The 57,145-nt window shown below is 72.1% G+C and carries 49 protein-coding genes (2 of these 49 only partly in view); 28 read left to right on the top strand and 21 right to left on the bottom strand.

Features of this window, described 5'->3' with window-relative positions; all coding sequences use genetic code 11:
- The 5 genes from ACQPZK_RS21660 to ACQPZK_RS21640 form a co-directional block, all read right to left on the bottom strand.
- A protein-coding gene (locus ACQPZK_RS21660; RefSeq protein ID WP_433534753.1) for an SDR family oxidoreductase crosses the window boundary here: on the bottom strand, positions 1-593 show its 5' portion. Its footprint begins 169 nt before the window's first position; the window shows 593 of its 762 coding nt (coding positions 1-593); its start codon is at positions 591-593; the stop codon falls past the left edge of the window.
- A complete protein-coding gene (locus ACQPZK_RS21655) occupies positions 578-1,126 on the bottom strand; it encodes a hypothetical protein (RefSeq protein ID WP_433534752.1) in 549 nt (182 codons plus the stop codon). Before ACQPZK_RS21655 ends, ACQPZK_RS21660 begins: the two co-directional genes overlap by 16 nt.
- A complete protein-coding gene (locus ACQPZK_RS21650; protein ID WP_433534751.1) occupies positions 1,123-1,941 on the bottom strand; it encodes a DUF692 domain-containing protein in 819 nt (272 codons plus the stop codon). The genes ACQPZK_RS21655 and ACQPZK_RS21650 overlap by 4 nt, the downstream gene beginning before the upstream one ends.
- Positions 1,938-2,855: a TIGR04222 domain-containing membrane protein gene (locus ACQPZK_RS21645; protein ID WP_433534750.1), complete on the bottom strand. Its 918-nt coding sequence runs from the start codon at positions 2,853-2,855 to the stop codon at positions 1,938-1,940. The genes ACQPZK_RS21650 and ACQPZK_RS21645 overlap by 4 nt, the downstream gene beginning before the upstream one ends.
- A 104-nt stretch (positions 2,856-2,959) precedes the next feature.
- A complete protein-coding gene (locus ACQPZK_RS21640) occupies positions 2,960-3,532 on the bottom strand; it encodes a TetR/AcrR family transcriptional regulator (RefSeq protein ID WP_234591495.1) in 573 nt (190 codons plus the stop codon).
- Positions 3,533-3,609: 77 nt separating this feature from the next.
- Here ACQPZK_RS21640 and ACQPZK_RS21635 point away from each other — a divergent pair, with 77 nt between their 5' ends.
- From ACQPZK_RS21635 to ACQPZK_RS21625, 3 genes are all read left to right on the top strand, one after another.
- Complete coding sequence (locus tag ACQPZK_RS21635; RefSeq protein ID WP_433534749.1) at positions 3,610-4,470, top strand: carbon-nitrogen hydrolase family protein; 861 nt, start codon at positions 3,610-3,612, stop codon at positions 4,468-4,470.
- 64 nt (positions 4,471-4,534) lie between these two features.
- Positions 4,535-5,179 (top strand): HAD family hydrolase, encoded by a 645-nt coding sequence (locus ACQPZK_RS21630; protein ID WP_421472160.1) that lies wholly within the window; start codon positions 4,535-4,537, stop codon positions 5,177-5,179.
- A 183-nt stretch (positions 5,180-5,362) separates the two neighbouring features.
- Entirely contained in the window at positions 5,363-6,295 is a 933-nt protein-coding gene (locus tag ACQPZK_RS21625; RefSeq protein ID WP_433534748.1) for a serine protein kinase RIO, read from the top strand.
- A gap of 48 nt (positions 6,296-6,343) precedes the next feature.
- Here ACQPZK_RS21625 and ACQPZK_RS21620 read toward each other — a convergent pair whose 3' ends face one another.
- The gene (locus tag ACQPZK_RS21620) at positions 6,344-6,592 is read right to left on the bottom strand and encodes a DUF2630 family protein (protein WP_433534747.1); all 249 of its coding nucleotides are present in this window, start codon (positions 6,590-6,592) and stop codon (positions 6,344-6,346) included.
- Positions 6,593-7,056: 464 nt separating this feature from the next.
- Here ACQPZK_RS21620 and ACQPZK_RS21615 point away from each other — a divergent pair, with 464 nt between their 5' ends.
- The 9 genes from ACQPZK_RS21615 (at position 7,057) to ACQPZK_RS21575 (ending at position 16,750) form a co-directional block, all read left to right on the top strand.
- A complete protein-coding gene (locus ACQPZK_RS21615) occupies positions 7,057-8,394 on the top strand; it encodes a cytochrome P450 (protein ID WP_433539268.1) in 1,338 nt (445 codons plus the stop codon).
- Positions 8,391-9,308, top strand: coding sequence for a terpene synthase family protein (locus ACQPZK_RS21610; protein ID WP_433534746.1), 918 nt, complete (start codon positions 8,391-8,393; stop codon positions 9,306-9,308). The genes ACQPZK_RS21615 and ACQPZK_RS21610 overlap by 4 nt, the downstream gene beginning before the upstream one ends.
- Complete coding sequence (locus ACQPZK_RS21605) at positions 9,301-10,902, top strand: prenyltransferase (RefSeq protein WP_433534745.1); 1,602 nt, start codon at positions 9,301-9,303, stop codon at positions 10,900-10,902. Before ACQPZK_RS21610 ends, ACQPZK_RS21605 begins: the two co-directional genes overlap by 8 nt.
- A gap of 123 nt (positions 10,903-11,025) precedes the next feature.
- A complete protein-coding gene (locus tag ACQPZK_RS21600) occupies positions 11,026-13,581 on the top strand; it encodes a nitrate- and nitrite sensing domain-containing protein (RefSeq protein ID WP_433534744.1) in 2,556 nt (851 codons plus the stop codon).
- A 91-nt stretch (positions 13,582-13,672) separates the two neighbouring features.
- On the top strand, positions 13,673-14,095 hold the full coding sequence (locus ACQPZK_RS21595; protein WP_433534743.1) for a roadblock/LC7 domain-containing protein: 423 nt from the start codon (positions 13,673-13,675) through the stop codon (positions 14,093-14,095).
- Positions 14,096-14,100: 5 nt separating this feature from the next.
- Complete coding sequence (locus ACQPZK_RS21590) at positions 14,101-14,487, top strand: DUF742 domain-containing protein (RefSeq protein WP_358111410.1); 387 nt, start codon at positions 14,101-14,103, stop codon at positions 14,485-14,487.
- Complete coding sequence (locus ACQPZK_RS21585; RefSeq protein ID WP_355053540.1) at positions 14,468-15,079, top strand: GTP-binding protein; 612 nt, start codon at positions 14,468-14,470, stop codon at positions 15,077-15,079. The genes ACQPZK_RS21590 and ACQPZK_RS21585 overlap by 20 nt, the downstream gene beginning before the upstream one ends.
- A gap of 83 nt (positions 15,080-15,162) precedes the next feature.
- Positions 15,163-15,498, top strand: coding sequence for a YciI family protein (locus ACQPZK_RS21580; protein ID WP_433534742.1), 336 nt, complete (start codon positions 15,163-15,165; stop codon positions 15,496-15,498).
- A gap of 4 nt (positions 15,499-15,502) precedes the next feature.
- Positions 15,503-16,750: an RNA polymerase sigma factor gene (locus ACQPZK_RS21575; RefSeq protein ID WP_433534741.1), complete on the top strand. Its 1,248-nt coding sequence runs from the start codon at positions 15,503-15,505 to the stop codon at positions 16,748-16,750.
- 174 nt (positions 16,751-16,924) lie between these two features.
- On the opposite strand, the gene ACQPZK_RS21570 is transcribed toward ACQPZK_RS21575, so the two are convergent.
- Positions 16,925-17,149, bottom strand: a complete 225-nt coding sequence (locus ACQPZK_RS21570) for a winged helix-turn-helix domain-containing protein (RefSeq protein WP_421472149.1) — start codon at positions 17,147-17,149, stop codon at positions 16,925-16,927.
- Between the two features lie 195 nt (positions 17,150-17,344).
- Between ACQPZK_RS21570 and ACQPZK_RS21565 the strand changes: the two genes are divergently transcribed.
- Entirely contained in the window at positions 17,345-17,530 is a 186-nt protein-coding gene (locus ACQPZK_RS21565) for a hypothetical protein (protein ID WP_433534740.1), read from the top strand.
- Positions 17,531-17,686: 156 nt separating this feature from the next.
- Positions 17,687-18,712 carry an IS30 family transposase gene (locus ACQPZK_RS21560; protein ID WP_433534739.1) on the top strand — a complete coding sequence of 342 codons (1,026 nt, stop codon included), beginning with the start codon at positions 17,687-17,689 and terminating at the stop codon, positions 18,710-18,712.
- 174 nt (positions 18,713-18,886) lie between these two features.
- Here ACQPZK_RS21560 and ACQPZK_RS21555 read toward each other — a convergent pair whose 3' ends face one another.
- The gene (locus ACQPZK_RS21555; RefSeq protein ID WP_433534738.1) at positions 18,887-21,754 is read right to left on the bottom strand and encodes an aconitate hydratase; all 2,868 of its coding nucleotides are present in this window, start codon (positions 21,752-21,754) and stop codon (positions 18,887-18,889) included.
- 260 nt (positions 21,755-22,014) lie between these two features.
- Between ACQPZK_RS21555 and ACQPZK_RS21550 the strand changes: the two genes are divergently transcribed.
- Complete coding sequence (locus ACQPZK_RS21550) at positions 22,015-22,713, top strand: DedA family protein (RefSeq protein ID WP_433534737.1); 699 nt, start codon at positions 22,015-22,017, stop codon at positions 22,711-22,713.
- Positions 22,714-22,834: 121 nt separating this feature from the next.
- Here the strand turns inward: ACQPZK_RS21550 and ACQPZK_RS21545 are convergent, their stop codons facing one another.
- Both ACQPZK_RS21545 and ACQPZK_RS21540 read right to left on the bottom strand, forming a co-directional pair.
- On the bottom strand, positions 22,835-23,497 hold the full coding sequence (locus ACQPZK_RS21545) for a C39 family peptidase (RefSeq protein WP_433534736.1): 663 nt from the start codon (positions 23,495-23,497) through the stop codon (positions 22,835-22,837).
- 1,111 nt (positions 23,498-24,608) lie between these two features.
- Positions 24,609-24,788 carry a hypothetical protein gene (locus tag ACQPZK_RS21540; RefSeq protein ID WP_433534735.1) on the bottom strand — a complete coding sequence of 60 codons (180 nt, stop codon included), beginning with the start codon at positions 24,786-24,788 and terminating at the stop codon, positions 24,609-24,611.
- 19 nt (positions 24,789-24,807) lie between these two features.
- On the opposite strand from ACQPZK_RS21540, the gene ACQPZK_RS21535 reads away from it, so the two are divergent.
- The 5 genes from ACQPZK_RS21535 to pulA all read left to right on the top strand — a co-directional run bounded on the left by ACQPZK_RS21535 (position 24,808) and on the right by pulA (position 33,273).
- On the top strand, positions 24,808-25,632 hold the full coding sequence (locus ACQPZK_RS21535; RefSeq protein WP_433534734.1) for a hypothetical protein: 825 nt from the start codon (positions 24,808-24,810) through the stop codon (positions 25,630-25,632).
- Between the two features lie 49 nt (positions 25,633-25,681).
- Entirely contained in the window at positions 25,682-26,071 is a 390-nt protein-coding gene (locus ACQPZK_RS21530) for a hypothetical protein (protein ID WP_433534733.1), read from the top strand.
- Positions 26,072-26,206: 135 nt separating this feature from the next.
- Positions 26,207-26,872, top strand: a complete 666-nt coding sequence (locus ACQPZK_RS21525; RefSeq protein ID WP_433534732.1) for a hypothetical protein — start codon at positions 26,207-26,209, stop codon at positions 26,870-26,872.
- A gap of 93 nt (positions 26,873-26,965) precedes the next feature.
- Complete coding sequence (locus ACQPZK_RS21520) at positions 26,966-27,661, top strand: cellulose binding domain-containing protein (protein WP_433534731.1); 696 nt, start codon at positions 26,966-26,968, stop codon at positions 27,659-27,661.
- A 110-nt stretch (positions 27,662-27,771) separates the two neighbouring features.
- Positions 27,772-33,273, top strand: coding sequence for a pullulanase-type alpha-1,6-glucosidase (gene pulA / locus ACQPZK_RS21515; protein WP_433534730.1), 5,502 nt, complete (start codon positions 27,772-27,774; stop codon positions 33,271-33,273).
- A 73-nt stretch (positions 33,274-33,346) separates the two neighbouring features.
- On the opposite strand, the gene ACQPZK_RS21510 is transcribed toward pulA, so the two are convergent.
- The 3 genes from ACQPZK_RS21510 to ACQPZK_RS21500 form a co-directional block, all read right to left on the bottom strand.
- Positions 33,347-34,987: a hypothetical protein gene (locus ACQPZK_RS21510; protein ID WP_433534729.1), complete on the bottom strand. Its 1,641-nt coding sequence runs from the start codon at positions 34,985-34,987 to the stop codon at positions 33,347-33,349.
- A gap of 340 nt (positions 34,988-35,327) precedes the next feature.
- Entirely contained in the window at positions 35,328-37,346 is a 2,019-nt protein-coding gene (locus ACQPZK_RS21505) for a right-handed parallel beta-helix repeat-containing protein (protein WP_433534728.1), read from the bottom strand.
- A gap of 484 nt (positions 37,347-37,830) precedes the next feature.
- Positions 37,831-39,312 (bottom strand): aminopeptidase P family protein, encoded by a 1,482-nt coding sequence (locus ACQPZK_RS21500; RefSeq protein ID WP_433534727.1) that lies wholly within the window; start codon positions 39,310-39,312, stop codon positions 37,831-37,833.
- Between the two features lie 132 nt (positions 39,313-39,444).
- On the opposite strand from ACQPZK_RS21500, the gene asnB reads away from it, so the two are divergent.
- Positions 39,445-41,406, top strand: coding sequence for an asparagine synthase (glutamine-hydrolyzing) (asnB, locus tag ACQPZK_RS21495; protein WP_355052710.1), 1,962 nt, complete (start codon positions 39,445-39,447; stop codon positions 41,404-41,406).
- A gap of 112 nt (positions 41,407-41,518) precedes the next feature.
- Here the strand turns inward: asnB and ACQPZK_RS21490 are convergent, their stop codons facing one another.
- Entirely contained in the window at positions 41,519-42,664 is a 1,146-nt protein-coding gene (locus ACQPZK_RS21490) for a lytic polysaccharide monooxygenase auxiliary activity family 9 protein (RefSeq protein WP_433534726.1), read from the bottom strand.
- Positions 42,665-43,104: 440 nt separating this feature from the next.
- Between ACQPZK_RS21490 and ACQPZK_RS21485 the strand changes: the two genes are divergently transcribed.
- The 3 genes from ACQPZK_RS21485 (at position 43,105) to ACQPZK_RS21475 (ending at position 47,189) form a co-directional block, all read left to right on the top strand.
- A complete protein-coding gene (locus ACQPZK_RS21485; protein WP_433534725.1) occupies positions 43,105-44,241 on the top strand; it encodes an XdhC family protein in 1,137 nt (378 codons plus the stop codon).
- A 94-nt stretch (positions 44,242-44,335) separates the two neighbouring features.
- On the top strand, positions 44,336-45,271 hold the full coding sequence (locus ACQPZK_RS21480) for a PfkB family carbohydrate kinase (RefSeq protein ID WP_433534724.1): 936 nt from the start codon (positions 44,336-44,338) through the stop codon (positions 45,269-45,271).
- An 88-nt stretch (positions 45,272-45,359) separates the two neighbouring features.
- On the top strand, positions 45,360-47,189 hold the full coding sequence (locus ACQPZK_RS21475; RefSeq protein ID WP_433534723.1) for an alpha-galactosidase: 1,830 nt from the start codon (positions 45,360-45,362) through the stop codon (positions 47,187-47,189).
- A 125-nt stretch (positions 47,190-47,314) separates the two neighbouring features.
- Here the strand turns inward: ACQPZK_RS21475 and ACQPZK_RS21470 are convergent, their stop codons facing one another.
- The gene (locus ACQPZK_RS21470) at positions 47,315-48,145 is read right to left on the bottom strand and encodes an MBL fold metallo-hydrolase (protein WP_433534722.1); all 831 of its coding nucleotides are present in this window, start codon (positions 48,143-48,145) and stop codon (positions 47,315-47,317) included.
- Positions 48,142-48,546: a thioesterase family protein gene (locus tag ACQPZK_RS21465; RefSeq protein WP_433534721.1), complete on the bottom strand. Its 405-nt coding sequence runs from the start codon at positions 48,544-48,546 to the stop codon at positions 48,142-48,144. Before ACQPZK_RS21465 ends, ACQPZK_RS21470 begins: the two co-directional genes overlap by 4 nt.
- 139 nt (positions 48,547-48,685) lie before the next feature.
- On the opposite strand from ACQPZK_RS21465, the gene ACQPZK_RS21460 reads away from it, so the two are divergent.
- Positions 48,686-49,720, top strand: a complete 1,035-nt coding sequence (locus ACQPZK_RS21460; RefSeq protein WP_433534720.1) for a phosphatase PAP2 family protein — start codon at positions 48,686-48,688, stop codon at positions 49,718-49,720.
- Between the two features lie 129 nt (positions 49,721-49,849).
- On the opposite strand, the gene ACQPZK_RS21455 is transcribed toward ACQPZK_RS21460, so the two are convergent.
- The 3 genes from ACQPZK_RS21455 to ACQPZK_RS21445 form a co-directional block, all read right to left on the bottom strand.
- Complete coding sequence (locus ACQPZK_RS21455; RefSeq protein ID WP_433539267.1) at positions 49,850-51,028, bottom strand: PH domain-containing protein; 1,179 nt, start codon at positions 51,026-51,028, stop codon at positions 49,850-49,852.
- A gap of 568 nt (positions 51,029-51,596) precedes the next feature.
- On the bottom strand, positions 51,597-52,172 hold the full coding sequence (locus tag ACQPZK_RS21450; RefSeq protein WP_433539266.1) for a PH domain-containing protein: 576 nt from the start codon (positions 52,170-52,172) through the stop codon (positions 51,597-51,599).
- 390 nt (positions 52,173-52,562) lie between these two features.
- Positions 52,563-52,793 carry a hypothetical protein gene (locus tag ACQPZK_RS21445; RefSeq protein ID WP_422735853.1) on the bottom strand — a complete coding sequence of 77 codons (231 nt, stop codon included), beginning with the start codon at positions 52,791-52,793 and terminating at the stop codon, positions 52,563-52,565.
- A gap of 241 nt (positions 52,794-53,034) precedes the next feature.
- Between ACQPZK_RS21445 and ACQPZK_RS21440 the strand changes: the two genes are divergently transcribed.
- Genes ACQPZK_RS21440 through ACQPZK_RS21430 form a run of 3 tightly spaced genes read left to right on the top strand, consistent with a single transcriptional unit; the run spans position 53,035 to position 56,068 of the window.
- Positions 53,035-54,141: an AAA family ATPase gene (locus tag ACQPZK_RS21440; RefSeq protein ID WP_433534719.1), complete on the top strand. Its 1,107-nt coding sequence runs from the start codon at positions 53,035-53,037 to the stop codon at positions 54,139-54,141.
- Positions 54,120-55,121, top strand: a complete 1,002-nt coding sequence (locus ACQPZK_RS21435; RefSeq protein ID WP_433539265.1) for a DUF58 domain-containing protein — start codon at positions 54,120-54,122, stop codon at positions 55,119-55,121. The genes ACQPZK_RS21440 and ACQPZK_RS21435 overlap by 22 nt, the downstream gene beginning before the upstream one ends.
- Positions 55,118-56,068, top strand: a complete 951-nt coding sequence (locus ACQPZK_RS21430) for a VWA domain-containing protein (RefSeq protein ID WP_433534718.1) — start codon at positions 55,118-55,120, stop codon at positions 56,066-56,068. Before ACQPZK_RS21435 ends, ACQPZK_RS21430 begins: the two co-directional genes overlap by 4 nt.
- A gap of 38 nt (positions 56,069-56,106) precedes the next feature.
- On the opposite strand, the gene ACQPZK_RS21425 is transcribed toward ACQPZK_RS21430, so the two are convergent.
- A complete protein-coding gene (locus ACQPZK_RS21425) occupies positions 56,107-56,262 on the bottom strand; it encodes a hypothetical protein (RefSeq protein ID WP_354861697.1) in 156 nt (51 codons plus the stop codon).
- Between the two features lie 190 nt (positions 56,263-56,452).
- Positions 56,453-57,145, bottom strand: partial view of an acyltransferase family protein gene (locus ACQPZK_RS21420; RefSeq protein WP_433534717.1) — the 3' portion only. It continues 495 nt past the right edge of the window; only the last 693 of its 1,188 coding nucleotides appear in the window; the start codon falls outside the window, past its right edge; the stop codon is at positions 56,453-56,455.

Raw genomic sequence — 57,145 nt, 5'->3', positions numbered from 1 at the left:
GTCGCGGCGAACAGCTCCCGGTTGCGGTCGGTGAGGATCCGGCCGGGCAGCAGGCCGACGACGCGTACGCCCCGTGGGCCGTAGTCGTCGGCGATGTCCTTGGCGACGCCCACGAGGCCGGGCCGCAGGCCGTTGGAGATGCCGAGGCCGGGCACCGGACCCCGGGCCGAGGTGGACAGCACCAGACCGATCGCGCCCCCGTCGGACAGCGCTCCGGCGATGGTGCGTGCCGCGCGGACGGTGCCCAGGAAGACGGTCTCGAAGGAGTGCCGCCACTGCTCGTCGGTGATCGACGCGGCGTTGCCGGCGGGCGGGCCGCCGACCGAGATCAGCGCGCCGTCGAGCCGGCCGAAGTGGGTGCGAGCCGCGGCGACGAGTCGCTCCGGGGTCTGCGGGTCGGCCAGGTCCGCGGCGATGCCGACCGCCTTGCCCGGACCGCCCAGTTGCTCGGCGGCGGCGGCCACCGCGTCCGCGTCCCGCGCCGAGAGCACCACCCGCGCCCCATCGGCGACCAGGCACTGCGCCGTCGCGTAGCCCAGGCCACGAGAGGCGCCGGTGAGCACGTACACCCGGTCGGTCAGTCCGAGATCCATAACGCCGATCTTTCCCCATTCGGCGCGTCCCCGCCAACGTTGGCGGCGGGGCGCAGCAGTCGTACCCGACCGGCGACCTGCACCGCGACGGCGCCGCCGGCGCGGGCCACGGTCGGCAGCCGGCGCGGACGTGGCGCGCTGCGCCCGTCGTAGCGCCGGCCCGCCTCCCGGACCGCCAACTCCTCCGCGCCCGCCGGGGGTAGCGTTCCGCGTTGCCGCAGGTCACGGGCCAGGTCCCAGCCGTCGCGCAGCGAGCCCGCCGTGGGGCGGCCGGCGGCCCAGTCGACGAAGGTCGCGGGCCATGCGGCACCGAGGCCGGCGGCGAGCAGCGGCCAGTGCCGGGCCACCTCGCCGGCGCGCTTGTTCAGCAGCGCCGCCCGGGCGGCGGCCAGCGGCCCCGCCGCGAACCCGGCCGGTGACGGACCTCCGGCGACCAGTGCGGCCACCAGCTCCGCCTGCCGCGCGGCGAGACCGGTGCGGGGTGGGGGCGGCCCGTGCACGCCCTCCGGGTCGCCCGCCACAGCTCCGGTCATGTCACGGCCGGGAAGCCGGACGCCGCGGCCAGGGCGTCCAGTTCGGCGCGCAGCTCGGCGGCCGGTGGGTACCCGCCGTCGCGTTCCAGCAGCAGCGCCGGCGGCCGTTGCCGGGCGCAGAGCGCGGCGACCAGCTCCACCACCTCCGGCGGTACCGGATCGCTGTGCGTGTCGTGGTAGAAGCCACCGCGTTCGGCGCCGCCGGCCACGTGCACGTAGCCGATCCGGTCCAGCGGCAGCCGGTCGAGCAGCGCGAGCGGGTCGGTGCCCCGGTTCCGGGCGTTGGCATGCACGTTGGCGACGTCCAGCAGCAGCAGCGCGCCGGTCCGGTCCAGGATCTCGGTGAGGAAGTCCGCCTCGTCCAGCTCGTCGTCGGGCCAGTCGAAGAGGGCGGCGATCGGCTCCAGCACGATCGGCACCGGCAGCTCCGCCTGCGCGCGGGTCACGTTCGCGCAGACCACGTCGACCGCCTCCCGACTGCGCGGCAGCGGCAGCAGGTGGCCGGCCTCCAGCCCGCCGGCCCGTACGAACGCGATGTGCTCGCTGACGAGCGGGGCGTCCACCCGCTGCGCGACCGCGGCCAGGTGGGCGACGCGGGCCGGGTCGACCGGCTCGGCGCCGCCGAGGGAGAGCCGCACCCCATGGGGTACGACAGTCACACCGCGTTCCCGCAGCTGTGTCAGCCCGACCGGGAGTGGTCCGGTCGACGGCACCGACTCGGCCACCACCTCGACGAAACGCAACCCGGGCAGCTCGGCCACGAAGCCGGCGATCTCGGGCCGCCAGCCGATGCCGACGCCGTGCGGGCCGGTCATCCGCCGCACCCGCCGCCACCGCACCCGCCGCCTCCACCGCAGGAGCTGCCACCGCCGCAGGAGCTGCCGGTCGTACCCGATGATCCGCTTCCGGTCCCCGACCAGCCGCTGCTGGCGATCGCCTGGCGCTGGATCTCGGCCTGCTCGGCGAAGCTCGGGTCGACGGCCCACAGCGACGCCGTGCCGTACAGGGCCACACCCATCGCCGCGCCGGCCGCGCCGTAGGTGGCGTACGCGGGGGACGAGTCGGGCGCGAGGTGGTGGTGTCGGGTGCGCAGGTCGCGCAGGGCGTGGCGACCGGCCCGGGTGGTCTCGGGCACCCGCCAGAGCAGCAGCACCGCCACCGCCACACCGAGGAGGGTGAGCAGCAGAAAGCCCACCGGCCGTCCGTTGGCCAGGCCGGCGAACAGCCGTACGACGCCGAACACCAGCAGCGCAGCGAGGAAGAGCCGCCACTGTCGTGCGGAGGCCCGCTGCGACTGGCTGACGCGCAGTCCCCGTCCTTCGAGGCTGGCGCCGAGCTGGTCGAGCGCGGCGGCCACCCGCTGGTCCTGGGCGAGGTCCCGGGCCCGCGCGCCCTGGTGGGCGGCCCAGTGGATGGCCTGCTCCAGCGGAGTGAGCCCGGTCGGGGTCGGGCCGGTGGTGAGGAGGCGGCGATCCGGACCGACGTCGATCGCGCCGCTGCCCCGCAGGCCGCCCAGCGCGGCGTGCACCGCGAGGGCCGGCCCACCGTTGAGGTAGGCGACCTCCTGGGGGCCGAGCGGCTCGGCGACGAGGGGCTCGCGGCCGGTGGTGAGGCGTACCCGGTGCAGGACCGCGACGGTGGCCACCACGACGGCCGCCACGAGGTAGAGCCGGAGGAAGGTCGGGCCGGGGACACCCCAGGTGTCGCCCGAGGCGGCGTGGACGATCATCGGCTGCTCCTGTCGCCGGAGGGGTCGGCGGCCCCATTGTGGAGCACCGTCGCCATCCGGCCGGGCCGGGGCGCCCACGCCGTCGGCGGCGGCGGAAACACCGCTCAGCGGCGGCGGACCGCCTCCTCGACCAGGTCGAGCACCGGACCCAGGTCGCCGGCCGGTCGGCCCATGGCCAGGTGCAGCACCAGGCCGTCGTAGGCCAGCTCCAGGAACTGGGCCAGCACGTCGATGGGTACGTCCTCGCGCAGCACCCCGGCGTCGCGCTGGCGGGCCAGCCGGTCCCGGGTCGCCTCGGCGATCGCGGCGGACCGCTCGGCCCAGCGCTTGGCGAACGCCGGATCGGTGCGCAGCCGGCGGGAGACCTCCAGTTGACTGCCCAGCCAGCCGGTGGTGTCCGGCGAGACCGCGCGGGCGAGCAGGTCGCGCATCACCTGCACCAGACCGTTGCGGGCGACCGTTTCGACCATGGCCGCGGCGTCGTCCTCGGCGACGGCGAGGAAGAGCGAGTCCTTGTCGCGGAAGTGGTGGAAGATGGCGCCCCGGGACAACCCGGTGGCCTCCTCGAGGCGGCGGACGGTGGCCCCCTCGTAGCCGAGTCGGGCGAAACACGCCCGGGCCGCGGCAAGGATCTCCTGCCGGCGCGCGTCGAGCTGGTCCTGACTTACTCTGGGCACACCGCGATCGTCGCAGGTCACCCCGTGCCGTGCAAACCGTACGTACGGCTTGGTAACGTGCCGTTTACGATCCACCGGTGACCCGCTCGTACCCCGCGCCGTCCGGCCCGCTGACCGTCGCCACCGTCCAGGCCACACCGGTGCCCGGTGACGTCGCCGGCAATGCCGCGGCAGCCGCCGAACTGGTCCGTCTCGCCGCCGGGCAGGGCGCCCGCGTGGTCGTCCTCCCCGAGCTGTACCTCTGCGCGTACCACCCGCCGACCCTCGCCGCCGATCCGGTCGGCACCCACGTGACGGCCGACCCGGCCGGTGTGGTCGCCGACAGCCGGCTCGACCCGCTGCGCGACGCGGCACGGACCGCCGGAACCACCGTCGTGGTCGGCGCGGCGGTCCGGCACCCGGACGACCGGCGGACCATCGCCGCCCTCGTGGTCGACCACACCGGCGGCGTCCGGGTCGGGTACGACAAGCAGCAGCTCTGGGGCGACGAACGCGACCTGTTCACCCCCGGCGGGCGGGGCGCCACGCTGCTCGTCGACGACTGGCGGCTCGGGCTGGGCATCTGCTACGACGGCTGCTTCCCCGAACACGGCCGCGCCGCCGCGCTCGACGGCGCGCACGCCTACCTGTGTCCCAGCGGCTACCTGGCCGGCTCCGAGCACCGCCGGGACCTGTACTACGCCGCGCGGGCCCTGGACAACACCATGTTCGTGGTGTTCGCCAACGCCGTCGGCGGCAACGACCCGTGGCGCTTCAACGGCGGGGCAGCGATCTACGACCCACAGGGACGTACGCTCGCCCGGGGCGCCGACGAGGGCACCGACACGCTCGTGGCGACCCTTGATCCGGCCGTGCTCACGGCCACCCGGACGGCCCATTCGATGCTCGCCGATCTGCTACCGGGCCAGGGCGGCCCGCGCGTGTCGCTGACCGGTTAAGCCCATCGTGAAGTCGAAACACGCGGGTCTGTTGGCGGACACGTCGGTCCCGTAGGGTGCCCGAGTGCCACTGCTCCTGCTGGACCTGGACAACACCCTGCTGGACCGGGCCGGGCCGTTCCGCCGCTGGGGTGAGCGCTTCCTGGACGGCATCGGCGCGCCCCCCACCGACATCGACTGGCTGGTCTCGCTCGACGCGGACGGGTTGACCGACCGCTGGGACCTGGCCGACGCGATCCGGGACCGCTACGAGCTGCGCATCCCGTCGATCGACCTGGTGGAGGAGCTGCACGACGGGGTGGTCGCGCAGACCCGGCTCGATCCGCTGACCGCCTGTGCGTTGCGCATCGCCGACGACGCGGGGTGGGTGCCGGTGGTGGTGTGCAACGGCACGGTACGCCTGGAGGACGCCAAGATCCGTCGTACCGGCCTGGACCGCTACGTCGCCGACTGGGTGATCTCCGAGGAGGCCGGGGTCAGCAAACCCAACCCGCGGATCTTCGCGCTCGCCGCACAGCGGGTCCGGATGCCCCTGCGGGGCGCCTGGGTGGTCGGCGACAGCCCGGAGGCGGACATCGGTGGCGCCGCCGCCGTCGGGCTGCCCAGCGTCTGGCTGCACCGGGGGCGGACCTGGTCGGACGTCCGGTTCGCGCCGAGCCGCACGGTGGACGGGCTGATCGCCGCCGTCGCCACGGTGCTGGCGAGCTGACCCGTAGCGCCGTGGCGTTGCTGCCGTAATTCGGTTGACCCGCCGTCCGGGCTGTCGCGAGGATGGGCGGCGCAACGTGCACCGGGCGAGCAGCCCGATCGAGGAGAGGAGGCCGGTCATGACCGTCTTCAGAGGTCGCTTTCCGCTGCCTACCTCCGCCTCGATCAAGGGAACCTCACCACAGTGCGCGATCATGACCTTCCGGCGCGGGAGCGCCGGACCCGCGGCAAGCGCCGCTTCGACGACGACGAGCCGCAGTTCCTGAAGCGGGCCCGGCCCACCGAGTCGCCCGTCGACCCCGACACCGAGCCCGATCCCGACACCGGCGAACGCTGGTCGTCGTGGGACGACGCGGTGCACGGGCCACAGCCGTACCCGGACTGGTTGGTCACCGAGTTGGCCGCCAAGGACACCGAGCTGGGTGTGCTGAAGACCGGCAAGGAGGCGGACGTCCACCTGGTCCGCCGGGCGGTGCCGGACACGGACCGGTCCTGCCTGCTGGCGGTGAAGCGGTACCGGGACGCCGAGCATCGGCTGTTCCACCGTGACGCCGGCTATCTGGAGGGCCGCCGGGTGCGGCGTTCCCGGGAGATGCGGGCGATGGCCGGCCGGACGGCCTTCGGCCGCCAGATGATCGCCGGGCAGTGGGCGGCGGCCGAGTTCGCCGTGCTGGCGCGGCTCTGGGAGATTGGCGCCGGGCACGACCGGATCGCCGTGCCGTACCCCGTGCAGGTGCGGGGCACCGAGCTGATGTTGGAGTTCGTCGGCGACGCCGAGTCGGGACAGGCCGCGCCCCGGCTGGCCCAGCTCCGGCCCGGCCCGGTCGAGCTGCGCGACCTGTGGGGCCAGCTGGTCGAGGCGCTGCGCGTGCTGGCCCGGGCGGGGTACGCCCACGGTGACCTGTCGCCGTACAACCTGCTCGTGCACTCTGGGCGGCTGGTCGTGATCGACCTGCCGCAGGTGGTCGACGTGGTGGCGAACCCGCAGGGGCCCGCGTTCCTCGCCCGCGACGTCCGGGTGGTCAGCGCCTGGTTCGCGGCCCGGGGGTTGAGCGCCGAGCAGGTCGACCCCGGCACGCTGACCGGGGAGTTGCTGCGTGAGGCGGGTATCCGCTGACCGGAGCGGGTCGGGTGGCCGCCGGACCGCCCGACCCGCCCGTGTCGATCACTGCAGGTAGCGCTCGACCTCGGGCTTGGGGCGTTCGCCCTGCGAGTCGGGGTCGCCGTGGGTGGACCGGGCGGCCCGGCGGCGGCGCAGCAGGTCCCAGCACTGGTCGAGGGATTCCTCCAGGGCGCGCAGGCGCTCACTGGCCTCGCCCTCGGTGCCCGACTCGTGGGCCTGGGCCTCCGCGCGTAGCCGGTGCTCCTCGTCGACCAGCTCGGAGATCCGGTTCAGGATGGTCTTGTCGTCCATGCCACAGAGCCTGGCACAGGGTGCCCGCCATCGCCCGGATTCGGGGGGACCGGTGCGTCCTTGCTCACTGCGCTGCCCGACCTCTGGGATCGCACGGGCGCGACCCGTGCTGCGGGTCCGGTGGCCGGCCGACCCGCGGGCCCGTCGTCGTCCGGGCCGGCCGACGGTGGCGGGTGACCGGTGTACGGGTGCGACCTGCGCCGGTGCCGCATCCTGACTATCCACTCAGGACTTCGGACCGTCGTGGACATCGATGCTCGTCTGGGACGTTGGTGAAATCTCACCGGTCACAGATCTAGAGGTGTCCTGGAATTGGTGAGATGCTTCCGACGCCCAGAAGGTGAAAATTTCACAGTCCCGACCGGCCGAAGTGGATCGCTCAGGCCGCCGGGGCGACGAGGAGACAGCGCATGTCCCAGGTGTCCGATGCCGGCCCCGCCCCCGTCAGCACCGAACCCCGGATGATCCCGCTGCGTCGTGCCCTGCCCGCGCTGGTCCGCGACCCGCTCGGCGCGCTCGTCGGCTTCGCGGACGCCGCCGGCGGCGAGGTCGTCCGGCTGAACCTCGGCTCGTTTCGCCCGTATCTCGTCAGCCATCCCGAGCATCTGCAACGAGTGCTGAGGGACAACGTTGCCAACTACACCCGCGACGGAGAGGGTCTGCTGTGGCGACCGGTCCGCCGGATCGTCGGCGACGCCATCCTGGTCGCCGAGGGTGAGATCTGGGAGTCCAGCCGCGCCGCGCTGCAACCGCTGTTCACCGCGAAGCGGGCCGAGACGCTCGTCGACCGGATGGCCGAGGCGATCAACGAGGCCGTCGACGAGTGGCTGGAGCCGGCCCGCGACGGCCGCCCGATCGACGGCGGCGCGGAACTGACCCGGATCGTGCTGCGGACCACCATGCGGGTGCTCTTCGCCGACCGCATCTCGGTGCCGGACGCGCTGCGGATCAGCGGGGCGCTCGACACGGTCACCACCGCGATGCTCCCGCGCCTGCTGGTGCCCTTCGTGCCGTACGCCGTACCGATGCCCGGCGACCGGCGCTTCCGCGAGGCGGTGCGGACCATCGACGAGGTGGTGCTGCCGATCATCCGGGAGGCCCGGGCCCGGCCCACCGACGGCGACGACATCATCTCTACCCTGTGCCGGCCGCGTGCCGACGGCAGTGAGCCCGACGAGTACGCGATCCGCGGCGACGTGGTGGCCATGTTCTCCACCGCCACCGAGACCACGATCGCCCTGCTCTCCTGGCTGTGGCCGGTGCTGTCGTCCCGACCCGACGTGGCCGAGCTGATGACCGACGAGATCGAGCGGGTGGTCGGCTCCGAGCGGGTCGGCCGCGAACACCTGCCGCATCTGCGCTACGGCCGCATGGTGCTCGACGAGATGCTGAGGCTCTACCCCGCCGGCTGGATGATCCCCCGCACCGCCGTGGGCGACGACGTGCTGGGCGGTGTGCGGATCAAGGCGGGTGGCACCGTGCTGGTCAGCCCGTACGTCACCCAGCGGATGTCGACCTTCTGGGACGATCCGACGCTGTTCGATCCGGAGCGCTTCGCGCCGGAGAAGCCCCGCCGGCGCTACCGCTACTCGTACTTCCCGTTCGGCGGTGGGCCGCACCAGTGCCTCGGGCAGTACCTGTTCCTGCTGGAGGCGCAGCTCATCGTCAGCACCGTGCTGAGCCGCTACCGGTTCCGACTGCGCGAGCCGGTCGGCCTGACACCCCGGCTCGGCGCCTCGCTGCAACCCAAGCAGCGGGCCGAGCTGATCGTCACCCCGGTCGAACGCCCGGTCGTCTCATGACCGGCGCGCCGTGGCCGGTGCAGGCCGGACCCGACGCCGTGGCCGAGCAGGGTCGGGTGTGCGCGCTCGCCGTACGAGGCGTCCGCGACCTCCAGAGCGTCACCGCCGCCCACCCGGAACTCTTCGACGCCGCGCCGTTCGACGCCGCGCTGCTCAGCTCGGTGGCCACCGCGATCGCGTTCACCGCCCCGTGGCACACCGCCGCCGAACTGCGGATCACCACCCGTACCCTGCTCTGGGTCTTCGCCGCCGACTGGCAGGTCGACTACCTCGCCCGGTCGGCGGACGACGTCCGGACGATCGTGACCGACTGCCTGGCGGTCGCCGACGGCGCCGCGCCCCCGCCCGGCCGGCACCTCGCGCGGCTGCTGGCCGACCTGCGCGACGAGCTGGCCACCGTGCCGGCGTTCCACCGGCTGCGCCCGATCTGGCGTGACGAGCTGGCCCGGATGCTCGCCGCCGTCTCGCGGGAGTGGGACTGGAAGAACCTGCCGACGGACCCGACCACCGGGCAGCGCCTGCCAGACCTGGACCGCTACCTGGACAACGCCGACAACCTGGCCTGCTCCTTCGTCAACGTCACCCACTGGATCGCCACCGGCGACTCCAAGACCCTCGCCCAGTTGACCGACCTGCTCGACGCCGGCCGTGGCGTGCAGCGGGTGCTGCGGCTGGTCAACGACCTCGCCACGCACGAGCGGGACGCCGAATGGGGTGACCTGAACGCCCTGCTGCTGGTCGACGACCCGGCCCGCGTGCACGCCCGGCTCGCCGAGCTGACCAACCGTTCCCGCGGCGACCTTGCGGCCCTCGCCGACCGCTGTCCCCGCCAGGCGGACTACCTGCACCGGCAGATCTCCTTCACGGGCGGCTTCTACCAGGTCTCGGACTTCTGGGGAGCACGCGATGAGTGAGGGGTCCGTGCTGGCCGAGCCGGCCACCGACGCCGCGCGGGAGCTGGTCGCCGGCCTGGCGCTGCGACCGTGGGGGCAGGTCGCCCCCTCGGTGTACGAGAGCGGCCGGCTGGTCGCCGGTGCGCCCTGGCTGCCGGGGCACCACCAGCGGATCGGGTTCCTGCTGCGCGAGCAGCGCCCGGACGGGGCGTGGGGCCCACCCGAGGGGTACGCCCTGGTGCCCACGCTCAGCGCCACCGACGCTCTGCTCGCGGCGCTGGTCAACGGGGGCTCGACCGGTGCGTACCTGCTCACCCCGCTGGGGCGCGGCCTGCGCGCGCTCACCGGTCAACTGCTCACCACGCACGCGCGGGCACTGCCCGACACACCGGCGTTGGACCTCGTCGTTCCGGCCCTGGTCGAGTCGATCAACGAGCGGCTGGCCCGGCTGAACCGGGCGATCGCCGATCAGCTGCCCGGCCCACCGCTTGCGCTGCCCGCGGGGCTCGGCCCCGACCGGCTGCGCGCCGTCCGCGCCGCGGTCGCCGCCGGGGCGCCGCTGCCGGCGAAGCTGGCCCACTTCTACGAGGTGCTGGGCGCGACACCGGCCGAAGCCGGACCGACCCTCACGGCCGTCGGCGCGTCACCCGCCGCGACCGCCGCGTGGCTGAGCGTCGCCGGCCCGGATGTCGGCCCTGCCGCGCACGCCTTCCTGCGGGAGTTGATCCGCGACGGCGACGGGCCGGTGCCCTGCCCGACTCCGATCACCGTGTTCGAACGCGCCTGGGTGCTCAGCGGACTGCGCCGCGCCGGTGTCGCGGTCGACCCACCGGCGGCCGTGCTGCGCACCCTGGCCGCCGCCACCACCGCGGCCGAGGGCGTCGCCACCGGCGAGGGCCTGCCGACCGACGCCGACACCACCTCGGTCACGCTGGACGCGCTGGCCCGGCTCGGCCACCCCGCCGACCCGGCCAGCCTCTGGGCGTACGAGACGGCGGACGGTTTCTGCACCTGGCCGGGGAGCGAGGACGGCTTCTCGGTCACCACCAACGCGCATGTGCTGGACGCGTTCGGCCAGCACGTGGTCGCCCACCCCGGCGCGGACGCGCGGTACCACCGGACGGTCGACCGGCTCAGCGCCGTACTGCCGGCTCATCAGCTCGCCGACGGCCGCTGGCAGGACCGCTGGCACGCCTCGCCGTACTACGCCACGGCCTGCTGCGTGCTCGCCCTGGCGGAATTCGGTCGCGGTGGCGTGGCGGCCGAGGCGCTCGACCGGGCGGCCCGTTGGGTGCTGGACAGCCAGCGGGCCGACGGCTCGTGGGGGCGGTGGGACGGCACCACGGAGGAGACCGCGTACGCCCTCCAGGTGCTGGTCGCCGCGCCGACCGGAGCGCCCCGGGTCGACGACGCGGTGGCGCGCGGCCACGCCTACCTGCACCGAGGGTCCGACCGGTCGGACCCTCCACTGTGGTACGGCAAAGAGTTGTACTGTCCTACCGCGATCGTTCGCGCGGCAGTTCTCGCTGCCTGCCGGCTCGCCTGCGGGCACCTGGCGGACTTCGACCGTTCGGTGGTGGATTGTGCTTACCAGGCAACAAAAACAGCGACTTGAGGGGTTGTGTGGACACTGCTAGCGTACGCAGAGCCTCAGCCCCGACGCCCCGCAGTGGTGGGACGTCGTCTTCCATGATCACCCGTTGATGCGCTGAGTCAACGCCCGGCCTGGGACGGTTCAATGCGTTCTCGCGGTACGAGTATCCGCACCAAGGTTGTCGCCCTGCTGCTCTCCCTGGTCGCGCTCTGGATGTTCGCGGCCTGGGTCACCCTGCGGGACGGTTTCAACCTGCTCGGTGTCCAGCTGCTCAACAGCAAGGTCTACGCGCCCAGCGAGCCCCTGTTGCAGGAGCTGCAGCTCGAGCGGCGGCTGACCCAGGCGTACCTGAGCAACCCCGACGCCGCGCAGCGCGCGGCGCTGGAGACCGAACAGCGCAAGGCCACCGAGCTGGCGGACGACTTCGCCGACTCGGTCCGCAACTGGCAGGTCGACGTGGCCGGCAGCTCGGCTCTCGACGTCCAACTCGACGCCACGATCGCGCAGATCGACGAGTTGAAACAGACCCGCGCCGACGTGCTCGGCCGGAAGGTCGACCGGATCGCCGCCGCCGACGCGTACACGGACGCCATCGAATCGATCTTCCGGATCTACGACGTCACCGGCAGTCTGGACGACAAGCAGATCGCCGCCGAAGCGGCGGCCCTGATCCAGCTCAACCGGATGAAGGAGCTGATCTCGCAGGAGGACGCGCTGCTCAGCGGCCTCTTCGGCAACGGGCGGATCAGCGGTCCGGAGTACGCCCGCTACGTCAGCCTGGTCGGCGCCGAGCGGTTCCTCGGCGACGAGACACGGCCCCGGCTCGCCGACGCCGACCAGCGCCGCTACCAGCAGCTCGTCGAGGGTGAGGCGTTCAGCCGGCTACGCGCCGTACAGGACAGCATCATCCGCGAGGGCCGGCCGGCGACCCAGCTTCCGGTCAGCGCCGAACAGTGGCGCGGCACCGTCGAGCCGGCGCTCGCCGAGGTGAACGACGTCGTCATCGACGGTGGCGAGGGCATCGTGGGCCGGGCCACCGGCGTGGCCGTGATGGTCGTCGTCCGACTCGTGCTCGCCACCGGTCTGGGCCTGCTCGCCGTCATCGCCTCGGTCGTCGTCTCCATCACCACGGCCCGTACCCTCCTGCGCCAGCTCGACCGGCTCCGGCAGGCCGCCTGGCAGCTCGCCGACGAGCGGCTGCCCCGCGTGGTCGACCGGCTCGGCCGTGGCGAGGAGGTCGACGTCGCGACCGAGGCACCGCCGCTGGAGTTCGGCACCGACGAGATCGGCCAGGTCGGCAAAGCGTTCAACGCCGTCCAGGAGACCGCTCTGCGCACCGCCGTCGAGCAGGCCGAGCTACGCCGCAACGTCCGCGAGGTCTTCCTCAGCCTGGCCCGGCGAACCCAGGCTCTGGTGCACCGCCAGCTCACCCTGCTCGACGCGATGGAGCGGCGGGAGCACGACGCGGAGGAGCTGGAGGACCTGTTCCGGGTCGACCACCTGGCCACCCGTATGCGGCGAAACGCGGAGAACCTGATCGTGCTCTCCGGCTCCACCCCGGGTCGCGCCTGGCGGCGCAACGTCCCCATGGTGGACGTCGTGCGCGGCGCGGTGGCCGAGGTGGAGGACTACACCCGCGTCAACGTGCTGCCGCTGGGGGCGGTCTCGCTCGCCGGCCGGGCGGTCGGCGACATCATCCACCTGCTCGCCGAGTTGATCGAGAACGGCCTGTCGTTCTCGCCACCGCACACCACCGTGGAGGTCCGCGGCCAGCTCGTGGCGAACGGCTTCGCCATCGAGATCGAGGACCGGGGCCTCGGCATGAGCGAGGAGGACCTGGCGGCGGCGAACCACCGCATCGTCGACCAGTCCGAGCTGAACCTGGCCAACGCCGCGCGACTCGGCCTCTACGTGGTGAGCCGGCTGACCGAGCGGCACGGCGTGCGGGTCCGCCTCAAGGAATCGGCGTACGGCGGCACCACCGCCGTCGTCCTCATCCCGGTGGAGCTGATCACGGCGAACGGCACCGACCCGGACAACTCCGGCGCGATCCCGGCCAGCCCGACGGCCATCGCGCTGCCGGCCGGCCCGACCGCTGCCGGCCCCGTCGAGGGCGGTCGTCCCGCCGGCCTCTCGACCGTCGCGGTCGCCACCGCGGCGACGGACACCAGCGTTGAAGGCGCACCGCAGCCGGTGACCCCGGTCGCCCCTGCGCTGGCCCAGAGCAGTACCACCACCGAGCAGACGGACGGGAGCGACAAGGACGTCGTACTCCCCACCCGCCAGCGGACGGCGGCGGCGGACCTGCCCACCCGGGCACGGCGTGTCCTGGGCCAGCCGGCCCTGGAGGGCCCGACGGTCCCCACCGGCCTGCCCGCCGTGGAGCGGGCCGGGACGGGCGGCAGCGAGCCGGGCGTCGACGGCGGGCCGGTCCCCGCGCGGACCGAGACCGACCGCACGGGCTCCGGCCTGCCGGTCCGCGTCCGCCAGGCGAACATCGTGCCCGAGCTGCGCGACGACCCGGCGGCGGCGACCGAGCCCGACGAGGAGGACGTGGTACGGCCACCCGAGCAGGTACGCCGGATGATGAGCTCCTATCAGACCGGCACCCGGCGTGGTCGGACCGACGCGGCGCGACTGCTCGGCGGCGCGGCGGGCGCGACGCCCGACTCGACCGACGAGGAACCGCAAGCCACCTGACCGAGCACCGGCGCTGCGGGTTCCCGCGCGGTGTGACGGTCAAGCCCAAGACGAATACGGCGCAACTGCCGGGCGAGAAGAGGACGACGAAGTGGCCCAGAAGACGGCTTCGAGTGCCGACCTGACGTGGTTGCTGGATGATCTGGTGGGCCGGGTGAAGCAGGCCGAGCATGCGGTCGCGCTCTCCACCGACGGGTTGTTGATGGCTTCCTCGCAGGGGCTGAGCCGGGACGACGGCGAGCACCTCGCGGCGATGGCGGCCGGCATCCAGAGCCTGGCCCGAGGCGCCGGCAAGCGCTTCGGCGGCGGGCAGGTGCAGCAGACCATCATCGAGATGCAGTCGTCGTTCCTGTTCGTCACCGCCGCCGGCCGCAACGCCTGCCTGGCCGTCCTCGCCACCGAGGACGCCGACGTCGGTCTCATCGCGTACGAGATGGCGATGCTCGTCACCCGCGTCGGCAAGTACGTGGCCTCCCCGTCGCGGGGCGCCGAACAGTCGGCTGGCGAGAGGTAACGGCCATGACGGTGCAGGGAGATTCCGCAGAGCATCAGTGGGTGGATGACCATGCGGGCCCGGTGGTGCGCCCGTACGCGGTGACACGTGGGCGGGCCCGCCCGGTCACCGGCACGTTCGACCTGATCTCCCTGGTCACCGCGACCCGCGCCGACGTGACGCCGGAGGTCGGCATCGGTCCCGAGCACCTGGCGATCGTCGGCCTGTGCCAGCGAATACAGTCCGTCGCCGAGATCGCCGCCCACCTCGACCTGCCGGTGGGAACCATCCGGGTGCTCCTCGGCGACCTGGCGGCCCGCAACCTCGTGCAGGTACGCGAGCCGCAGACCACGGCCGGCCTTCCCGACAACAGCATCTTCGAGGCGGTAATCAATGGACTACGGGCACTCTGACCGGCCGGCGGGAGCGACGCCACTGCCCACCGCGATCAAGATCCTGGTCGCCGGTGGCTTCGGTGTGGGCAAGACCACCATGGTCGGAGCCGTGAGCGAGACCCGGCCGTTGCGCACCGAGGAGGTGCTGACCGAGACCGGCGTCGGCATCGACGATCTGTCCGGTGTGGAGGGCAAGACCACCACCACCGTGGCGATGGACTTCGGCCGGATCACCATCAGCGACGACCTCGTGCTCTACCTGTTCGGCACGCCCGGCCAGGACCGGTTCTGGTTCGTCTGGGACGAGCTGGCGTTGGGCGCGATCGGCGCGGTGGTCCTGGCCGACACCCGTCGACTGGCCGACTGCTTCCCGTCGATCGACTACTTCGAGGGCCGGGGCACTCCGTTCGTCGTGGCGGTGAACTGCTTCGAGGGCGCGCGCCAGTACCGGCTCGACGAGGTGCAGACCGCGCTGAACCTCGACCCGGGCGTACCGGTGCTGCTCTGCGACGCGCGCCAGCGGGAGTCCAGCAAGGAGGTGCTGGTGACCCTCATGGAGCACGCCATGAAGACCCGCGAGGCTCGCCGGCGCGCCGCCAGCGGGGACTGACCGAGGTTTTTTCCGGGGAGGCTGTCCGGATCGCTCCGGTCCGCTCGTCATGCTGGCGACGACCCGAGAGACAGGAGCGACCGATGAAGTTCATGATGTTCGTCTGTAGCGACACCGCACCGGACACCGACCCGACCGAGCTGCCCGACATCCACAAGTGGGTGGCCGACAACGACGCCCGGGGCCGCCGCCTGACCGGCAACGTGCTGGCACCGGCCAGCGCGGCCACCACGGTCCGGGTCCGTGCCGGCGAGCTGCTGGTCTCCGAGGGACCGTTCGCGGAGACCGCCGAGGTCATCGTGGGCTTCGACCTGCTCGACTGCGCGGATCTGGACGAGGCGATCGAGGTGGCCCGTACCCACCCGATGGCGCGCGAGGGGCGGCTGGAGCTGCGGCCGTTCGAGGCGTTGTCCAGCTGATCGGATGACCGGCACCGACACCACGACCGGTGTGCCCGACGACGTCGGCGCGGCCGCGGCGGCGCGGGCCGTCGCGGCCGCCGGTGTGGACGCGTACCCGAGGATCGTCGCGACCCTGATCCGACTCACCGGGGACTGGACGCTGGCCGAGGACTGCGCCCAGGAGGCCCTCGCGGTCGCGCTGGAACGCTGGCCCGACGGTGGTGTTCCGGCGAACCCGGGCGCCTGGCTGATGACGGTGGCCCGCAACCGCGCGATCGACGTGCTGCGCCGGGCCGCCGTCGAGCGCCGCAAGCTGCACGACCTGGCGCTGCTCGCGCCGACCGACGCGCGGCACGAGCACGACGTCGAGGACGACCGCTTGAGACTCGTCTTCACCTGCTGCCACCCGGCGCTCGCCCTCGACGCCCGGGTGGCGCTGACGCTGCGGACCGTCTGCGGGGTGCCGACCGCCGCCATCGCCCGCCTCCTGCTGGTCAGCGAGTCGACGATGACCCGCCGGTTGACCCGCGCCCGGACCCGGATCGCGCAGGCCGGCATCCCGTACCGGGTGCCGACCGGGCCGGCGCTGGCCGAACGGCTGCCGGGCGTGCTCGCCGTGCTGTACCTGCTCTTCACCCGCGGCTACGTCCCCGACGGCGAACCAGCGTTCGCCGCCGAGGCCGTGCGGCTGGCCCGGCTGCTGGACGGGCTGATGCCGGAGCAGTCCGAGGTCGCGGCGCTGCGGGCGCTGCTGCTGTTCCAGCACTCCCGGCGGGACGCCCGCCGGGACGCGGCCGGCAACCTGCTCACCCTTGCGCGGCAGGACCGCACACGGTGGGACCGCGCGGCCATCGCCGAGGGCCAGGCCGCTCTCGCTCGGGTACGCGACGACGGGCCGTACGCATGGCAGGCCCGGATCGCCGCCTGCCACGCCACCGCGTCGTCCACCGACACCACCGACTGGTCGACGATCGCGCGGGCCTACGACGCGCTGGCCGACATCCGGCCCTCACCGGTGATCGCGCTCAACCGTGCGGTCGCGCACGGCTACGCGTACGGTCCGGCCGCCGGGTTGAGCCTGCTCGACGAGGCGCGTGCCGAGGGCGGGCTGGACGGCAACCCTCTCGCGGTGGCGGTGGAGGCCGACCTGGTGGCCCGCCAGGGCGATCCGCTGCGGGCCGTCACCCTGTTCCGGGAGGCGGCGGCGACGGTCGGCTCCGTCGCCGAGCGCCGCGCGCTGCTGGAGCGAGCAGACGAGCTCTCTCGCTAACGAACACACCCCCACCCCCCGCCCCGCCCCGCCCCGCGATCTTGCACTTTCTGTTGCGGCAAAAGGGGTATCCCACTCAAACGGACAACAGAAACTGCAAGATCGGCGGGATCTTCTCGCTCGGCGCACTCCAGCGCCGACGATGCCCGCGAGGTTGTCGGTCACCTCGACGCGCTACTCCGCGACGAAGGTTCCTGAGCCCGGCACGCCGACCACCAGTCCACGAGACTTGAGCGCGTCCACGGCACGGGCGACCGTCCGTCGGGCTGACCCGTACTCCTGGGCCAGCGCGTCGTATGTAGGCAGTCGTGAGCCCGGTCGGAACTCCCCGGCGGCGATGCGTCGAGTCAGGTCGTCCTCGATCTCTCGGGCCGTGTACGGGATGGGCACGGACGTCATGGTCCTTCCTACCCGCTCGGGCCCTGCTTGCACCTATGGCACTACTTGCCTTGCTAGCACTGCTGGCACTACTCTGGCGAAGTGAGGGCGCGGCTCGTGGTGGACAGCGAGTCGGTAGGGGTCGCTGCCAGCTGGAGGGGCGTCCCGCCTCCTGACGAGAGGCGGGCGCCCACGCGTTATGCGGAGGTGGTGCCGGTGCTGCCCGAGGAGAAGCCGATGCAGGTGCCCGTCGACGTCGATGCGTGGCGGTGGCCGTTCCGGACCGAGCGCATCGAGTGTGGGGAATGCGGCGATGAGCTGCGGGTCGAGCGGTTCACAGCACTGTCCGAGCTGGCCGCGACCCTCACCGAACACGCGTCGCGCTGTCGCGTCTTCTGCTGATACGACTGCCCCACGCGCCAACCGTCGCTGCGCAGCCGACGGTGTGGGCGGGTCAACCAGTGACGGCACTTCGAGATCTTGGACAGTTTCCGTCAGCGCCTTGGGCTCAACCGGTGGTTGCAACACCCCTTGTTTGTGGTGGTCGTTGGGGTGGTTATGGCGTCGAGGTTGAGTGCGTTGGAGCGGGAGCAGATCGGGTTGGGTCGGGCGGCGGGTGAGTCGGTGCGGTCGATCGCGCGCAGGTTGGGTCGGGCGGCGTCGACGATTTCGCGGGAGGTGGGTCGGTTCGAGCGTTACGGGCAGCGGTATCAGCCGTCGATGGCGCAGTGGGCGTCGTTTCTGCGGCATAACCGCCCTGGTCGGGTGCCGCGGTTGGCCGGTGACGGGCCGTTGCGGGAGGTGGTGCTGGATATGCTGCGGCGACGTCGTTCGCCGCAGCAGATCAGTGCCCGGCTGCGGGTGCAGTTCCCGGACACGCCGGAGATGTGGGTGTCGCACGAGACGATTTACCAGGCGATCTATCTGCAGGCGCGGGGTAATCTGCGCGCGGAGTTGACGCGGCAGGTGGCGTTGCGCTCGGGTCGGGCCGCTCGCCGTGCCCGGGCGGCGTCAGCCGGGGCGGTGCGTTCCGCCCGGCCCTGGGTTGATCTGCGTATCGCGGACCGGCCAGCGCAGGTCGCTGACCGGGCGGTGCCCGGGCACTGGGAGGGTGACCTCCTCGAAGGGGTCCGTCGCGGTGGACGCGGCGGTTCCGCGATCGCCACGTTGGTCGAACGCGCTACCCGGTTCGTCATCCTGGTCGCCCTGCCCGAGGGCAAGGTGTCCGAACACGTCGTGTCCCAACTGGCCGCCGCGATGACCTGGCTCCCGCAACGGTTACGGGCCTCACTGACCTGGGACCAGGGCGTCGAGATGGCCCGACACCGGGACTTCACCATCGCCACCGACTGCCCGGTCTACTTCTGCGACCCGCACAGCCCCTGGCAACGCGGCAGCAACGAGAACACCAACGGGCTACTGCGCCAGTACTTCCCCAAAGGCCAATTCGACTTCACCACCATCGACCAAGCCGACCTCGACCACGTCGCCGACGAACTCAACGACCGCCCCCGCATGACCCTGGGCTGGGCCACCCCCGGCGAAAAGATGACCCAACTCCTCGGTGTTGCAACCACCGGTTGAACCCGCCCGCTGAACGGAAACTGTCCAAGATCTCGTGACCGTCGCGATCGGGTGGTGGGAAGGCGTCGCCACCGGGTGAGCCGGGGGTCAGCCCGGGACACGTTCCGGTGCCGGAAACGACGCAGGCTCCTTTCCGCTTTGGCGGAAAGGAGCCTGCGGGACGCCGGTACGCGGTCAGTTGGCGATCATGCGGCGCAGCACGTACTGCAGGATGCCGCCGTGGCGGTAGTAGTCCGCCTCACCCGGGGTGTCGATGCGCACGACGGCCTCGAACTCGACGCCCGTGTCGGTCGTGACCGTCACCGTGCGCGGGGTCTCCCCGTCGTTCAGGGCCGTCACACCGGTGATGGTGAACATCTCGGTGCCGGTGAGGCCCAGCGACTCGGCGGTGACGTCCACCGGGAACTGCAGCGGGAGCACGCCCATGCCGATGAGGTTGGAGCGGTGGATCCGCTCGTACGACTCGGCGATGACCGCCCGGACGCCCAGGAGCATGGTGCCCTTGGCCGCCCAGTCCCGCGACGAGCCCGAGCCGTACTCCTTGCCGGCCAGGATGACCAGCGGGATGCCGGCCTCCTGGTAGGCCATCGAGGCGTCGTAGATGGAGGTCTGCTCACCGGTGAGGTGGTTGACGGTGAAGCCACCCTCCACCCCGGGCACCAGCTGGTTGCGCAGCCGGATGTTGGCGAAGGTGCCCCGGATCATCACCTCGTGGTTGCCCCGGCGCGAGCCGTACGAGTTGAACTCGTGGCGCGGCACGCCGTGCTCGGCCAGGTAGGTGCCGGCGGGGGAGTCCGCCTTGATCGCACCGGCCGGCGAGATGTGGTCGGTGGTCACCGAGTCACCCAGCTTGGCCAGCACCCGCGCGCCGGAGATGTCGACGACCGGGCTCGGCTCCGGCTGCATACCCTCGAAGTACGGGGGCTTGCGCACGTAGGTCGAGTCGCTGTCCCAGGCGAAGGTGTCGCCCGTCGGAGTGGGCAGCGACTGCCACCGCTCGTCACCCGCGAAGACATCGGCGTACGCGGCGCTGAAGCCGGTCGCCCCGATCGCCTGGGCGATGACGTCCTGGATCTCGGCGGTGTTCGGCCAGATCTCGCGCAGGTAGACCGGGTTGCCGTCGCTGTCCTCACCGATCGGCTCGTTGGCCAGGTCGATGTCCATCGTGCCGGCGAGGGCGTACGCGACGACCAGCGGCGGGGACGCCAGGTAGTTCATCTTGACGTCCGGGTTGATCCGGCCCTCGAAGTTGCGGTTGCCGGAGAGCACCGAGACGACCGACAGGTCGTGCTCGTTGACCGCGGCCGACACCTCCTCGGGCAGCGGGCCCGAGTTGCCGATGCAGGTCGTGCAGCCGTAGCCGACGAGGTTGAAGCCGAGCTTGTCCAGGTACGGCGTGAGACCGGCCCGCTCGTAGTAGTCCATGACGACCTTCGAGCCCGGGGCCAGGGTCGTCTTCACCCATGGCTTGCGGGTCAGGCCCTTCTCGACCGCGTTGCGGGCCAGCAGGGCCGCGCCGATCATCACCTGCGGGTTGGACGTGTTGGTGCAGGAGGTGATCGCCGCGATCACCACGGCGCCGTGGTCCAGCTCGTACTCGACACCGTCGGTGCCGGTGACCCGGATCGGGTTGCTGGCCCGACCGCCGGCGCCGGTGGCCGCGGTCTCCAGGTCGCGCGGCTCGTCGGCCGGGTCGCTGAACTCGTTGGCCGGCGGGTCGCTGGCCGGGAACGACTCGGCGCTGGCCTCGTCGGCCGGGCCGTTCGCGCCGCGCGGCAGCTCCTCGCGGGCCACGCTCGGCTTGAGGTCACGCTCGCCGGCGGAGTCGTCGGCGACGTAGTCGGTCAGCGCCGAGCGGAACAGCGTCTTGGCGCTGCCCAGCGGCACCCGGTCCTGCGGGCGCTTCGGCCCGGCGAGCGACGGCTCGATGGTGCTCAGGTCCAGCTCCAGGCGCTCCGAGTAGGAGGGCTCGGCCGCCGGGTCGTGCCAGAGGCCCTGCTCCTTCGCGTACGCCTCGACGAGCGCGACCTGCGCGGCGTCGCGGCCGGTCAGCTCCAGGTAGCGGACGGTCTCGGCGTCGATCGGGAAGATCGCCACGGTGGAGCCGTACTCCGGGGACATGTTGCCGATGGTGGCCCGGTTGGCCAGCGGAACGGCGCTCACGCCGGGGCCGTAGAACTCGACGAACTTGCCGACCACGCCGTGCTTGCGCAGCATCTCGGTGATGGTCAGCACCAGGTCGGTGGCGGTGGTGCCGGCCGGCATCTCGCCGGAGAGCTTGAAGCCGACGACCCGGGGGATCAGCATGCTGACCGGCTGGCCGAGCATCGCGGCCTCGGCCTCGATGCCGCCGACGCCCCAGCCCAGGACGCCCAGGCCGTTGACCATCGTGGTGTGCGAGTCGGTGCCGACGACGGTGTCCGGGTACGCCTGCATGACTCCAGACGCCTCTGCGCGCGCCATCACGGTACGGGCCAGGTACTCGATGTTGACCTGGTGCACGATGCCGGTGCCCGGCGGGACGACCTTGAACTCGTTGAACGCGGTCTGGCCCCAGCGCAGGAACTGGTAGCGCTCCTTGTTGCGCTCGTACTCCAGCTCGACGTTGCGGGCGAACGCGTCCTCGCGGCCGAACAGGTCGGCGATGACCGAGTGGTCGATGACCAGCTCGGCGGGGGCGAGGGGGTTGACCTTGGTGGCGTCGCCGCCCAGGTCACGCACGGCCTCGCGCATGGTGGCCAGGTCGACCACGCAGGGCACGCCGGTGAAGTCCTGCATGAGCACCCGCGCCGGGGTGAACTGGATCTCCACACTCGGGTCGGCGGTCGGGTCCCACCCGCCGAGCTGCTGGATGTGATCGGCGGTGATGTTCGCGCCGTCCTCGGTCCGCAGCAGGTTCTCCAGCAGGATCTTCAGGCTGTACGGCAGCCGATCGTGGCCGTCCACCTTGTCGATCTTGAAAATCTCGTAGCTCGCGTCTCCGACGCGTAGCTGGGTCTTCGCACCGAAGGTGTCGAGGCTCGCCACGTCGTACTCCTTCATACCAGCGACCGTGAGTAGTCCTGAGCAGTCTGTCGCACCGGCCGGGGTGCCGCCGAGGTTAGGTAACACTTACCGCCGATTCCGCTCTCAAACAAAACCGTACGTCCGTCTTGCTATTTGCGCAACCCGGCGGCCCGCTCGGCGAGGCTCATCCCTAGCCTCCTAGGACGCGCTACGGAGTGTGCGGTGGAGAGTCGAGGGACCGCTCGGGCGCGCCGACCGCGGGTAGGGTTCGAGGCCCGGCCGGAGGAGGGTCACCCGTGTTCGACGTCCAGCACTGGCTCGTGTCGCTGCCGCCGATCGCGGTCTACCTCCTTGTCGCCGGGGTGATCGGCGTGGAGAGCATGGGCGTACCCCTGCCCGGTGAGATCGTCCTGGTCAGCTCGGCTCTACTCGCGGCGACCGGTGTGGTGGAACCGGAGTGGGTGGCGACAGCCGCCGCGACCGGAGCGATCGTGGGCGACTCCATCGGGTACGCGGTGGGTCGCCGCGGGGGCCGTCCGCTGCTCGCCCGTCTGGGCCGACGCTTCCCCCGTCATCTCGGCCCCGCTCAACTCGCTCGCGCCGAGCAGAGCTTCGCCCGGCACGGTGTGTGGGCGGTGTTCTTCGGTCGGTTCGTGGCGCTGCTGCGCATCCTGGCCGGCCCGCTCGCCGGGGCACTGCACGTGCCGTACCGGCGGTTCCTGGTGGCCAACGCCGCCGGTGGGCTGGTCTGGGCGTTCGGCACCACGTACCTGCTGTTCACCGTCGGTCGGGCGGCCGAGCACTGGCTCAAGGACATCTCCTGGGCCGGCCTGGTCCTCGCGGTGCTGGCCGGCCTGGGCAGCACGTGGTGGCTGCGTCGCCGTGCCCACCGACTGGAGGCCGCCGAGCCTGCGCCGTCCACGGAGGCGGTGCCGTCCGCCGAGCCGCTGAATTCCGGAGAGCCAACTCGCGCCGGCGGCCGACCCGGTATCTGAACGCGCCAATCTTGGACAGTGTCCGGTAGCGCAGAACGGATCTGCTCTGTCCCGGGCGGAAATGCCGAAAGGGCCGGGCCCCGTGGTGGGGTCCGGCCCTTTCGGTGGTGCGGGTTGGTGCTTAGCTGGTGGCGTAGCCGCGGGTGGCGATCCAGTCGGCGAGGTGCTCGACGGTGATGTCGTAGGCGGCGGTGTTGGGGTCGGCGGAGTCGGCGATGCGGACGGTGTTGCCGTTGTCGCGGTAGCCGACGACGCTGATGTAGTGCCCGCCTTCGAAGGAGTGGGTGTTGCCGTCGGTGTCGGTGCTGGTGCCGGCGATGTTGGCCACGACGGCGCGGCCGTTGTCGACGGTGCGGACGATGTCCGCGCGCAGCTGGTCGGTCTGCTTGGCGTCGGCGTCGGGCTTGCTGATCTCGACCGAGTGGTAGGCGTCGGTCTTGCCGGTCTCCTTGTTCAGCACGGGGGTGATGTCGTTGATGGAGTTGGTGCCGGCTTCGGTGGTGCCCATCTCCTTGGCCATGGCGTCGACGCTGATGTTCTTGCCCTGCACGCTCAGGGCGTTGCGGGCGGCGGCGGGGCCGCAGTAGTAGAAGTTGGGTTGGGCTTCGTAGCGCACGCCGAGTTGACGCTCGCTGTGGCCGTTGCGGTCGGCCGCCGTCTGGGACACGGGCGTGGTGGTGTTTTCGGCGGCGAAGGCGGTGGTGACGGGGCCGGCGATGGCGCCTGCGGTGAAGGCGAGGCCGGCGGTGGTCAGGGCGGTCTTGCGAATCAGATCGGTACGCATGGTGGCGTGCTCCTCTGCTTCATCGGGGGATACGCGCTCGGCACACGGGGGCGTGCCGGGCGGAAAGATTCGGATCGGCCCGGCGACCCAATAAGAGGGGTCTGCGCGGGGGGTGGTGCAACGGTCCGGGCCGGCGGGTCATTCCCTGCCGGGGGGCCGGGGGACGGCCGGTGGTGCTCGGCCGTGCGGGGGTGTAACGACGCCGGTCCGGCGGGTGTTCCCGGCCGGGGTTGGTCGGGGCGAGCCGGCGTGGTGCTGGGTGGTGCTGGGTGGTGCGGGGGTGTAACGACGTCGGCTCGGTGGGTGTTCCCGGCGGCGATCGGCCGGGCCGAGCGGGCGTGGTGCTCGGTGGTGCGGGGGTGTAACGACGGCGGCTGTTTCCGGCTGCCAGGGCTCGGACCCGGGGGTCGCGGCGGCGTGCCAGGTATAACGACCCCGCCCGGCCCGCGATTCCGCCCGCCCGGTGTCACCGACCACAGCATGCCGACGGCCCAAACCCGGACAGACATCGCATCCGTGACGCCGTGCACGGGCCTCCCCGGCGTGATCGTCAGCAGAGCGCCGATGTGGGGGCATCCAGGCGCAGGCACACCCCCACATCGCCGACCCCGAGTGGATCACCCGCGCGCACCCGGCGTCCCCACGGGGCGATGTGGGGCACTCGCCGTCCGTCGGGGCGTGATCGACTCGACGTCGGCGATGTCGGGGTATCCGCGCGTGCGGGACACCCCGATATCGGCGACGTGGGGTCGATCAAGGGGCGGGCACGATCGACCGCGAGTCTCCAAGCGCCGTTCGACCACCGAAACCGCGCCATTCGACCACCGAAACCGGAATCGCGACCCGGCGGACGGGCGAATCCCATGATCTGCGCAAGATCGGGGATGTTGCTGCCTCGCAGCCCGGTGAGGCAGCAACATCCCCGAAAGTGCTGTCTCACTGACCAGGGCGCACCAGCCGACCGAGGTCTGAGACGGCGCACGCGGAGCAAGATCGTGCTGTAACCAGGAAAGAGGCCCCTCAGCGCACGGTCGAGGCCACTACAACCAGGATCGAGCACGATCACGCCCGTACGACCTGCGGTTGCCCGGTGGTCGGACGCAGCGGGTGGTCAGGCGGAGTCTGCTGCCTCGCTGGCCTGGGCGTGACGTTCCCGCAGTCGCTCCCGGATCTCCTCCGGGGTGTACGCGCGCCGCCGTCGCTCGGCCCGGGCGATGACCACACCGGACGCTGCCACCCCGGCGAGGCCGGCCACACCGAGGATCTTCCACCACCGCATTCGCTGCCGCATCGACCTAGGCTAGACCCTCATGAGCATCAGTCTGGATGAGGCCGTCGAGTTGACCCGCACCGGCGACGTGTGGGTGTTCCGGGGTCGTAGCGTGCCGGACCGGGCGATCCAGTTCACGACGAACAGTCCGGTCAACCACGTCGGAATGGCCGTGGTGCTGGACGACATGCCGCCGCTGATGTGGCACGCGGAGTTGGGCAGGTCCCTGCCGGACCTGTGGTCGGGCACGCACCAGCGTGGTGTCCAGCTGCACGACCTGCGGGACGCCGTCTGCGTGTGGGCCAACCGGTACGGTCAGCGGGCCTGGCTGCGGCAGCTCGACCCGCCGGCCGAGGGCGAGATGGAGAGCGCTGTGCTGCGGACCGTCGCGCGTCTGGACGGTACGCCGTTCCCGTCGACCGCGCAGTTGGCGTGGCGGTGGGTGCGCGGCCGGGTGCCGTCGTTGCCGGGCCCTGGCCGGGCGGCACTCCGAGCCGTATCGCGGGCCGCCCAAGCCGTTCCGGGGATGCCGGCTACCGCGGGCACGCCGGCAACCCCGGGCGCGCCGGCAAGCCCAGCCACGCCGGCAAGCCCAGGCGCGCCGGCAACCCAAGGCACGCCGGGCACGCCGGTAACCCCGGGCGCGCCGGCCGCCCCGAGCAGCGCGGCCGCGAAGGAGCGTGCGTTGGAGACGGCCTACTGCGCCGAGGTGGTGGCCGTGACGTACGAGGCGATGGGCCTGCTGCCCGCCGGCAAGCGTCCGAACTGGTACGACCCGGGCCGGTTCTGGAGTGGTGACGATCTGGGGCTGGCCGGTGGCGCCCGTCTGGGTACGGAGATCGAGGTGCGGGTTCCGGCCCGCTGAGCTCCGGCCCGAGGTTTGGCCCACCCGGTGAGCGGCAATTGCTGTCGCTGTGAACGCCTCCACGGATCTCGACTCGCTGACCGGCTTCTTCGACCGGTACGGCGCCGCGTTGACCTCGGGCGACCTGCCGTCCCTCGGCGGTTGTTACGCCCTACCCGGGCTGGTGGTGGCGGACACGTACAGCTTCTCGTTCACCTCGCTGGCGGCGGTCGCGCTGTCCTTCGTGGGCGCGGCACCCGACTACCAGGACCGGGAGTTGATCGCCGCGCACGCCCGGATCGAGGACGTGCAGCCGGTGTCCGCGCTGCTGACGCTGGTGTCGGTCGAGTGGGAGTTCCTGGACAGTCAGGGGCGTGCGGTGCCGGGGGAGCGGTATCGCTACCTGCTGCGGACATCGGGTGAGGGGCCGCTGATCTGCACGGTCGTCCGGACGGGCTGACCGCTTGCGGACCGTCGGCGCGGCCGAGCCGTTTTCCGTACGGAGGGGGCCGGTCGGCCTGATCCGTACCCGCACGGTTTCCGGTCCGGCCGGCGCTGGCTACGCTGTCGCGTCGGTGGGACGAGGGGAGACCTGATGGCGGTGGGGCCGGACGGCGCGGGAGGTCCGCGGACGGCGCGAGTGGTGCTGTCGTTGCCGTGGATCGTGGTGCTGGTGGGCGTGTGCGCGCTGGCGGTGCTGTTGGTGGTCGCGCTGTTGTCGTTCCGTACCCGGGAGCGGGAAGGCACGCCGCAGGCTGCGCCGCCGGTGTTCCTGCCCACGACGCCGGCCGCTGCGTCGTCGGCGCCGACGCCGGGTGGGCTGGAGCGGCGGACGGCGTCGCCGCGCGCCTCGCGGAGCAGCCGGACGCCGTCGCCGCGGGCCACCACGAAGTCGCCGTCGCAGGGGGCGACGAGCGCCGCGGCTCTGGCGACAAAGGACCCGGCGGTGTCGGCGCAGTACAAGGTCGGTACGGACGGCTGGAACGCGACCGAGGCCACGCTGTCGGTGACCAACGGGTCGGAGCAGTCGGTGGACTGGCGGGTGGAGTTGGCCTTCGCGGACGACACGCGGGGCCTTCGGGTGAGCGGTGCGGCGGGGATCTCGGTGGCGGCGCAGGGTGACGGCGCGTTCGTGCTCAGTGGCGGAGAGTCGTTGGGCGCGGGTGACACGCAGACCCTGCGCTTGCGGGTCAGTTGGGACGGATCGGCGCAGCGTCCGGTGCGGTGCGTGGTGAACGGGGTGGAGTGCCGGTTCAGCTGACCGGGCGTCGGGTGGCGTCGCACGCGACGCCGGCGCTTTCCGGGGCGGGCCGTCGATCGCTAGGCTGCCCGGACGGCCCGCTGAGGGAGGTACATGTCCGGCATGCGTCGTGCCCCGCGACCATCGCACGGTCCGGCGGCCATCGCGTCGTCGCCGTGGATCGTGGTGGCCGCCGGTGTCGTCGTGATGGTGGTCCTGCTGTTCGTGGCGCTGGGCGCGTACCGGGGGCGTAGTCCGGCGCGCGACGACGGGCCGCCACCGGCGGGTCTGCCGTTGCCGCAGGCGCCCGTGTCGCCGACCGACCTGTCGCCGACGCCGCTGCCGGAGAACTCTGCGCTGCTGCCCGGCTTGTCGCCGCGGGCCAGCGGGTCGCCGCCGGGTGCGCCGGTCACGTCGGGGGTGCCGACGGTCGGCCCGACGGTGGTGTCGACGTCGGCGCGGCCGTCGACCCGGCCGCCGCCGCAGCAACAGGCGTCGGCGGTGAGCGGACGCTACCGGGTGGTGCAGAGCTTCGACGGGGGTTTCATCGGCGAGGTGCTGATCGTCAACGCGTCGGGTGTGGACCGCGGTTGGACGGTGCGGTTCGAGTTCGCCGGTGGTCGGCTGGTGACGACCTGGGTGGAGGGTGTGCCCCAAGGGGCGGTGCGGCAGTTCGACGGTGGTTTCACGTACGTCAGCGGGGTGGACGTGCCGGCCGGCGGGTCGGTGGCGCTGCGGTTCCACCTGGAGCGGGCGTCGACGACGCCGCGAGGGTGCACTGTCGACGGGGTGCGCTGTAGCGGGTTCTGAGTGACTCTTCCGCAAGGATGGTGCTCTGTTACGACAATGTTTGCAAGGTATTGCAGATCGTTGCGGCAAGGGTTAGCGTGCGGCCAATCACGACCAGAGGAAGGCCGTCGATGAAACCCCCGCCGATCCCCCGCACCGCCCTGCTCTCGCTCGCCTGCCTGCTCACCGTCACTCTCGTCGGAACGCCGGAGTCCGGGCGTCCACTCGGCGCGGACGCCGACCCCCGGGCGTCCAGCGTCGACCCCCTGGCCGCGGCCGGCAGCGTGCAGTGGCGCGACGAGCCCACCGCCGACGCGCTGCTGGCAGCGGGCGCCGACAGCGCGCGTGCCGAGCAGTTCTACTTCGTCCTGCCGGACCGGTTCGCCAACGGGGACCGCCGCAACGACTCCGGCGGGCTCACCGGTGACCGGCTGCGCACCGGGCTCGACCCGGCCGACAAGGGCTTCTACCACGGCGGTGACCTCAAGGGCGTCATCGACAAGCTGGCCTACATCCAGGGCCTGGGCACCACCGCGATCTGGCTGGCCCCGATCTTCAAGAACCGTCCGGTGCAGGGCAAGGGGAACGACATCTCCGCCGGCTACCACGGCTACTGGATCACCGACTTCACCCAGGTCGACCCGCACTTCGGCACGAACGCCCAGCTCAAGGAGCTGGTCTCGTTGGCGCACCGGCGGGGCATCAAGGTCTATCTCGACGTGGTGGTCAACCACACCGCCGACGTCATCAGGTACGCCGAGGACCGCTACGCCTACGTGGACAAGGCCGCCTCGCCGTACACGGACGCGCGGGGGCGGGCGTTCGAGGACCGCAACCACGCCGACGGCAGCCGGGACTTCCCGACTGTCGACGCGAACGCCGGCCCGTACACGCCGGTCTTTCCCGAGCCGGGTGACGCGACCGTGAAGGTGCCGGCGTGGCTCAACGACGCCAGCATGTACCACAACCGGGGTGACTCCACGTTCTCCGGCGAGAACAGCGAGTACGGCGACTTCGGCGGCCTCGACGACCTGTGGACCGAGCGTCCCGAGGTGGTGCGGGGGATGACGAAGGCGTACGGGGACTGGATCGGCGCGACCGGCGTCGACGGGTTCCGGTTGGACACCGTCAAGCACGTCAACATGGACTTCTGGCCGCAGTTCACCCGGGGCGTCGAGCGGGCCGCCGAGAAGGCCGGCAAGAAAGACTTCTTCGTGTTCGGAGAGGTCTACAGCGCCAACCCGGAGATCACGTCGACGTACGTGCGGCGCGGCGGCCTGCCGGCCACCATCGACTTCGCGTTCCAGGAGGCCGCGCGGGGCTACACGGCGGGCGGCGGCTCGGCGAAGGCCCTCGCCGACGTGTACGCCCGCGACGACCTCTACGCCGCCCGGGACACCGACGCCGGCCGACTCACGACCTTCCTCGGCAACCATGACATGGGCCGGATCGGCTCGTTCATCGCCGGCGGCGGCACCGACCCGGCCAGTCACCTGCGCCGCGACCAGCTCGCCCACCAGCTCATGTTCCTCACCCGTGGTCAGCCGGTGATCTACTCCGGTGACGAGCAGGGCTTCACCGGCCCCGGTGGGGACAAGGACGCCCGGCAGGACATGTTCGCGTCGAAGGTGCCCGACTACCTCGACGACGACCTGCTCGGCACCGACCGCACCCACGCCAGCGACCAGTTCGACACCAGCCACCCCCTGTACCGGACGATCGCCGAGCTGGGCCGGCTGCGCCAGGCGCACCCCGCGCTGCGCGACGGCATCCAGGTCACCCGGTACGCCGCCGACGGTCCCGGCGTGTTCGCCGCGTCCCGCGTCGCGCCCGGAGACCGTACCGAGTACATCGTCGCGGTGAACAACGCCGCGACCGCGCAGACTGTCAGCGTGGACACCTGGTCGGCCGGCGTCACCTTCACCGGCATCTACGGCGGTTCCGCCAGCGCGAAGGCCGGCGGCGACGGGAAGGTCACGCTGACCGTGCCGCCGCTGTCGGCGGCCGTGTACCGCGCGGCCAGCCCCATCGCCCGGCCGGGCGGCGCGCCGACCATCACCATCACCACCCCCGCGCCGGACGCGTCGGTGGCGACCCGCGCCGCGGTGACCGCGAAGGTGACCGGCGACCCGCTGTCGACCGTCACCGTGGCGGCCCGGGTGGGCGGCGGCCGGTGGACGTTGCTGGGCAGCGCCGACCACGCGCCGTACACCGTGCACCACGACCTGGACGGGCTGGCCGGCGGCACCCGCGTCGAGTACCGCGCGGTGGTCCGGGACGGCCGGGGCCGCACCGCCACCGCCCGGTCCGTCGCCGTCGTCGGCACGCCCGAGCTGGGCGGATCCCGGGAGTGGGCGGTGGTGCACTACCAGCGTCCGGCCGGCGGGTACGACGACTGGGGGCTGTACGCCTGGGGAGACATCGACCCGGCGTACGTCACCGAGTGGCCCGAGGGGCAACCGTTCGCCGGGGAGGACTCCTACGGCCGGTTCGCCTGGGTGAAGCTCAAGCCGGGCGCGAAGTCCGTGGGCTTCGTGGTGGTCGACTCCGACGGCACGAAGGACGTCGCCCAGGACCGCAACATCGACGTGACGACCACCGGCGAGGTCTGGCTCAAACAGGGCGACGCGACCGTCTATCCGAGCCGGCAGGCGGCCACCGGCCAGCCGGACCCGGCGGTCGAGGAGGGCACCGCGGTGATCCACTACCGACGGGCCGACGGTAACTACGACGGCTGGGGTCTGCACCTGTGGGACGGGGCGGCCCACCCGACCGACTGGGCCACCCCGCTCGCGCCCACGTCGACCGACGCGTTCGGCGCGGTGTTCCGGGTGCCGCTGGCGTCCGATGCCACCGGGCTGAACTACATCGTGCACAAGGGCGACACCAAGGACCTGCCCGACGACCAGCGGCTCGACTTCGCCAGCGCCGGCCGGGAGGTGTGGCTGCTCGCCGCCACCCCGGGGCGGCTGCTGCCGTCCACCGCGACCAGCGCCGGAGGGGACACCGACATCGGCAAGCAGAAGGCGCACTGGATCGACCGGTCCACCATCGCCTGGCAGACACCGCCGACCGACGGCCGGGTGTACGCCCTGGTGGCCGCCCCGGCCGGCGGGGTGAGCGTCGTCGACGGGGAGCTGTCCGGGGCGTACACCAGTCTGCCGTTGCGCGCGCAGCGCAACGGGCTCACCGAGGCCCAGCGCGCGGCGTTCCCGCACCTGTGGTCCCACCGGGCCTTCGCGCTCGACCGGGGTGACCTGGCGAAGGTGCCGGCGGCGCTGCGCGGCCAGCTCCTGGTCACCGAGCGCGACGCCCGGGGGAAGCTGCTCGCCGCGACCGGCGTGCAGATCCCCGGCGTGCTCGACGACGTGTACGCGCGGGCCACCCAGGTCACGCTCGGTCCGACCTTCGCCGGCCGGACGCCCAGCCTCGCGCTCTGGGCGCCGACGGCCCGGACCGTGGAGCTGGAACTGTTCGACTCGCCCACGGCCGCGCCGAAGACGGTGTCGATGCGCCGCGACGACCGCACCGGCGTCTGGTCGGTACGCGGCAGCCACGCCTGGACCGGGAAGTACTACCGGTACCGGGTGCAGACGTGGCAGCCGGCGGTGCAGCGGATGGTCACCGCGTCCGTCACCGACCCGTACTCGGTGTCGCTCGCGGCGGACTCCACGCACAGCCAGATCGTCGACCTGAACGACCCGACGCTGGCCCCGCCCGGGTGGCGCACGCTGCGCAAGCCGGCCCCGGTGCCCGCGTCGAAGGCGCAGATCTCCGAACTGTCGGTGCGCGACTTCTCCATCGCCGACGAGACCGTGCCGGCGCAGCGGCGGGGAACGTTCCTGGCGTTCACCGACCCGGCGACCGCCGGTATGCGGCACCTGCGGGCGCTCGGTGACGCCGGCGTCACCCACCTGCACCTGCTGCCGGCGTTCGACTTCGCCACGATCCCCGAGAAGCGGGCCGACCAGCGCCAGCCGGCCTGCGACCTGGCGGCGCTTCCGCCGGACTCCGACCAGCAGCAGACGTGCGTCGCGGCCATCGCAGACACCGACGGCTACAACTGGGGGTACGACCCGCTGCACTACACCGTTCCGGAGGGCGGTTACGCGGTCGACCCGAACGGGGCGGCGCGGACCGCCGAGTTCCGCCGCATGGTGGCCGGAGTGAATGACGCCGGCCTGCGGGTCGTCCTGGACGTGGTCTACAACCACACGGCGGCGGCCGGTGTCGACACCAGGTCGGTGCTCGACCAGGTGGTGCCCGGCTACTACCACCGGCTGCTCGACGACGGCACAGTCGCCAACTCCACCTGCTGCGCCAACACCGCGCCCGAGCACGCGATGATGGGCAAGCTGGTGGTCGACTCGCTGGTCACCTGGGCCCGGCAGTACAAGGTGGACGGTTTCCGGTTCGACCTCATGGGCCACCACCCGAAGGCGAACATCCTGGCCGTCCGCGCGGCCCTGGACACGTTGACCGTCGCGCGGGACGGCGTGGACGGCAAGGCGATCATGCTCTACGGCGAGGGCTGGAACTTCGGCGAGGTCGCCGACGACGCCCGGTTCGAGCAGGCCACCCAGGCCAACATGGCCGGCACCGGCATCGGCACGTTCAACGACCGGCTGCGCGACGCGGTGCGCGGCGGCGGTCCGTTCGACGCCAACCCCCGTACGCAGGGCTTCGCCTCCGGGCTCTACACCGACCCCAACGGCGACCCGGTGAACGGTTCGGCGGCCACCCAGAAGGCCCGACTGCTGCACGCCCACGACCTGATCAAGGTGGGTCTCACCGGCAACCTGCGGGACTACCGGTTCACCGACACCTCCGGGCGTACGGTCACCGGCGCGCAGGTGGACTACAACGGCTCGCCCGCCGGGTACACCGCCGCGCCGGGGGAGGCGGTCACGTACGTCGACGCGCACGACAACGAGATCCTGTACGACGCGTTGGCGTACAAGCTGCCGCAGGACACCAACGCGGCGGACCGGTCCCGGATGCAGGTGCTGGCGCTGAGCACGGTGGTGCTGGGGCAGGGCACCGGGTTCGTCACCGCCGGCACCGAACGACTGCGGTCGAAGTCGCTGGATCGCAACTCGTTCAACTCCGGTGACTGGTTCAACCAGATCCGCTGGGGCTGCGCCGGCGGCAACGGGTTCGGCGTCGGCCTGCCACCGGCGCCGGACAACCAGGACAAGTGGCCGTACGCCAAGCCGCTGCTCGCGGATCGGGCCCTGGTGCCCGACTGTGCGGCGATCGACACCACCGACGCCCGGTACGCCGAGCTGCTGCGCATCCGGGCGTCGTCGCCGGTGTTCGGGATAGCCACCGCCGAGCAGGTGCAGCGGCGGGTGGCGTTCCCCCTGTCCGGTGAGTCGGAGACCCCGGGCGTCCTGACCATGACGCTGGACGCGCGCGGCCTGGGTGGGCCGTGGACGTCGCTGACCGTCGTCTTCAACGGCACCCCGGAGGTGGCGACGCAGACGGTGACCGGCCTGCGGGGTGCGGACGTGGCGCTGCACCCGGTGCTGGTGAACTCGGCCGACCCGACGCTGCGGACCGCGTCGTTCGACCGGGCGGCCGGCACCTTCCGGGTGCCGGCGCGCAGCGTGGCGGTGTTCGTCCAGAGGTGAGCGGGGACCGGCCCCCTCCCGCGTCGCGCGGAAGGGGGCCGGTCTGTGTGGTGCGTCGTGCCTCGTCTGTCGATCAGGCGAAGCAGTTCTCGATGGTGCCGCCCGGGATGGCCAGGCAGTTGGTCGGACGGTTCGCGGTGATGGCGGACTTGTCGTCCACGTTCACGTCTCCGAAGAAGCTGAAGACACCGCCCGGCGCGAAGGTGGAGAAGTTGTGGGCGACCTTCGTCTTCGACAGGTTGACCTCGCCGAAGATGTTGAAGATGCCGCCGCCGACCCCGATCGGGCCGATGGCCCGGTTGCCGACGACCTCGCTGTCGCGCAGCGTCGTGACGCTGAAGGCGTTGAAGAGCCCGCCGCCGAAGAAGCCGGCGGTGTTGTCCTTGATGCTGCTCTTCTCGAACGTGACAGCGCTGTCGAAGGCGATGGCCACACCGCCACCGACACCGGCGGTGCTGTTCTTCTCGATCGACACGTTGTGCAGGTTCAGCTGGCTGTCCGCCGCCGCCAGACCGCCGCCGGCGAGGACCGCGGTGTTGGAGACGAACTTCGTCTCGTACGCCGTGGTGTTGCCCTCGATGTCGAGGTAGCCGCCGCCGAAGCCCAGCGTCTCGTTGTCGGTGATCTCGGCCTTCTTGAGTTCGACCGTGCCGCCGTCGACGTCGTCGCTGAAGATCCGCGCGGCGCCGTTCGAGATGCCGCCGCCACCGATGATGGCGGTGTTGTCCTTGATCTTCGACTCCTCGACCTTGAGCAGGCCGGCGTTGAACACACCGCCACCGAAGAAGAAGGCGGTGTTGCGGGTGACGGTGCTGTGCCAGATCTTCGTGGTGCCGAAGTTGGCCACACCGCCGCCGTTGCCGCCGGACTGGTTGAGGACGACCTCGGACTCGATGATCTCGGCGCTGCCGCCCGGCTGCACCAGGATGCCGGCACCGTCGGTGGACTCCGGGTACTCCACCAGCGGCGTGACGGCGCCCGCCTTCGCGGTCGGCGCGGCCTTGGGTGTCACCTTCGGCGCCGCCGTCAGGCCCGCCTTCGGGCTGGCCTGCCGCGCGGTGAGGGCCTGGTCCAGCGGAGTGCCGGCCTTCACCTGCGCCGCGATCGCCTCGGAGTCCGAGTAGGACGCCCAGACGGCCGCCGGCTCGACGCCGTTGTACAGCTCAAGAGTCTGGCCACCCTTGATGGTCAGTCCCTTGATGGTGAGGTGCCCACCGGCGCCGACGTTGAGGATCCGGAAGTAGTCGGCCGTGGCCTCGCGGGCGATCGTGGTGTGCTCGCCCTTCAGGGTGATGTTCTCGGTGATGATCGGCAGGCCATTGCCCTGGTAGTCGTTGCGCGTCAGGTTGTAGGTGCAGCCCTTGGCCAGCTCCAGCACACCGCCGTGCTTGTTGTTGGCGAACACGATGGCCTGGATCAGCTTGTCGGTGTCGCAGGGCACCTCCTTCCCACGCTCGTGGTCCTTGTCCCGGTCCTTGTCCTTGTCCCGGTCCTTGTCCCAGTCACGACCCTCGTCACCGTGCTGGTCGCCGTCCTTGCTGACCTGCGCGGTGTTCCAGTTCAGGCCGACCGCCCCGGCGCTGCCCGCGACGCCCACCGCCGCGAGGCTGATCACGCCCGTCAGACCGGCCACGCCGCTGGCCAGCCAGAGCTTGCGGCGGCGTTTGGCCGTCGCCCGCTCGGAGGCTTCGTTGTTCGTTAGGTAGTTGGACATCGGAGCTCTCTGCCCTCTCCTCGTACCAGACAGGGTCGCCGCCCTCAGACGGTCGTCCCCTGCTACAAATCGGTTGTAGCTCCCAAAAACACCGTATGAGAATGTTCCTCGCCTCGCGGGCGTATCCGAAACAACCCCACATTCGGTTCATGTTGGCGCTGGTCGCCCGGTCGGGCACGCTCGACGCCGTTGGTGGCGGGGCGGCCCGGAGGCCCCGGCCGGGCACGCCGCCCCCAGGCGGGCCGTCAAGCCCCTGAACTGCCCAAATGGGTACGCCCCTCCGCGCCGCGATGGGCTCGGAGGGGCGCGCCCTCTATGTGGATCAGCCATTCGTTCCCGGTCAGAAGCAGTCGGGGACGTTCAGGCAGTTGGTGGGGCGGTTGGCGGACACGGCGGAGTCGTCGTCCAGCCGTACGAAGCTGAAGAGGCCGTTGGAGATCCCGCCCGGCGGCAGGGTGGCCACGTTGTACGTCACCTTCGTCCGTTGGACGCTGATCTCGCCACCGTCCGTGTTGTAGATGCCGCCGCCGCTGCCCAGCGGACCGATGGCCCGGTTGCCCGAGACCTCGCTGTTGCGCAGCGTGACGACGCTGTCCTCGTTGTAGAGGCCGGCGCCGAAGAATCCGGCGGTGTTCTCCTTGATGGCGGTGTCCTCGATCGTCGCGGTGCTGTCGGAGACGACGGCCACGCCGCCACCCACACCGGCCGTGCTGTTCCTGGCCACCGTGGCCTGCTTCAGGGTGAGCTGGCTGTCGGCCACGGCCACGCCGCCGCCCGCCAGGACCGCCGTGTTGTCGGTGACCTTCGTGTCGTGCAGGGTGGTGCTGCCCTCGACGTCCAGGACGCCGCCACCGAAACCGAGCGTCTCGTTCTCGGTGATCTCGCTCTTGTAGACCCAGACCGCTCCGCCGTCGACGCCCTCGGTGAGGATGTCGGCCGCGCCGTTGGCGATGCCGCCACCACCGACGATGCCGGTGTTGTCCTTCACCTTGGACTCGTCGACCTGGAGCACCCCGGCGTTGAAGATGCCGCCGCCGTAGCGGAAGGCGGTGTTGTGCGCCACGGTGCTCTTGCTGAGCCGCGTCGAACCGAAGTTCGCCAACCCGCCGCCGTTGCCGCCGGACTGGTTGTAGAGCAGCTCGCTGTCCAGGATCTCGGCCCGACCCCCGGGCTGTACGAGCACCCCGGCCCCGTCGTTGAAGCCGGGCTCCTCCACCAGCGGAACGACCGCCGTACCTGCCGCCGCCGGCGTGGCCGTGGTGACGGGCTTGGCGCCGACCGCCGCCTTCGCCGCTGCCGCCTTGGCCGCGGCCTGCTCGGTCGCTGCCTGCTTGGCCGCCGCCGCTGCGGCCTGGTCGGCTGCCTGGGTGGGCGTCGCCGCCTTGGTCGCCGCCGCGGCTGGTGCCGTCGGCTGCGCCGGCTTGGCCGCTGCCCCCTTGGCCGTCGCTGCCGTCGCCCCGGCCTTGGCCGCTGTGGCTGTGGCCGGCGTGGCCGCCGCCGTCGCCGGCTTGGCTGCCGCCGCCGTCGCCGGCTTGGCTGCCGCCGCCGTGGCCGGCTTGGCTGCCGCCGCCGTGGCCGGCTTGGCTGCCGCCGCCGTGGCCGGCTTGGCTGCCGCCGTGGTGGCCGGCTTGGCTGTCGCCGTGGCCGGCTTGGCTGTCGCCGTGGCCGGCTTGGCTGCTGTCGCCGTGGCGGCTTGGACGGAGGTCGAGTACGGCCCCCAGACCGTCGCCGGCTCCACCGTGACCGCCCGCTGGATGGTCTGCCCACCCCTGATGCTCAGGCCCTTGAGGGTGAGGCTCCCACCCGGACCCACGTTCAGGATCCGGAAGTAGTCGGCGTTGGCAGCGCGGCCGATGACCGTGTGCTCGCCCTTGAGGGTGATGGGCTCGGTGATCACCGGAAGGCCGTTGCCGTCCTGGTTCCGGGTCAGCGTGTAGGTGCACCCCTTCGCCAGTTCCAGGACACCGCCGTCGCCGCTGTTGGCGAACGTGATCGCCTGGATCAGCTTGTCCGAGTCGCAGGGCACCTGCCTGGCGCGGTCCTTGTCGTGGCGCTTGTCGTCACCGCCGCGATCGTCGAACCCGCTCCAGTCGTCGCCACGGGACTCCTCGTCGCCGCTTCCCCTGCTCTCGTCGGCGTTCCCGCCGGCGTCGCTGACGTTCTGCCGGTTCGTCGACGGCTGGGCGTCGGACACCCGGTCGGAGGCGGGCTTGTCGTCCCGCGCGGCGACACCGCCGAGGGCGGCCAGGCCCACCACCCCGGTCAGGCCGGCCACGCCGGCGACCCACAGCGCCCGTCGTCGTCGTGTCGGCGGCGCCGTGGAGGCCCCGCCCTCGGTACTCGTTATGTCATCGGACATCAGAGCCTTCCGCCCTTCCTACTACCAGACGGGGTCGCACCGCCCGCAGCGCCACGACCAGCTACAAATGGCTTGTAGCCTCTGATGCTCACCGTATGAGAACTATCTTCGCGAGGCGGACGTATCCGAGAAAACCCCGCATATGGCTCAGGTCAGGGCACGCGCCCGGTAAGGGGTCGGGCTGACAGGAAGGGGCGTGAGCAGGCCAAACGCCACGGAAGGCGGGTCGCCGCAGTCGGGTACGTGGAAGATCCACTCGGGTTGCTGGAAGACGCGGTGTCCGAGCGCCTTCGACGCCCCGACATCGAGGAAGCCGAGTCGATCACGGGCCGAGCGGGCCGGAGCGGGCCGAGCGGGCCGGGCGGGCCGGGCGGGCCGAGCGGGCCGGGCTGGCTGAGCGGGCCGGGCGGGCCGGGGCGAGAGAGCGCGCGGGGCCGGGTCGGACGTTGGGGCGTCCGGCCCGGCCCCGGGTCGTACGGGTGGGTCAGGCGGGCAGGCGGGGCCCGGCCTCGCGCTGCTCGGCCAGCCAGGTCTCGACCTCGTCGGAGGTACGCGGCAGGCCGGCCGACAGGTTCACCGCGCCGGTCGCCGTGACCAGGACGTCGTCCTCGATGCGGATGCCGATGCCCCGCAGCTCGGCGGGGACGAGCTCGTCCTCGGGCTGGAAGTAGAGACCCGGCTCGACGGTGAGCACGTAGCCCTCACCCAGCGCGCCGTCGCGGTACGTCTCCTTGCGGGCGTTCGAGCAGTCGTGCACATCGATGCCGAGCATGTGACCGAAGCCGTGCAGCGTCCAGCGCCGGTAGACCGAGGACTTCTCGTCCATGGCCTCGTCCACGCTCACGGGCAGCAGGCCCAGGTCGGAGAGGCCCTCGGCGAGCACCCGCATGCAGGTCAGGTGGACGTCCTTGAACTTCACGCCGGGGCGGATGGCGTCCATGCCGGCCTGCTGCGAGGCGTACACGATGTCGTAGACCTGGCGTTGCAGGGCGGTGAACCGGCCGTTGACCGGCAGCACCCGGGTCACGTCGGCGGTGTAGAGGTTGCGGCCCTCGACCCCCATGTCCATGAGCAGCAGGTCGCCCGGGCGGGTGGCGCCGTGGTTGTGCACCCAGTGCAGGATCGTGGCGTGCTCGCCGGCGCCGACGATCGAGCCGTACCCGACGTCGTTGCCGTCGTGCCGGGCGCGCAGCGCGAAGATGCCCTCCAGCAGCCGCTCGGAGACGGCCCGGTCGGCCGGCAGGACGCGGGCCACGTCCTCGAAGCCGCGGACGGTGGCGTCGATCGCGTCCTGGAGCTGGCCGATCTCCCACTCGTCCTTGACCAGCTTCATCTCCGAGATGGCGATGGCCAGCTCCCGGTCGCGGGCCGGCTGCCCCTCGGCGCGCGGCCCGTCGTAGGGGCGCACGGCCGCGTCCACCTGGGCGTCGAAACCGCGCAACACCCGGGTACGCCTCGGAGCGAGGTCGGCCAACGCCGCCTCCAGCCCGGTCAGGTCGGCGGTCGGCAGGCCCAGCTCGGTGGACTTCTCGCCGAGGGTGTGCCGTCGGCCCACCCACAGCTCACCGTGCCGGCTGCGGAAGAACTCGTCGGTCTCCCGTGACGAGCGGGGCCGCATGTACAGCGTCGCGTCGTGGCCCGAGCCGTTCGGGCGCAGCACCAGCACGCTGTCCGGGTCGTGGTCGCCGGTCAGGTAGGCGAAGTCGCTGCCCGGCCGGAACGGGTAGGTGGTGTCGTTGGCGCGGACCTTCTCGCCGCCGGTCGGGATGACCAGCGTCTCGCCGGGGAAGGCGGCGGAGAGCGCGGCTCGCCGCTTGGCGTAGTTGGGAACCTCGGGACGCGGCGTGACCGGGAGTTCAGTGTCGCGCCAGCCCTGCCGCATGAACGACAGGAACGCCTCCGGGAAGTCCGGATCGTGCGATTCCGTGCCGTCTGTCGGCGTACCGTCGGTGCGTTCCTCGGTCATTGCGCCGCTCCCTTCCGCTCGTGGCTGGTCCCGACGGTACCGCGCGCCCGGTTCGCGGTGGTGGGGGCCGGGAGCGCCCGGAACGACGGACGGCTGAGACGGGCCGACGGAGCGCGTGGAAAGATGACGACCATGTGCGGACTCCTGGCCTTCTTCAGCGCGAACGGCAACGCCGCCGCGCACCGCGACCACATCGCCGGAGCATTGGAATGCCTGCACCACCGCGGCCCGGACGAGACAGGGGTCGAGGTGGTCGGCGACGCGTCCGGCCGGTACGCGGACGGAGTGTTCGCCCACAAGCGGCTCGCCATCATCGACGTCGCGTCGAGTCACGAGCCGCTGCCCTACGCGAACGGCCGTTACCTGCTGACCTTCAACGGTGAGATCTACAACTACATCGAGCTGCGCGACGAGCTGATCCGGGACTTCGGGGCGCAGTTCGCGACCGCCGGTGACGGCGAGGTGATCGTCGCCGGCTACCACTACTGGGGCGAGCAGGTGCTCACCCGGCTGCGCGGCATGTTCGCCTTCGTGATCTGGGACCGGCAGGAGCGGCGGGCGTTCGGCGCCCGCGACTACTTCGGCATCAAGCCGCTGCACTACCTGGAGACCGCCGACGGCCTCTACCTGGCGTCGGAGAAGAAGGCGCTGCTGCCGTTCGCGCACAGCAACTACCAGGGCGACGCGGGCGTCGACGCGGCGAACCTGAGCCACTACCTGACCCTGCAGTACGTGCCGGAGCCCGGCACGCTGCACAAGGGCATCAGCCGGATCGGCTCGGGGGAGTACCTGACCTGGACCCCGGGCGGGCGGATCGACGTACGGCGGTGGTACCGGCCGGTGTTCCGGCCGGCGCCGGTCGACGACGAGCAGAAGCTCTACCACGAGATCCGCGAGACGCTGCGCGAGAGCGTGCGCATGCACATGCGCTCGGACGTGCCGGTCGGCTCGTTCCTGTCCAGCGGCATCGACTCGACCGCGGTGGTCGCGCTGGCCCGCGAGTTCAACCCGAACATCCTGACCTTCACCGTCGGCTACGACGTCCCGGGTTACTCGGAGATCGACGTCGCCCAGGACTCGGCGCGGCACCTGGACGTCACCACCATCCCCACCAAGATCGGTCCGCAGGACATGATCGACGCGCTGCCGAAGATCGTCTGGCACCTGGACGACCCGGTGGCCGACCCCGCGCTGGTGCCGCTCTACTTCGTGGCGAAGAAGGCCGCCGAGCACGTCACGGTGGTGCTCTCCGGTGAGGGCGCCGACGAGTTCTTCGGCGGCTACACGATCTACCGGGAGCCGCTGTCGCTGGGCACCGTCAACGGTCTGCCCGGCGGTGTGCAGAAGGGGCTGCGGGCGGTCTCCAAGGCGATCCCGCAGGGCGTCAAGGGCAAGAGCTTCCTGGAGCGCGGGACCACACCGATCGAGGAGCGCTACTACGGCAACGCGCGGATGTTCACCGAGGAGGAGAAGCAGCACCTGCTGCGCCGCTACGACCCCTCGGTGCGCTACACCGACGTGACCGCCCCGATCTACGCCGAGTGCACCGAGCTGGACGACGTCACCAAGATGCAGTACGTCGACCTCTACACCTGGCTGCGCGGCGACATCCTGGTCAAGGCCGACCGGATCTCGATGTCGCACTCGCTGGAGGTGCGGGTGCCGTTCCTCGACCGCGAGGTGTTCGACGTCGCGGCGAAGATCCCGGTGGACCTGAAGCTGCCGCCGCGCTCCGACGCCACCAAGTACGCGATGCGCCAAGCGTTGCAGGGTGTCGTCCCGCCGGCGATCGTCAACCGCAAGAAGCTGGGCTTCCCGACCCCGACCCGGGTCTGGCTGCGCGGCGAGATGTACGAGTGGGCCCGCCACGTGCTGAGCACCTCCGGCGCGGGTGACCTGCTCGACCTATCGTACGCGCTGCGGCTGCTCGACGAGCACAAGCGGGAGGAGTTCGACCACTCCCGCAAGGTGTGGACGGTGCTGATCTTCTGCATCTGGCACGCCATCTTCGTGGCCAAGACGCTCGACCCGGGCATCCAGCGCAACCAGTCGGCCCTGCTGACGAAGCCGGTGGTCGGCTCCATGGTCCGCTGACCCACCGACCCACTGACCTGCGGCCCTCGCGGCCCGGCCCTGTCGATCAAGAGGTTTGCGTCACCGGAAGCGCTCCGGATGACGCAAACCTCTTGATCATTTCAGCGGGACCTCAGCGACGGGCGCAGGTGACCGTCGGCAGGCTGTTCGTTCCTGTGCTGCTGGCCAGGAAGCCGAACGTCGTCGTGCCCTCGGGCGCGACCGTGCCGTTGTACTGGACGTTCGTCGCGGTCACCGAGGCGCCGGACGTCGTCTGTGTGGCACTCCAGATCTGGTTGATCACTTGTCCGCTGGGCCAGGTCCAGCTCGCGGTCCAGCCGGAGAACGGCGTACTGCCGTGGTTCATGATCGTGACTTCGCCCTGGAATCCGCCCTGCCACGAGCTGGTCACCTTGTAGACGGCCATGCAGTCACCGGTCGGCGCCGGCGTGGTCGGCGGCGGCGTGGTGGGCGGGGGAGTGGTTGGCGGCGGCGTGGTGGGCGGCGGGGTCGTGGGCGGCGGGGTGGTCGGCGGCGGCGTCGTGGGCGGCGGGGTGGTCGGGTTCGACCCGCCCGGACCCACACCGGTCACCTGACCGCTACCACCGTCGAACGTCACGTCGGAGCAGCCGAAGAAGTTCTCCTGCGAGTCCGAGCGCACCCAGCGGGAGTAGATGATGTGCCGGCCGCTCTTGCCCGACGGCAGGTTGCCGCTGAAGTAGTAGTGACCGTCGTTGGTGCCGACCGAGCCCCGCTGCGGCGGGTTGGTCACCGTCAGGAACGGCTCCTCCAGGTCGCTCCAGGCCAGCGCGCGGGTGGGGCTCCAGCTGTCCTTCGTCACGTAGAAGTAGAAGGTGCCCGGGTGGTGCGCCCAGTTGCTGTACTTGAAGTCCAGCCGCGCGCCGGACGTCAGGTGGGTCAGCGGCCAGTCGGTGCGGGCCAGGTCGTAGCCCCGGTAGCCGGTGTTGCCACCGCTGCACAGCTGACCGTCCGAGATGAAGCCGGTGGTACGGCCACCGGCGTCGGAGCGCAGCACGCTGAACCAGTTGTAGAGCGAGTTCGTGCCGCTCTGCGCCACGGCGGCGGCACACGCCGGGTTGTTCGGCTTGATCTCGCCGGTCTGGCTCATGCCGTCCTGCCAGCAGAGGTAGGTGCGGCTGCCCGGCGTCATCGCCGCGCCGTGCGCGGCCGCCGGTTGTGGACTGGACGCCAGGGCGACGGCGCCCAGCGCAAAGGTCAGGGCCGCGGTGAGCACTGCGGCCGTACGGGAACGGTTCACGGGTTCTCCTGACTCGCGAGGCGTGCCGCCCGGGCCGCCCCGCCGCAAGCGGATACGACGATCACCCTGGCGCGCTCCGGCAGAAGATGGGCCGGCGGACACGCGCCATCAACGGTCCTGTCCCTGGACCGGTGCCCTCGCGTCTAACCAACCCGGCAACCGGTGGCGCGGCAGCCCTCGCACCACCCGGTACGCGTCATCCCACCACGTCGCCCGCCACCCGCGCAATAGTCGTTCCTCGATGCGTGAAACGCGGCTGACCGGCGTCGGCTCGCCGGACTTCTATCCGGACCGGCGGCATTCTTCCTATAGTGATGGTCGGCGTCCCCACGGCGACGACGGCCCTTGCGCCGCAGGTCGTCCGCGTCGATCGGCGTACGCCAACCGGCCGCCGCGCGCCACCGGCCGCTGCGTCGAGCAGACGAAGGAGGCGGCAGCGCGTGCCCGACGTGTTCGACGAACTGCACCGCCGCTGCCGGGCGGGCGAGCCGGTCGCCGTGGCCACCGTGGTCGCCACCTGGCGATCCGCGCCGCAGCCGCCCGGCGCCACCATGCTCGTCGCCGCCGACGGAACGGTCACCGGCAGCGTGTCCGGCGGCTGCGTCGAGGCGGACCTCTACGAGCGGGCCCGCCACGTGCTCGACACCGGCGTACCGGAGCTGGTCCACTACGGCGTCAGCGACGACGAGGCGTACGCCGTGGGCCTGACCTGCGGCGGCCTGCTGGACGTGTTCGTCCAACGGTTCGACGGTGACGCCCTCGCACAGCTCGACGTGGTCGCCGCCGCGCGGCAGGCCGACGAGCCGGCCGCGATCGTCACGTGCGTGGCCGCCGATGCCGGTGACACGTCCGACCCGGCGGGGCGGCTGGGTCGCCGGCTGGTGCTGACCGGGCGGCGGGTGACGGGCTCACTCGGCGACGACCGGCTGGACGACGCCGCGGCCGACGACGCGCTCGGACTGCTCGCCGCCGGGCACAGCGGCGTCCTCCGGTACGGCTACCAGGGGCAGCGCCGGGGCAGCGGCCTCAGTCTCTTCGTGGCCGCGTACGCCACCGCTCCGCGGATGATCGTCTTCGGTGCGATCGACTTCGCGGCGGCGGTGGCGCGCATCGGCGCGTTCCTCGGTTACCGGGTGACCGTGTGCGACGCCCGGCCCGTGTTCGCCACCGGCCGGCGCTTCCCCGAGGCGCACGAGGTGGTGGTGCGGTGGCCGCACCACTACCTGCGGGACGAGGTCGACGCCGGCCGGGTCGACGGGCGCACGGTCGTCTGCGTGCTCACCCACGACCCGAAGTTCGACGTGCCGCTACTGGCGCTGGCCCTGCGCCAACCCCTGGCGTACGTGGGCGCGATGGGGTCGCGGCGTACCCACGACGAACGGCACAAACTGCTGCGCGAGGCGGGGCTCAGCGCCGAACAGCTCGACCGGTTGGCCTCACCGATCGGGCTGGACCTCGGTGGTCGTACCCCCGAGGAGACCGCGGTCAGCGTGGCCGCGCAGATCGTCGCGGCCCGCTGGGGCGGCAGTGGCCGCCCCCTGGCCGCGCTCGACGGACCGATCCACCACGCGGGCTGACCGCGGCGCTGGGCCTTCGCCACCCACCGGGCCGTGGGCTGTGCCAGCCTGATGCCAGACGGTCGTCGCGGCCGCCGACGACGAGGGGACTCTCATGGGGTACGCGGTGGTGCTCGGCGAGGCGCTCGTCGACCTGCTCGACGGCGACGTCGACGGGGAGCGGGTCTACCGGCAGGCCATCGGTGGCGGCCCCCTCAACGTCGCCGTCGGGGTGAGCAGGCTCGGCGGGGCGGCACAGTTCGTCGGCTCGCTCGGTGACGACGTGCTGGGCCAGCGGATCCGCGATTTCCTGAGCGGGGTCGGCGTCGGCCTGGCCGGTGCGGTCACGGTGGCCGCGCCGACCACTCTCGCGGTGGTGACGTACGCCGGTCCGGAGCCGGACTTCCGCTTCTACGGCGAGCCGCGCTCCTACGGCCTGCTCGGCCCGGACGACGTGGATCTGGCGCTGACCGAGGGCGCCGACGTGCTGTACTGCGGCTCGATCGTGCTGCTCGAGCCCGGCACGCTGGCCGCCGCACGCCGGGCCTGGTCGCTCGCCACCGGCCTGCGGGTTCTCGACCCGAACGTGCGCCCGCGACTGCTCGACGGGCCGGTAGCGCTGGACGGGCTGCGGCAGGTGGTGGCGGAGTTCGCCGCGGGCGCGCACCTGGTCAAGTTGAGCAGCGCCGACGCCAAGCTGCTCTATCCGGGTGAGCCGGTCGAGGGGGTGGCCGCGTACCTGCGGGAGTTGGGCGCGTCCACCGTGGTGGTGACGATCGGCGCGGCGGGTGCGGTGCTGGCCGCCGCCGAGGCCGACCCGGTGCGGGTGCGGGCGCCGAAGGTGCACGCCGTCGACGCCACCGGCGCCGGTGACTCGGTCATGGCCGCGCTCATCGCCGACCTGCTGCGCGACGGTGAGCCGTCGGATCCGGCGGGCTGGGTCGATTCGGTGACGTTCGCGCTGCGGGTCGCCGGCCTCGTCTGCGAGTCGCCGGGCGGAGCCACCGCGATGCCCACCCGCGCCGACGTGGAACGCCGCTTCGGCGTCTGAGGGCGGGTGACGGCTGGTTGACGCCCCTGTTATGTGAACGTTAACATCGGCGTCCGCCTATTTCCTGCGTGTTATCCGGGAGGCTCCGATGAGACTCGTCCTGGTACCACCGACATTCCGCCGCCTCGCCGCCCTGCTGATCATCGTGCTGGTGGCCGCGGGTGGCGTCGCCGCCGGCCCACCGAAGCGGGCGCTCGCCTGGGACAACGGCGTGGCCAGCACCCCGCCGATGGGGTGGAACAGCTACGACTCGTTCAACTGGAGCGTCACCGAGGCCGACGTACGGGCAAACGCCGACTACATGGGCGCCAACCTGCGGCAGTTCGGCTGGCAGTACATCGTGATCGACTGGGGCTGGTACTACCCCGGGCGACACAACAACAGCCCCAACCAGGACTCCAACCTGCAACCCCGGCTCCGGATGGATGCCAACGGTCGGCTGCTGCCCGACACCACCCGGTTCCCCTCCGCCACCGGGGACAACGGGTTCAAGCCGCTCGCCGACTACGTCCACGCCCAGGGCCTGAAGGTCGGGGTCCACCTGATGCGGGGCATCCCCCGCCAGGCGGTGGCCGACAACGTCCCGATCCTCGGCACCAACTGTCGCGCCAACCAGGTCAACAACAGCACCACCGCCAACTGGCTCAACCTCATGTGGGGCCTCAACATGTCCAACCCCTGCGCGCAGAGCTACCTGGACTCGGTGTTCCAACTGCTGGCGTCCTGGGGGATCGACTTCGTCAAGGTGGACGACATCGCCGCGCCGACCTACCGGCAGGCGGAGGTCGAGGGCTACAAGCTGGCGATCCAACGCAGCGGACGCCCGATGGTGCTGAGCCTGTCGCCCGGCGCGACCCCGCTGGCCAGTGGAAGCCACGTCCAGGCCAACGCGCACATGTGGCGGATCGTCAACGACCTGTGGGACAACTGGTCGTCCGTCGACGCCCTCTTCGACCAACTCCGCAACTGGACCCCGTACCGCGCCACCGGCGCCTGGCCCGACCCGGACATGATTCCCATCGGCCGACTGTCGAAGTACGGGCCGGTCGGATCACCCCGCTACTCCAACCTCAGCGCGGACGAGCAGCGCACCCTGATGACGCTCTGGGCGATCAACCGCGCGCCGCTGATGTGGGGCGGCAACCTGGTCGAGAACCGGGCCTCGGAGCTGGCGTTGATGACCAACGCCGCCGTGCTGGCCGTCGACCAGAACAGCGCCAACAACCGTCAGCTCACCGGCGGCACCCGGCAGGCGTGGACCGCCGACGTGCCGGGCAGCGCCGACCGCTACGTCGCCCTGTTCAACCGCGAGAGCGGCACGGCGAACGTCTCGGTCAACCTCGCCGACCTCGGCATCGGCTCGGCCACCGTGACCGACCTGTGGTCCGGCGCGGCCCTCGGCACGGTGAGCGGGACGCTCACCCGTTCGCTCCCGGCCCACGGCGCCGGGCTGTACCGGCTGACCCCGGGTAGCACCGTGCCCGTCCCGACCACGTACACCCTCGCCGCCCAGCACAGCGGCAAGCTGCTGGACGTCTCGAACAACGCCACGAGCGACGGCGCCGACATCGTCCAGTGGAGCGCGAACGGACAGGCCAACCAGCGGTGGCGGTTCCAGGACGCCGGTGGCGGCTACCAGACGGTGGTCAGCGTGCACAGCGGCAAGTGCCTCGACGTGTACGGGGGCGCGAGCGCCACCGCCGACGGCGTCCGGATCACCCAGTGGACCTGCAACGGGGGCACCAACCAGCAGTGGCGCGTCCAGGAAACCGGCACCACCGGCGCAGTGCAGTTGATAGCAAGGCACAGCAACAAGTGCCTGACCATCCTCAACGCCGCCACCACCGACGGCGCCCGCGCCGTCCAAAACACCTGCACCACCGCCACAAACCAACAGTGGCGCCGCACCACGGTCTAGTCCCGGGCCCCTGTCTCGCGCGGTCACACCCGCGCGCCGATCTTGCACTTTCTGTTGACAATAAGTCCCTTATCCGGGGCAATGTCGCCACAGAAAGTGCAAGATCGGCGCGGGTTGTGGCGTGGTTACGCGTCGCCGTTCAGCTCTGCGTAGCCGCGGTGGGCGGCGATCAGGGCCGCGCGTGCGCCGAAGGGCGCCTCGGCGGCCACCCGCTCCGGCGGCGCGCCACCGGTGTGCGCGGCCCGGATCAGCCAGGCCAGTCGTACCAGCTCGGCGTGCTGGGCGCGGACGAAATCGACGTCCACCGGAGCACCGTGACCCGGCACGACGACCGTGCCCGGCGTCGTCAGCCGCAGCAGGTCCGCGACCGCGTCCGGCCACTGCAGGGGGTACGAGTCCTCGAAAGCGGGCGGACCGCTCTGCTCCACCAGATCACCCGCGACGAGGACGTCCGCGTCGGGCACGTGCGCCACCAGGTCGGCGTCGGTGTGCCCACGCCCCGGGTGCCGCAGCAGCACCCGCCGGCCGCCCAGGTCGAGCGTCGTCTCCGTGTGCACGGTGTGCGTCGGAGCCAGCAGCGGGGTGTCGGACAGGTCGGCGGCCAGCTCCGGGTGCTCGGCGCGCACCTCCTCGTACGCCTCGCGGCGCAGCCGCTCCGGGTCGTCGCGGAGTGCGGCGGTGGCCCGCTCGTGCGCGTACACCGGGCGGGGTGGTTCGCCGGCCAGGACGGCGTTGCCGAAGCAGTGGTCGTAGTGATGGTGGGTGTTCACCACGGTCAGCGGACGGTCGGTGACCGCGCGGACGGCGGCGGCCAGCTCGGTGGCCTGCCCGGCCGAGGAGAGCGTGTCCACCAGCAGCGCCCCGTCGTCGCCGACGACGAGGGTGACGTTGACCCGCAGCAGGGGCTCGACACGCACGTACACCCGGTCGGCGACCTCCACGAACCCGCCGCTCACGACGCCCGCCCGGCCCGGTCGACGAAGCGTTGCCGGTCCACCACGAGGCGGTCCACCCGGCCCCGGGCCACCGTCTGGTCGCCGTCGGCGACGCTGACCTCGAACGACAACCGGCGACCGTCGACGGTCGTCAGCAGCGCCTGCGCCCGCACCGTGCGGCCCACCACCGTCGGCGCGAGATGCTCCAACTCGACCCGGGTACCTACCGTCGTCGACCCGGGCGGCATCGCGGTCGCCGTGGCCGCGACGGTGGCCGCCTCCGCGAGCGCGAGCGCCCGGGGTGTGCCCAGCACCGGTACGTCCCCCGAACCGACCGCCTGGGCGGTGTCCGCGTCGGTGACGGTCAGCTCGACCTGGGCGGTCAGACCCGGCGCGAGGGCCGTCTCGGGCTGCTCCTGCATGGTCGTCAGCCTAGGTCTTCGGAGACCCCGTCGAACACGCGCCCGGCGATCCCGGCGCCGCCCACCCTCCCACCTGTGCGCCGCCTAGCCGGGTGGTACCCGTCGGTCGATGCCGTAGCCGTCGTTAACCTTGACCGCGATGGCCGTCGTGACTGACCCCCAGCCCCCCGCCCGGACCGACCCACCCGCGTCCCCGGACGGGGGCCGCCGTCGCGTCGTCGCCATGACGATCTGGGCGGTCGCCTTCGTCGCCGCGTGGCTCGGCATCGGGCTGCCCACCGACCCGGCGTACGCCTTCGTGTGGATCTGGCTCGGGACCATCGCCTGGAACAGCGACCGCCCGTGGCGCAGCCACCTGCGCTTCGCCCGGGACTGGGTACCGGTGGTGCTGCTGCTGGCCGCGTACAACCTCTCGCGCGGGTTCGCCGACAACGGCGCCACCCCGCACGCCATGGAGCTGATCGTCGCCGACCGGTTCATGTTCGGCTGGGCCACCGGCGGGGAGGTGCCCACCGTCTGGTTGCAGGAGCACCTGTACCGCCCACAGGTGCACTGGTGGGACATCGCGGCGAGCTGGGTGTACTTCTCACACTTCGTGGTGGCGTTGGCCGCCGCCGCCGTGCTCTGGCTCCGCGACCGACACCGCTGGGCCGCCTACATGCGGCGCTGGGGTTTCCTGTGCGCCGCCGGCCTCGCCACCTACTTCATCTACCCGGCCGCCCCGCCCTGGTGGGCCGCGCAGAACGGCCTGCTCACCGAGGTCGCCCGGATCTCCACCCGAGGCTGGAAGGCGTTCGGCATGCACGGCGCCGGCAACGTGCTCAACGCCGGGCAGATCGCCTCGAACCCGGTCGCCGCGATGCCGTCGCTGCACACCGCCTGGGCGCTCTTCGTGGTGCTGTTCTTCCTGCACACCACCCGCCGCCGGTGGTGGCCGCTGCTGCTCGCCTACCCCCTGGCGATGACCTTCACCCTGGTCTACTCCGGCGAGCACTACGTGATCGACGTGCTGGTGGGCTGGGCGTACGTCGGGCTGACCTACCTGGTCGTCGGCCTCGCCGAGCGCGCCTGGAGGCGGTACCGCGCCCGCCGAGCCACCACCACACCTCCCACCCCGGCACCCCCACCCGCACCCACCGAAACCCCCACCCCTCCCATAAATGCCAACCACTAACTAACCCGGCTGCTCGGCTCCGGCCGCCGCCCACCCGGCTCCTGTCGGTGATCATGAAGTTGTTGCGCTCCGTGTCGGCGTGTCGGGGCAATAACTTCATGATCACCGCGGTGTGGGGGTGGGGTGGGGTTAGGGGGTTTGGTGGCGGGCGGTTCTTGCTCGGGTGGTTAGTTCTGCCGCCAGGGACCAGGCTTCGAAGAGGTCGCGGTCCTGGGCCGCCGCGCCCGAGCCGCCGGCCGTGTCCGCGTACACGGTCGCGAGCCGCAGCCGGCGCTGCACCGGCCCCTGTACGACGCGCACGCTCTGGATCCGCGCGTACGGCACGATCGCCAACTGCCGGGTGAGCAGCCCGGACCGGGTGGCGAAGACCTGATCGAACAGGCCCGCGCCGAGCGCGCCGCGTCCAAGTGGGTGCAACCAGCGCGTCCGGGGCGGTGGTGGGCTCAGCGTCAGCGCGTCCAGGCGTACGCCGGGCAGCACCTCACCGACGATCATCGTGGCGGTCGGCAGGTCACCCACCGGCAGCAGCCGGTCCGGCCGGTTGCGGTCGTCGGCCTCCGCCACTGAGTAGCCGGCCACCTCCAACCGCAGTCGCAGCCAGCCGTTGACCCGCCACAGCAGCGGCCAGGTGGCCCGTACGGTCTGGACCCGATCCAGTGGCACGGTCTGCGCGCGGGTCTCCAGCAGGCCGTTGTGCACCCGCAGGGTGTCGTTGTCGCGGGCCAGCCGGAAATTCCAGTCGTCGAGGACCCGGCGGATCGGTTGGAGAAGCACACCGGCCATCGCGGTCAGCGTGCTCGCCACCGCGATGAACGACCATGACCCGGCGGTGACGAACTGCACCACGACGAAGGCCACCCCGAACGGGAGCAGGAACGCCTGTGGCGTGAGCAACTGGCTGACCAGGAGGCTCTGGTTGCGTACCGCGTGCAGCGGTCGGCCCCGCACGGCCGTCGGCGTCTCGACCTGCGTCGCGGGTGCGGTGCCGGCCGAGGGCACCGCACGCCCGGCGAGCGCCAGCAGCCGCTCCCGCAGGCGGGTCGCGTCGGCCACCCCGAGGTACGCCAACGGCGCTTCGGTCTTGCCTCCGCCGACGACCTCCAGACGCAGCTCGGCCAGACCGGTGAGCTGGGCGAGCAGGGGCCGGACCACCTCCACGGCCTGCAACCGCTCCAACGGGATGGCCCGGGTACGCCGCCAGAGCAGCCCCTCGTGCACCCGCAGTTCGCGGCCCACCACGTGGTAGCCGGTGTTGTACCAACTGATCACCGACAGCACGGTCGCGCCGAGCGCCAGCACCACCACCATCGCGGCGAACCAACCGAATCCGACCCGCGACAGCGTCGACCAGGACAGGCCGGCGATCACCACGACCAACGACTTGGCGCCGTGCAGCAGCGGGCTGAGCGGGTGCAGCCGCTGTCGGGGCTCCTCGCCACCGCCGCTCCCCGGGGCCGGCCAGGGCGGAACCGCCCCGGGCGGCCCGGCCGGATACGGCGGCGCGGAGGGATACGGCGGCGCGGAGGGATACGGCGGCGCGGAGGGATACGGCGGCGCGGAGGGATACGGCGATCCGGCGGGAAGCGACGGTCCGGCCGAATGCGACGGTCCGGCCGGGTGCGGAAACCCAGCGGCGTGCGGCGGCGCAGCGGGGTACGGCGTCGCGCCAGCATCCGAAAACCCGCCAGGATGTGGCGGCCCACCGGTGTGTGGCGGCCCACCGGCGTGCGCAGGGCCGGCAGGGAGCGGGCCGGCGTGCGGCGCGTCGGCAGGGGACGTGCCGCTGTCGGAAGGCGGCGGCACGGTGCCCGGCTCGACGGGGCTCTCGCTCATCGGGCCGGCGCCCGGTGGTGGCGGCGGTCGCCCGCGCGGGTGGTCACAGCCCCTCCGCCCGGTCCTCACCGAGCGCGGTGAGTCGGTCGCGCAGTCGGGAGGCCTCCGCCGGACGCAGGCCGGGCACCCGCGCGTCGCTGGCGGCCGCTGCCGTGTGCAACTGCACGGTGGCCAGGTCGAAGGCGCGTTCCAGCGGGCCGGCGCTCACGTCGACGAACTGCATGCGGGAGTACGGGACGATGGACAACCGCCGGACCAGCAGCCCGTGCCGCACGAGCAGGTCGTCGTCGCGTTCGGCGTAGCCCCAGGCGCGTACCGCCCGGACGATGGCCGTGGCCCGCCACCCGCCGAGCACCAGCACGATGGCGAGGGCGAGCCCGAACAGCCAGTGACCGCTCAGCGCCCAGCCGACCGCCGTCACCGCCAGGCCGATGGCCACCACGATCGCGAGTCGGATCAACTCCACCCAGATCAGGTCGGTGGAGATCGGCTGCCACCGGACGGTGTCCGGCCACGGTTCCAACGGCCCGCGGGCCGAGGTCGCCGAGGCGTCCCCCGCCGCCGTAGGGCCGCGAGCCGCCACGGGTCCAGGAGCCGACGCAGGGCCGGAAGCCAGCACGGCGCTGGGAGCCGGCACGGGGCCGGGAGCCGACGCGGGGTCGGGGGCGGACACCGGGCCGGGAGCCGGGACTGGGCCGGGCGGTGGCAGGAGGCCAGGGGCCGGCAGGTCGGGCGGGGGCGAGCCGGTGGCGGGACCGGCCGACGGCGGTATGGCGTTCGGCGGCAGCGGAGCCGGCGACGACGCGTCCGGCGGGGACGGGTCCGGGCCGAGCGTGCCGGGTGCCGGGAATGCGCCGGGCGGCGGTGCGATGCCGGGCGGTGCCGCCGCCGGGGAGGTCGGGTCGGTGGGGCCGGGGGAGGCCGGCGGGTCGGCGCGGTCCTCCGGGCTCACCGACCAGATCCTTTCCACGTGCCCCGTACCGCCGCGCTGCTGTGCCTCATCGCTCGCTCACACGTCGAGGGTAGGCGATCCGGACACCGGAGTGACGGTACGGAGAAAGCCACGGGCGTCCAGGAACGCTCCGAGAGTGTCCCGGTGCTCGGCGCAGGCCAACCAGGTCTTGCGCCGATCGGCGGTGTGCAGGCGGGGATTGTTCCACTCCAGCGCCCAGACGGCGGGGGCGCGGCAGCCTCGTGCCGAGCAGACCAGGGCCTCGTCGGCGGGGGTGGGGACGCTCATCCGGGCCAGTCTAGGGCGACCGGAGGAGGAAGTTTGAGCGCCGGGCGGCCACGGGGGGAGCCGCCCGGCGACGGGATGAATCGTACACGCGGCGGCCCGGTCCCTGTCCACCCGTGACGGGCGATTCGATGCTCGGGACGGCGCGGCGAAAATCGGCTTCTCCCCACCTCGACACTCAGGAAGGCATGCGAGTCTTGATACCGCACCAGCCGCGACGACCGACCAACGCTGTGGAGGACCGGTGGCCCAGCCGACCACGCCCGACGCCCCGACGCCCAACGGGGCGACACCCCAGGCGCCCGCCGCGGTGACCACGCCCGCGCAGGACGCCACCCTGTTGGAGAAGGCGTTGTTCGAGATCAAACGGGTGATCGTCGGCCAGGACCGGATGGTCGAGCGGATGTTCGTCGCGTTGCTCGCACGCGGGCACTGCCTGCTCGAAGGCGTACCCGGCGTGGCCAAGACCCTGGCCGTGGAGACTCTCGCCAAGGTCGTCGGGGGGTCGTTCGCCCGGGTGCAGTTCACCCCGGATCTGGTGCCGGCCGACATCATGGGCACCCGGATCTACCGGCAGTCGAGCGAGAAGTTCGACGTCGAGTTGGGCCCGGTCTTCGTCAACTTCCTGCTCGCCGACGAGATCAACCGGGCTCCGGCCAAGGTGCAGTCGGCGCTGCTGGAGGTGATGAGCGAACGGCAGGTCTCGATCGGCGGGGAGAGCCACCGGGTGCCCGACCCGTTCCTGGTGATGGCCACCCAGAACCCGATCGAGCAGGAGGGTGTCTATCCGCTGCCGGAGGCCCAGCGGGACCGGTTCCTCATGAAGATCGTCGTGGGCTATCCGACCGACGCCGAGGAACGGGAGATCGTGTACCGGATGGGCGTGGCCGCGCCGGAGCCGACGGCGGTCTTCGACACCCCCGAGCTGATCGCGCTGCAACGCAAGGCCGACCAGGTCTTCGTGCACAACGCGCTTGTCGACTACGCGGTTCGCCTGGTGCTGGCCACCCGTACGCCCGCCGAGCACGGCATGCCGGACGTCGCCCAACTGATCCAGTACGGGGCCAGCCCGCGCGCCTCGCTCGGCCTGGTCCGGGCCACCCGCGCGCTGGCGTTGCTGCGGGGACGCGACTACGCCCTGCCGCAGGACGTGCAGGACATCGCCCCGGACATCCTGCGCCACCGGCTGGTGCTCAGCTACGACGCGCTCGCCGACGATGTACCGGCCGACCACATCGTGCAGCGGGTGATGTCGACGATTCCGCTTCCGTCGGTCGCGCCCCGGCAGCAGGCCACGCCGCCGTCGAGCGCCCCACCACCCGGCGCGGGCTGGCCCGGGCAGCGGCCGTGACCTCACCCACCCCTCGTCCCGCCCCTCTGGGCGACCGCAGCGAGGCCGTGCTCTCCCGACTCCAGTTGCTGGTCACCCGCAAGCTCGACGGTCTGCTCCAGGGCGACTACGCCGGTCTGCTCCCCGGGCCGGGCAGCGAGGCGGGGGAGTCGCGGGAGTACCGGCCCGGTGACGACGTACGCCGGATGGACTGGCCGGTGACCGCGCGGACCACGACCGCGCACGTGCGGCGTACGGTCGCGGACCGGGAGTTGGAGACCTGGCTGGCTCTGGACCTGTCGGCCAGCCTGGACTTCGGCACCGGGCAGTGGCTGAAGCGGGAGGTGGTGGTGGCCGCCGCCGCCGCCATCACCCACCTGACCGTGCGCGGCGGCAACCGGATCGGCGCGGTGATCGGCACCGGGGGCGGCGCGTCCACTCCCGCGCGGCGCTGGCGGGGCGGCCCGCCTCCGGCCGGTCCGGGCGTGTTGACCCGCCTGCCGGCCCGCTCCGGCCGCAAGGAGGCGCAGGGTCTGCTGCGCGCCGTCGCCGGGACGGCGATCCAGCCCGGTCGGGGCGACCTGGGCGCGCTCGTCGACATGCTCAACCGCCCGCCCCGGCGGCGCGGGGTGGCCGTGGTGGTCTCGGACTTCCTGGCGCCGGCCGAGCAGTGGGCCCGGCCGATGCGCAAGCTGCGCGTCCGGCACGACGTGCTGGCGATCGAGGTGGTCGACCCGCGTGAGCTGGAGTTGCCCGACGTGGGGGTGCTGCCGGTGGTCGACCCGGAGAGCGGTGAGCTGCACGAGGTGCAGACCGCCGACCCCAGGCTGCGGCAGCGCTACGCGGAGGCCGCAGCCGCCCAACGGGCCACGATCGCCGCCGCGTTGCGCGGCGCCGGCGCGGCCCACCTGCGTCTGCGTACGGACCGAGACTGGCTGCTGGACATGGTGCGTTTCGTGGCCGCGCAGCGGCACGCGCGTACCCGGGGGACGACACGATGATCCGTTTTCTGCAACCGTGGTGGTTGCTGGCCGTGCTGCCGGTGCTCGCGCTCGCCGCGTTCTACGTCTGGCGGCAACTGCACCGCCGCGCGTACGCGATGCGGTTCACCAACGTGGACCTGCTGCGTACCGTCGCGCCCAGGGGCCTGGGTTGGCGGCGGCACGTTCCGGCGACCGCCTTCCTGCTCTGTCTGCTGGTGCTCGCCACGGCCCTGGCCCGCCCCGCGATCGACACGAAGGAGCCGTTGGAGCGGGCGACCGTGATGCTCGCCATCGACGTGTCGCTGTCGATGCAGTCCGACGACGTCGCGCCGAACCGGTTGGAGGCCGCGCAGGAGGCGGCCAAGCAGTTCGTGGGCGAGTTGCCGAAGAGCTACAACCTGGGCCTCGTCTCGTTCGCCAAGGCGGCGAACGTGCTGGTGCCGCCGGGCAAGGACCGGGACGCGGTGACCGCCGCCATCGACGGGCTGGTGTTGGCCGAGGCGACCGCCACGGGTGAGGCGGTGTTCACCTGCCTGGAGGCGATCCGGTCGGTGCCGGCCGACGGCGCGGCGGGTATCCCACCGGCGCGCATCGTGCTGCTGTCGGACGGGTTCCGCACCTCCGGTCGGTCGGTGGAGGAGGCGGCGGCCGCCGCGCAGGCGGCCAACGTGCCCGTCTCCACCATCGCGTTCGGCACCGACACGGGTCAGGTCGACATCGGCGGGCAGCTCCAACGGGTGCCGGTGGACCGGCTGGCCCTTGCCGAGTTGGCCGAGACGACCGAGGGCTACTTCTACGAGGCGGCCTCGGTGAGCGAGCTGAAGCAGGTCTACCAGGACATGGGCAGCTCGATCGGTTTCCGGACCGAGCCGCGCGAGGTGACCCAGTGGTACGCCGGGTTGGCGCTGCTGCTGGCGCTCTGCGCCGGCGCGCTCAGCCTGCTCTGGACCTCACGGATGATCTGAGGCGGCGAACTGACCGGAGGCAGGACGGCCGGCGGTGGTCAGTGACCGCCGCCGGCCAGGACGAAGACGACGGCCACCCAGACGGCGGCGAGGGTGAAGCCCAGCGGGGCGACGTAGCGGCTCATGGACGGCTCCGAGTGGCGGCTGGACGGTCCGCGAGCGGGGGGCGGACCGCAGGGGGTGGGGACGCGCACACGAAGTCGTGACCGGGCGGCTCCCGGCGACCGTCCGGTGACCGGACGGCGCGGCACGCACCCCGGCGTCGGCCGAGGTGGTGCGGGAGCGGAGCGGGGTCAGCTCGCCAGACTGAGTCGTGGCTCAGCGGGGCTGACCATCGGCCCGGCCACGACTAGGAGGATCGCTATCTCGCACAGCGATCACCTCCTACAGGTCGGCCCGGCCCGAACGTCGATGATCGTACACCTGAGCCGGCCCCGGCACGCACTCGGCCGACCGGTCCGCGCGCGCTCCACCGGGCGGCCGGACCGGCCCGGCCGGACGCGGCGTCGAGCCGCTTCCGCGCCCGCCGCGCACCACCGTGACCAGCACCACGGCGAGCAGCGGCAACCAGCAGAGTCGGGCCAGCACCCACCCCGGGCCGTCCGGCGTCGTGTGCAGTCCGGGTAGGGCCAGGCCACCACGGGCGGTGAGCGCCGTCACCGCGACCAGCACCGGCTGGTGCCACAGGTAGATCCGCACGGCGTCGCGGTTCACCGCGGCCACCGCCCGTCCCGGGAGCGGCCGTTCCAACAGCCGCTCCCAGGTGTCCCGCGCCAGCAGACCCAGCCCGACCTGGGTGACCGCCAGCGCCACGGCCAGCAGCGACGGCGGGTTCAGGTTGGACACGCCGGCACCGGGCACGCCGACCGCGCTGATCGGATAGCCCACCGCCACCAGCACGGCCAGCGCCACGGCCCCGCCACCGGCCAGCAGCGCCGCCGTCCGCCGGCCGGCCAGCCGTCCGTCGGCGTACGCGACGCCGAGCAGGTACGGCACCGACCAGGCCGCCACCACGCTGGCCGGTGGCACGGTGACGCCGTCGGGCAGCAGGCGGACCACGAGGTCGCTCGCCGCCAC

Source organism: Micromonospora sp. CA-249363 (genome assembly GCF_050950185.1).
GTDB lineage: Bacteria > Actinomycetota > Actinomycetes > Mycobacteriales > Micromonosporaceae > Micromonospora.
Note: the sequence above shows the minus strand (reverse complement) of the source record. Positions and strands in the feature narration are given on the sequence as shown.

What these genes read in the sequence shown, in the direction of transcription:
- ACQPZK_RS21655 (WP_433534752.1), bottom strand. Translation starts at nt 1,126, where the DNA reads ATGACCGGAGCTGTGGCGGGCGACCCGGAGGGCGTGCACGGGCCGCCC.
- ACQPZK_RS21650 (WP_433534751.1), bottom strand. Translation starts at nt 1,941, where the DNA reads ATGACCGGCCCGCACGGCGTCGGCATCGGCTGGCGGCCCGAGATCGCC.
- ACQPZK_RS21645 (WP_433534750.1), bottom strand. Translation starts at nt 2,855, where the DNA reads ATGATCGTCCACGCCGCCTCGGGCGACACCTGGGGTGTCCCCGGCCCG.
- ACQPZK_RS21620 (WP_433534747.1), bottom strand. Translation starts at nt 6,592, where the DNA reads ATGGACGACAAGACCATCCTGAACCGGATCTCCGAGCTGGTCGACGAG.
- ACQPZK_RS21610 (WP_433534746.1), top strand. Translation starts at nt 8,391, where the DNA reads ATGACCGGCGCGCCGTGGCCGGTGCAGGCCGGACCCGACGCCGTGGCC.
- ACQPZK_RS21605 (WP_433534745.1), top strand. Translation starts at nt 9,301, where the DNA reads ATGAGTGAGGGGTCCGTGCTGGCCGAGCCGGCCACCGACGCCGCGCGG.
- ACQPZK_RS21600 (WP_433534744.1), top strand. Translation starts at nt 11,026, where the DNA reads ATGCGTTCTCGCGGTACGAGTATCCGCACCAAGGTTGTCGCCCTGCTG.
- ACQPZK_RS21590 (WP_358111410.1), top strand. Translation starts at nt 14,101, where the DNA reads ATGACGGTGCAGGGAGATTCCGCAGAGCATCAGTGGGTGGATGACCAT.
- ACQPZK_RS21585 (WP_355053540.1), top strand. Translation starts at nt 14,468, where the DNA reads ATGGACTACGGGCACTCTGACCGGCCGGCGGGAGCGACGCCACTGCCC.
- ACQPZK_RS21580 (WP_433534742.1), top strand. Translation starts at nt 15,163, where the DNA reads ATGAAGTTCATGATGTTCGTCTGTAGCGACACCGCACCGGACACCGAC.
- ACQPZK_RS21575 (WP_433534741.1), top strand. Translation starts at nt 15,503, where the DNA reads ATGACCGGCACCGACACCACGACCGGTGTGCCCGACGACGTCGGCGCG.
- ACQPZK_RS21570 (WP_421472149.1), bottom strand. Translation starts at nt 17,149, where the DNA reads ATGACGTCCGTGCCCATCCCGTACACGGCCCGAGAGATCGAGGACGAC.
- ACQPZK_RS21560 (WP_433534739.1), top strand. Translation starts at nt 17,687, where the DNA reads ATGGCGTCGAGGTTGAGTGCGTTGGAGCGGGAGCAGATCGGGTTGGGT.
- ACQPZK_RS21555 (WP_433534738.1), bottom strand. Translation starts at nt 21,754, where the DNA reads ATGAAGGAGTACGACGTGGCGAGCCTCGACACCTTCGGTGCGAAGACC.
- ACQPZK_RS21545 (WP_433534736.1), bottom strand. Translation starts at nt 23,497, where the DNA reads ATGCGTACCGATCTGATTCGCAAGACCGCCCTGACCACCGCCGGCCTC.
- ACQPZK_RS21540 (WP_433534735.1), bottom strand. Translation starts at nt 24,788, where the DNA reads ATGCGGCAGCGAATGCGGTGGTGGAAGATCCTCGGTGTGGCCGGCCTC.
- ACQPZK_RS21535 (WP_433534734.1), top strand. Translation starts at nt 24,808, where the DNA reads ATGAGCATCAGTCTGGATGAGGCCGTCGAGTTGACCCGCACCGGCGAC.
- ACQPZK_RS21525 (WP_433534732.1), top strand. Translation starts at nt 26,207, where the DNA reads ATGGCGGTGGGGCCGGACGGCGCGGGAGGTCCGCGGACGGCGCGAGTG.
- ACQPZK_RS21520 (WP_433534731.1), top strand. Translation starts at nt 26,966, where the DNA reads ATGTCCGGCATGCGTCGTGCCCCGCGACCATCGCACGGTCCGGCGGCC.
- pulA (WP_433534730.1), top strand. Translation starts at nt 27,772, where the DNA reads ATGAAACCCCCGCCGATCCCCCGCACCGCCCTGCTCTCGCTCGCCTGC.
- ACQPZK_RS21510 (WP_433534729.1), bottom strand. Translation starts at nt 34,987, where the DNA reads ATGTCCAACTACCTAACGAACAACGAAGCCTCCGAGCGGGCGACGGCC.
- ACQPZK_RS21505 (WP_433534728.1), bottom strand. Translation starts at nt 37,346, where the DNA reads ATGTCCGATGACATAACGAGTACCGAGGGCGGGGCCTCCACGGCGCCG.
- ACQPZK_RS21500 (WP_433534727.1), bottom strand. Translation starts at nt 39,312, where the DNA reads ATGACCGAGGAACGCACCGACGGTACGCCGACAGACGGCACGGAATCG.
- asnB (WP_355052710.1), top strand. Translation starts at nt 39,445, where the DNA reads ATGTGCGGACTCCTGGCCTTCTTCAGCGCGAACGGCAACGCCGCCGCG.
- ACQPZK_RS21480 (WP_433534724.1), top strand. Translation starts at nt 44,336, where the DNA reads ATGGGGTACGCGGTGGTGCTCGGCGAGGCGCTCGTCGACCTGCTCGAC.
- ACQPZK_RS21475 (WP_433534723.1), top strand. Translation starts at nt 45,360, where the DNA reads ATGAGACTCGTCCTGGTACCACCGACATTCCGCCGCCTCGCCGCCCTG.
- ACQPZK_RS21465 (WP_433534721.1), bottom strand. Translation starts at nt 48,546, where the DNA reads ATGCAGGAGCAGCCCGAGACGGCCCTCGCGCCGGGTCTGACCGCCCAG.
- ACQPZK_RS21460 (WP_433534720.1), top strand. Translation starts at nt 48,686, where the DNA reads ATGGCCGTCGTGACTGACCCCCAGCCCCCCGCCCGGACCGACCCACCC.
- ACQPZK_RS21455 (WP_433539267.1), bottom strand. Translation starts at nt 51,028, where the DNA reads ATGGTGGTGGTGCTGGCGCTCGGCGCGACCGTGCTGTCGGTGATCAGT.
- ACQPZK_RS21445 (WP_422735853.1), bottom strand. Translation starts at nt 52,793, where the DNA reads ATGAGCGTCCCCACCCCCGCCGACGAGGCCCTGGTCTGCTCGGCACGA.
- ACQPZK_RS21430 (WP_433534718.1), top strand. Translation starts at nt 55,118, where the DNA reads ATGATCCGTTTTCTGCAACCGTGGTGGTTGCTGGCCGTGCTGCCGGTG.